Origin of the sequence: Streptomyces sp. NPDC093600, from assembly GCF_044764755.1 — a bacterium.
Lineage (GTDB): Bacteria > Actinomycetota > Actinomycetes > Streptomycetales > Streptomycetaceae > Streptomyces.
Map to the genome: position 1 here is coordinate 1 of NZ_JBIWIU010000009.1, position 53878 is coordinate 53878.

At 71.3% G+C, this 53878-nt stretch carries 60 protein-coding genes, 1 tRNA gene, 1 pseudogene and 1 riboswitch (1 of these 63 cut by a window edge); of the genes and pseudogenes, 24 read left to right on the top strand and 38 right to left on the bottom strand.

Going from position 1 to position 53878, the window contains the following annotated elements:
• The coding region (locus tag ACIRB4_RS21735) for an LLM class flavin-dependent oxidoreductase (RefSeq protein WP_403293996.1) at nt 1–164 on the bottom strand (164 nt) is incomplete at its 3' end.
• 208 nt (nt 165–372) lie between these two features.
• Between ACIRB4_RS21735 and cbiE the strand changes: the two genes are divergently transcribed.
• The gene (gene cbiE, locus ACIRB4_RS21740; protein WP_403293520.1) at nt 373–1617 is read left to right on the top strand and encodes a precorrin-6y C5,15-methyltransferase (decarboxylating) subunit CbiE; all 1245 of its coding nucleotides are present in this window, start codon (nt 373–375) and stop codon (nt 1615–1617) included.
• Entirely contained in the window at nt 1614–2363 is a 750-nt protein-coding gene (cobM, locus tag ACIRB4_RS21745; protein WP_356896876.1) for a precorrin-4 C(11)-methyltransferase, read from the top strand. The genes cbiE and cobM overlap by 4 nt, the downstream gene beginning before the upstream one ends.
• Before the next feature lie 151 nt (nt 2364–2514).
• Here the strand turns inward: cobM and ACIRB4_RS21750 are convergent, their stop codons facing one another.
• Entirely contained in the window at nt 2515–2589 is a 75-nt protein-coding gene (locus ACIRB4_RS21750; protein WP_372460710.1) for a 50S ribosomal protein bL37, read from the bottom strand.
• Between the two features lie 92 nt (nt 2590–2681).
• Nucleotides 2682–3809, bottom strand: coding sequence for a cobalt-precorrin-5B (C(1))-methyltransferase (locus ACIRB4_RS21755; protein WP_403293522.1), 1128 nt, complete (start codon nt 3807–3809; stop codon nt 2682–2684).
• 12 nt (nt 3810–3821) lie between these two features.
• On the opposite strand from ACIRB4_RS21755, the gene ACIRB4_RS21760 reads away from it, so the two are divergent.
• On the top strand, nt 3822–4589 hold the full coding sequence (locus tag ACIRB4_RS21760) for a cobalt-precorrin-6A reductase (protein ID WP_403293524.1): 768 nt from the start codon (nt 3822–3824) through the stop codon (nt 4587–4589).
• Between the two features lie 125 nt (nt 4590–4714).
• On the opposite strand, the gene ACIRB4_RS21765 is transcribed toward ACIRB4_RS21760, so the two are convergent.
• From ACIRB4_RS21765 to ACIRB4_RS21775, 3 genes are read right to left on the bottom strand one after another with little or no spacing between them, the layout of a single operon-like run.
• Nucleotides 4715–6211, bottom strand: coding sequence for a precorrin-2 C(20)-methyltransferase (locus tag ACIRB4_RS21765; RefSeq protein WP_403293526.1), 1497 nt, complete (start codon nt 6209–6211; stop codon nt 4715–4717).
• Nucleotides 6208–6843, bottom strand: a complete 636-nt coding sequence (locus tag ACIRB4_RS21770; RefSeq protein WP_403293998.1) for a precorrin-8X methylmutase — start codon at nt 6841–6843, stop codon at nt 6208–6210. The genes ACIRB4_RS21765 and ACIRB4_RS21770 overlap by 4 nt, the downstream gene beginning before the upstream one ends.
• Nucleotides 6844–6857: 14 nt before the next feature.
• Nucleotides 6858–8165 carry a cobalamin biosynthesis protein CobG gene (locus ACIRB4_RS21775; protein WP_403294000.1) on the bottom strand — a complete coding sequence of 436 codons (1308 nt, stop codon included), beginning with the start codon at nt 8163–8165 and terminating at the stop codon, nt 6858–6860.
• Nucleotides 8166–8234: 69 nt separating this feature from the next.
• Nucleotides 8235–8368: riboswitch (cobalamin riboswitch) on the top strand.
• Between the two features lie 38 nt (nt 8369–8406).
• Here ACIRB4_RS21775 and cobN point away from each other — a divergent pair.
• Nucleotides 8407–12033 carry a cobaltochelatase subunit CobN gene (gene cobN / locus ACIRB4_RS21780; protein ID WP_403293527.1) on the top strand — a complete coding sequence of 1209 codons (3627 nt, stop codon included), beginning with the start codon at nt 8407–8409 and terminating at the stop codon, nt 12031–12033.
• Between the two features lie 97 nt (nt 12034–12130).
• Here cobN and abc-f read toward each other — a convergent pair whose 3' ends face one another.
• The 12 genes from abc-f to ACIRB4_RS21840 all read right to left on the bottom strand — a co-directional run bounded on the left by abc-f (nt 12131) and on the right by ACIRB4_RS21840 (nt 21029).
• Nucleotides 12131–13726, bottom strand: a complete 1596-nt coding sequence (gene abc-f, locus ACIRB4_RS21785; RefSeq protein WP_403293529.1) for a ribosomal protection-like ABC-F family protein — start codon at nt 13724–13726, stop codon at nt 12131–12133.
• A 128-nt stretch (nt 13727–13854) separates the two neighbouring features.
• Nucleotides 13855–14076 carry a DoxX family protein gene (locus tag ACIRB4_RS21790; RefSeq protein WP_403293530.1) on the bottom strand — a complete coding sequence of 74 codons (222 nt, stop codon included), beginning with the start codon at nt 14074–14076 and terminating at the stop codon, nt 13855–13857.
• Between the two features lie 51 nt (nt 14077–14127).
• Complete coding sequence (locus ACIRB4_RS21795; protein ID WP_403293532.1) at nt 14128–15096, bottom strand: nucleoside hydrolase; 969 nt, start codon at nt 15094–15096, stop codon at nt 14128–14130.
• A 121-nt stretch (nt 15097–15217) separates the two neighbouring features.
• Nucleotides 15218–16177 carry a D-2-hydroxyacid dehydrogenase family protein gene (locus tag ACIRB4_RS21800; RefSeq protein ID WP_403293534.1) on the bottom strand — a complete coding sequence of 320 codons (960 nt, stop codon included), beginning with the start codon at nt 16175–16177 and terminating at the stop codon, nt 15218–15220.
• Nucleotides 16178–16339: 162 nt separating this feature from the next.
• Nucleotides 16340–17083 (bottom strand): PP2C family protein-serine/threonine phosphatase, encoded by a 744-nt coding sequence (locus tag ACIRB4_RS21805; RefSeq protein WP_403293536.1) that lies wholly within the window; start codon nt 17081–17083, stop codon nt 16340–16342.
• Nucleotides 17084–17222: 139 nt separating this feature from the next.
• Nucleotides 17223–17381: a hypothetical protein gene (locus ACIRB4_RS21810; RefSeq protein ID WP_403293538.1), complete on the bottom strand. Its 159-nt coding sequence runs from the start codon at nt 17379–17381 to the stop codon at nt 17223–17225.
• Nucleotides 17382–17449: 68 nt separating this feature from the next.
• Nucleotides 17450–17833 (bottom strand): MerR family transcriptional regulator, encoded by a 384-nt coding sequence (locus ACIRB4_RS21815; RefSeq protein ID WP_403293541.1) that lies wholly within the window; start codon nt 17831–17833, stop codon nt 17450–17452.
• A gap of 295 nt (nt 17834–18128) precedes the next feature.
• Nucleotides 18129–18440 (bottom strand): SCO5918 family protein, encoded by a 312-nt coding sequence (locus ACIRB4_RS21820; RefSeq protein ID WP_403293543.1) that lies wholly within the window; start codon nt 18438–18440, stop codon nt 18129–18131.
• Between the two features lie 50 nt (nt 18441–18490).
• Nucleotides 18491–18916, bottom strand: a complete 426-nt coding sequence (locus ACIRB4_RS21825; RefSeq protein WP_403293544.1) for a CBS domain-containing protein — start codon at nt 18914–18916, stop codon at nt 18491–18493.
• A gap of 90 nt (nt 18917–19006) precedes the next feature.
• Nucleotides 19007–20518, bottom strand: a complete 1512-nt coding sequence (locus ACIRB4_RS21830) for a DEAD/DEAH box helicase (protein ID WP_403293546.1) — start codon at nt 20516–20518, stop codon at nt 19007–19009.
• A complete protein-coding gene (locus ACIRB4_RS21835) occupies nt 20515–20688 on the bottom strand; it encodes a hypothetical protein (protein ID WP_403293547.1) in 174 nt (57 codons plus the stop codon). The genes ACIRB4_RS21830 and ACIRB4_RS21835 overlap by 4 nt, the downstream gene beginning before the upstream one ends.
• 137 nt (nt 20689–20825) lie before the next feature.
• Entirely contained in the window at nt 20826–21029 is a 204-nt protein-coding gene (locus tag ACIRB4_RS21840; protein ID WP_030693997.1) for a cold-shock protein, read from the bottom strand.
• 396 nt (nt 21030–21425) lie between these two features.
• Between ACIRB4_RS21840 and ACIRB4_RS21845 the strand changes: the two genes are divergently transcribed.
• The 6 genes from ACIRB4_RS21845 (at nt 21426) to ACIRB4_RS21870 (ending at nt 25427) form a co-directional block, all read left to right on the top strand.
• Complete coding sequence (locus ACIRB4_RS21845) at nt 21426–21836, top strand: VOC family protein (protein WP_403293549.1); 411 nt, start codon at nt 21426–21428, stop codon at nt 21834–21836.
• Between the two features lie 110 nt (nt 21837–21946).
• Nucleotides 21947–22159, top strand: coding sequence for a hypothetical protein (locus ACIRB4_RS21850; protein ID WP_403293551.1), 213 nt, complete (start codon nt 21947–21949; stop codon nt 22157–22159).
• A gap of 42 nt (nt 22160–22201) precedes the next feature.
• Nucleotides 22202–22648, top strand: a complete 447-nt coding sequence (locus ACIRB4_RS21855) for an iron chaperone (protein ID WP_403293553.1) — start codon at nt 22202–22204, stop codon at nt 22646–22648.
• A gap of 113 nt (nt 22649–22761) precedes the next feature.
• On the top strand, nt 22762–23220 hold the full coding sequence (locus tag ACIRB4_RS21860) for a MarR family winged helix-turn-helix transcriptional regulator (RefSeq protein WP_403293555.1): 459 nt from the start codon (nt 22762–22764) through the stop codon (nt 23218–23220).
• Between the two features lie 245 nt (nt 23221–23465).
• The gene (locus ACIRB4_RS21865) at nt 23466–24314 is read left to right on the top strand and encodes a hypothetical protein (protein ID WP_403293557.1); all 849 of its coding nucleotides are present in this window, start codon (nt 23466–23468) and stop codon (nt 24312–24314) included.
• Between the two features lie 156 nt (nt 24315–24470).
• Complete coding sequence (locus ACIRB4_RS21870) at nt 24471–25427, top strand: hypothetical protein (RefSeq protein ID WP_403293559.1); 957 nt, start codon at nt 24471–24473, stop codon at nt 25425–25427.
• 110 nt (nt 25428–25537) lie between these two features.
• Here the strand turns inward: ACIRB4_RS21870 and ACIRB4_RS21875 are convergent, their stop codons facing one another.
• The 5 genes from ACIRB4_RS21875 to ACIRB4_RS21895 form a co-directional block, all read right to left on the bottom strand.
• Nucleotides 25538–27724 carry a heavy metal translocating P-type ATPase gene (locus ACIRB4_RS21875; protein ID WP_403293560.1) on the bottom strand — a complete coding sequence of 729 codons (2187 nt, stop codon included), beginning with the start codon at nt 27722–27724 and terminating at the stop codon, nt 25538–25540.
• A 2-nt stretch (nt 27725–27726) separates the two neighbouring features.
• Nucleotides 27727–28023 carry a DUF1490 family protein gene (locus tag ACIRB4_RS21880; RefSeq protein ID WP_403293562.1) on the bottom strand — a complete coding sequence of 99 codons (297 nt, stop codon included), beginning with the start codon at nt 28021–28023 and terminating at the stop codon, nt 27727–27729.
• 109 nt (nt 28024–28132) lie between these two features.
• Complete coding sequence (locus ACIRB4_RS21885; RefSeq protein ID WP_403294002.1) at nt 28133–29071, bottom strand: metal ABC transporter permease; 939 nt, start codon at nt 29069–29071, stop codon at nt 28133–28135.
• 5 nt (nt 29072–29076) lie between these two features.
• A complete protein-coding gene (locus ACIRB4_RS21890; protein WP_403294003.1) occupies nt 29077–29883 on the bottom strand; it encodes a metal ABC transporter ATP-binding protein in 807 nt (268 codons plus the stop codon).
• A gap of 156 nt (nt 29884–30039) precedes the next feature.
• Nucleotides 30040–30975, bottom strand: a complete 936-nt coding sequence (locus ACIRB4_RS21895; RefSeq protein WP_403293564.1) for a metal ABC transporter solute-binding protein, Zn/Mn family — start codon at nt 30973–30975, stop codon at nt 30040–30042.
• A gap of 470 nt (nt 30976–31445) precedes the next feature.
• Between ACIRB4_RS21895 and ACIRB4_RS21900 the strand changes: the two genes are divergently transcribed.
• Nucleotides 31446–31658, top strand: a complete 213-nt coding sequence (locus ACIRB4_RS21900) for a DUF4287 domain-containing protein (protein WP_403293565.1) — start codon at nt 31446–31448, stop codon at nt 31656–31658.
• A gap of 49 nt (nt 31659–31707) precedes the next feature.
• Here the strand turns inward: ACIRB4_RS21900 and ACIRB4_RS21905 are convergent, their stop codons facing one another.
• Nucleotides 31708–32667, bottom strand: coding sequence for an SMP-30/gluconolactonase/LRE family protein (locus tag ACIRB4_RS21905; protein ID WP_403293567.1), 960 nt, complete (start codon nt 32665–32667; stop codon nt 31708–31710).
• 107 nt (nt 32668–32774) lie between these two features.
• Here ACIRB4_RS21905 and ACIRB4_RS21910 point away from each other — a divergent pair, with 107 nt between their 5' ends.
• Together ACIRB4_RS21910 and ACIRB4_RS21915 are read left to right on the top strand one after the other, a co-directional pair.
• Nucleotides 32775–33227: an Lrp/AsnC family transcriptional regulator gene (locus ACIRB4_RS21910; RefSeq protein ID WP_403293568.1), complete on the top strand. Its 453-nt coding sequence runs from the start codon at nt 32775–32777 to the stop codon at nt 33225–33227.
• 344 nt (nt 33228–33571) lie between these two features.
• Nucleotides 33572–33787 (top strand): DUF6243 family protein, encoded by a 216-nt coding sequence (locus ACIRB4_RS21915; protein ID WP_403293569.1) that lies wholly within the window; start codon nt 33572–33574, stop codon nt 33785–33787.
• 307 nt (nt 33788–34094) lie between these two features.
• On the opposite strand, the gene ACIRB4_RS21920 is transcribed toward ACIRB4_RS21915, so the two are convergent.
• The 5 genes and pseudogenes from ACIRB4_RS21920 to ACIRB4_RS21940 all read right to left on the bottom strand — a co-directional run bounded on the left by ACIRB4_RS21920 (nt 34095) and on the right by ACIRB4_RS21940 (nt 36248).
• On the bottom strand, nt 34095–34361 hold the full coding sequence (locus tag ACIRB4_RS21920; RefSeq protein WP_403293570.1) for a hypothetical protein: 267 nt from the start codon (nt 34359–34361) through the stop codon (nt 34095–34097).
• A 116-nt stretch (nt 34362–34477) separates the two neighbouring features.
• Nucleotides 34478–34711, bottom strand: a complete 234-nt coding sequence (locus tag ACIRB4_RS21925) for a hypothetical protein (protein WP_403293571.1) — start codon at nt 34709–34711, stop codon at nt 34478–34480.
• 4 nt (nt 34712–34715) lie between these two features.
• Nucleotides 34716–35270, bottom strand: coding sequence for a DUF5994 family protein (locus ACIRB4_RS21930; protein ID WP_403293573.1), 555 nt, complete (start codon nt 35268–35270; stop codon nt 34716–34718).
• A 190-nt stretch (nt 35271–35460) separates the two neighbouring features.
• Nucleotides 35461–35904, bottom strand: a pseudogene (locus ACIRB4_RS21935) (nucleotidyl transferase AbiEii/AbiGii toxin family protein); the annotation flags it as partial.
• The gene (locus ACIRB4_RS21940) at nt 35901–36248 is read right to left on the bottom strand and encodes a transcriptional regulator (RefSeq protein WP_403293575.1); all 348 of its coding nucleotides are present in this window, start codon (nt 36246–36248) and stop codon (nt 35901–35903) included. The pseudogene ACIRB4_RS21935 and the gene ACIRB4_RS21940, both read right to left, overlap by 4 nt.
• Before the next feature lie 885 nt (nt 36249–37133).
• Here ACIRB4_RS21940 and ACIRB4_RS21945 point away from each other — a divergent pair.
• On the top strand, nt 37134–37496 hold the full coding sequence (locus ACIRB4_RS21945; RefSeq protein WP_403293577.1) for a type II toxin-antitoxin system RelE/ParE family toxin: 363 nt from the start codon (nt 37134–37136) through the stop codon (nt 37494–37496).
• Nucleotides 37493–37825, top strand: a complete 333-nt coding sequence (locus ACIRB4_RS21950) for an XRE family transcriptional regulator (protein WP_403293579.1) — start codon at nt 37493–37495, stop codon at nt 37823–37825. Before ACIRB4_RS21945 ends, ACIRB4_RS21950 begins: the two co-directional genes overlap by 4 nt.
• Nucleotides 37826–38129: 304 nt before the next feature.
• Here ACIRB4_RS21950 and ACIRB4_RS21955 read toward each other — a convergent pair whose 3' ends face one another.
• From ACIRB4_RS21955 to ACIRB4_RS21965, 3 genes are all read right to left on the bottom strand, one after another.
• A complete protein-coding gene (locus ACIRB4_RS21955) occupies nt 38130–38777 on the bottom strand; it encodes a uracil-DNA glycosylase (protein WP_403293581.1) in 648 nt (215 codons plus the stop codon).
• Nucleotides 38778–38953: 176 nt separating this feature from the next.
• Nucleotides 38954–39679 carry a hypothetical protein gene (locus ACIRB4_RS21960; protein ID WP_403293583.1) on the bottom strand — a complete coding sequence of 242 codons (726 nt, stop codon included), beginning with the start codon at nt 39677–39679 and terminating at the stop codon, nt 38954–38956.
• 220 nt (nt 39680–39899) lie between these two features.
• Nucleotides 39900–39970 (bottom strand) — tRNA-Gly (locus ACIRB4_RS21965).
• A 392-nt stretch (nt 39971–40362) separates the two neighbouring features.
• On the opposite strand from ACIRB4_RS21965, the gene dcd reads away from it, so the two are divergent.
• On the top strand, nt 40363–40938 hold the full coding sequence (gene dcd, locus ACIRB4_RS21970) for a dCTP deaminase (RefSeq protein WP_403293584.1): 576 nt from the start codon (nt 40363–40365) through the stop codon (nt 40936–40938).
• A gap of 13 nt (nt 40939–40951) precedes the next feature.
• On the top strand, nt 40952–41449 hold the full coding sequence (locus tag ACIRB4_RS21975) for a phosphoribosyltransferase (RefSeq protein ID WP_309032516.1): 498 nt from the start codon (nt 40952–40954) through the stop codon (nt 41447–41449).
• A gap of 83 nt (nt 41450–41532) precedes the next feature.
• Here the strand turns inward: ACIRB4_RS21975 and ACIRB4_RS21980 are convergent, their stop codons facing one another.
• From ACIRB4_RS21980 to ACIRB4_RS21990, 3 genes are all read right to left on the bottom strand, one after another.
• Nucleotides 41533–42387, bottom strand: a complete 855-nt coding sequence (locus ACIRB4_RS21980) for a Yip1 family protein (protein ID WP_403293585.1) — start codon at nt 42385–42387, stop codon at nt 41533–41535.
• 174 nt (nt 42388–42561) lie between these two features.
• On the bottom strand, nt 42562–44820 hold the full coding sequence (locus tag ACIRB4_RS21985) for a (Fe-S)-binding protein (protein ID WP_403293587.1): 2259 nt from the start codon (nt 44818–44820) through the stop codon (nt 42562–42564).
• Between the two features lie 143 nt (nt 44821–44963).
• The gene (locus tag ACIRB4_RS21990) at nt 44964–45542 is read right to left on the bottom strand and encodes a sugar transferase (protein WP_403293589.1); all 579 of its coding nucleotides are present in this window, start codon (nt 45540–45542) and stop codon (nt 44964–44966) included.
• Nucleotides 45543–45759: 217 nt separating this feature from the next.
• Here ACIRB4_RS21990 and dnaK point away from each other — a divergent pair, with 217 nt between their 5' ends.
• From dnaK to ACIRB4_RS22010, 4 genes are all read left to right on the top strand, one after another.
• Nucleotides 45760–47604, top strand: a complete 1845-nt coding sequence (gene dnaK / locus ACIRB4_RS21995; RefSeq protein WP_403293590.1) for a molecular chaperone DnaK — start codon at nt 45760–45762, stop codon at nt 47602–47604.
• Nucleotides 47604–48257, top strand: coding sequence for a nucleotide exchange factor GrpE (gene grpE / locus ACIRB4_RS22000; protein WP_403293592.1), 654 nt, complete (start codon nt 47604–47606; stop codon nt 48255–48257). Before dnaK ends, grpE begins: the two co-directional genes overlap by 1 nt.
• A 72-nt stretch (nt 48258–48329) precedes the next feature.
• Entirely contained in the window at nt 48330–49514 is a 1185-nt protein-coding gene (gene dnaJ, locus ACIRB4_RS22005; RefSeq protein ID WP_403293594.1) for a molecular chaperone DnaJ, read from the top strand.
• A gap of 4 nt (nt 49515–49518) precedes the next feature.
• Nucleotides 49519–49977 carry a heat shock protein transcriptional repressor HspR gene (locus tag ACIRB4_RS22010; protein WP_403293595.1) on the top strand — a complete coding sequence of 153 codons (459 nt, stop codon included), beginning with the start codon at nt 49519–49521 and terminating at the stop codon, nt 49975–49977.
• 85 nt (nt 49978–50062) lie between these two features.
• On the opposite strand, the gene ACIRB4_RS22015 is transcribed toward ACIRB4_RS22010, so the two are convergent.
• Both ACIRB4_RS22015 and ACIRB4_RS22020 read right to left on the bottom strand, forming a co-directional pair.
• Nucleotides 50063–50530, bottom strand: a complete 468-nt coding sequence (locus tag ACIRB4_RS22015; RefSeq protein ID WP_403293597.1) for a hypothetical protein — start codon at nt 50528–50530, stop codon at nt 50063–50065.
• Nucleotides 50531–50532: 2 nt separating this feature from the next.
• Nucleotides 50533–51513, bottom strand: coding sequence for a helix-turn-helix transcriptional regulator (locus tag ACIRB4_RS22020; RefSeq protein WP_403293598.1), 981 nt, complete (start codon nt 51511–51513; stop codon nt 50533–50535).
• Between the two features lie 132 nt (nt 51514–51645).
• Here ACIRB4_RS22020 and ACIRB4_RS22025 point away from each other — a divergent pair, with 132 nt between their 5' ends.
• Nucleotides 51646–51888, top strand: a complete 243-nt coding sequence (locus tag ACIRB4_RS22025) for a hypothetical protein (protein ID WP_403293600.1) — start codon at nt 51646–51648, stop codon at nt 51886–51888.
• On the top strand, nt 51885–52202 hold the full coding sequence (locus ACIRB4_RS22030; RefSeq protein WP_356888170.1) for a (2Fe-2S)-binding protein: 318 nt from the start codon (nt 51885–51887) through the stop codon (nt 52200–52202). Before ACIRB4_RS22025 ends, ACIRB4_RS22030 begins: the two co-directional genes overlap by 4 nt.
• A 157-nt stretch (nt 52203–52359) precedes the next feature.
• On the opposite strand, the gene ACIRB4_RS22035 is transcribed toward ACIRB4_RS22030, so the two are convergent.
• On the bottom strand, nt 52360–52773 hold the full coding sequence (locus tag ACIRB4_RS22035) for a pyridoxamine 5'-phosphate oxidase family protein (protein ID WP_403293603.1): 414 nt from the start codon (nt 52771–52773) through the stop codon (nt 52360–52362).
• Nucleotides 52774–52871: 98 nt separating this feature from the next.
• On the opposite strand from ACIRB4_RS22035, the gene clpB reads away from it, so the two are divergent.
• A protein-coding gene (gene clpB, locus ACIRB4_RS22040; protein ID WP_403293604.1) for an ATP-dependent chaperone ClpB crosses the window boundary here: on the top strand, nt 52872–53878 show its 5' portion. The gene runs 1582 nt beyond the window's last position; 1007 of the gene's 2589 nt are visible here — the first part of the coding sequence; the start codon lies at nt 52872–52874; its stop codon lies off the right edge, out of view.

Here is a 53878-nt window from a genome sequence, read left to right on the forward strand (position 1 = left end):
AACGGCGGGTTGTGGTGCTCACCGGTCGCGAAGACGTCGAGCCCGACCTCCTCCGCCTTCAGCGCGATGGCGACGGTGTTCTTGATCCGCTCGTGCTCGGTCGGGGTGCGGCCGGTGGTGGGGTCGGTCGTGACGTCACCGACGGTGAAGATCCCGAACTGCATCGTGCTCACCTCTCGCGGGGCCGGCCCCCTCGGCCGGTGATGATTGAACCTTGATGGTTGAAGTTTAAATCACCTAGTTCAACGGCGCACCCCTGCGTGCTATTCCGCGCCCCGGAAGAGGGCCGGGGTCCGCCCGGATCACGTCCCGGGGTTCACCCGGAAGAGGTCCCGGAGTTCGCCCGGCACGGCTCCCGTAGAGTTCGCGGACGTGAGCACCGTTCCCCTGCCTGCGATATCGGTCGTCGGAATCGGCGCGGACGGCTGGGACGGACTCCCCGAGAACTCCCGCCGGACCCTGCGTACCGCCGACGTCCTGATCGGCGGCCCGCGCCAGCTGCATCTGCTGCCCGCGCCCGACGTCTGCCCCGGCGAGCGCGTCACCTGGCCGTCCCCGCTGCGTCCCGCCGTCCCCGGCCTCTTCGCCGCGTACGAGGGCCGCCGGATCGCGGTCCTCGCCAGCGGCGACCCGATGTTCTACGGGATCGGCCGCACCCTCGCCGAGACGATCGGCGCGGACCGGCTGCACGTCCTGCCCCACCCGTCCTCCGTCTCGTACGCCTGCGCCCGCCTCGGCTGGGCCCTGGAGGCCGTCGAGACGGTCACCCTGGTCGGCAGGCCGCTCGCCTCCCTCACCGCCGCCCTCCACCACGGGCGGCGGCTGCTGGTCCTCAGCGCCAACCGCCACACCCCGGCTCAGGTGGCCGCACTGCTGCGGGAGAAGGGGTACGGCGGCAGCCGCATGCGGGTCCTCGAACAGCTCGGCGGGCCCTACGAGCGGCTGGTCGACGGCACCGCCGCCACCTGGTCGGACGCCGAACGGCTCGACGCCCTGAACGTCATCGCACTCGACTGCGTCCGCGCCCCCGACACGCCCCGCCTCGGCGCCGTACCCGGCCTGCCGGACGAGGCGTACGAGCACGACGGACAGCTCACCAAGCGGTACGTCCGCGCCGCCACCCTCGCCGCCCTCGCGCCCGCGCCCGGGGAGCTGCTGTGGGACATCGGCGGCGGGTCGGGCTCGATCGGCATCGAATGGATGCGGACGCACCGCACCTGCCAGGCGGTCGCGGTCGAGAAGGATCCGGAGCGCGCCGCGCGGATCGGGCGCAACGCCGCCGCCCTCGGCGTACCGGCCCTGCGGATCGTCACCGGCCCGGCGCCCGGCGCCCTCGCCGGACTGCCCGCCCCCGACGCGATCTTCGTCGGCGGCGGGCTGACCGCCCCCGGCCTGCTCGACGCCTGCTGGGCGGCGCTGCCCGTCGGCGGCCGGCTGGTCGCCAACACCGTGACCCTGGAGTCCGAGGCGCTGCTCGCCGACCGGTACCGCAGGCACGGTGGCGAACTGGTCCGGCTCGCCGTCGCCGCCGCCGTCCCCGTCGGCGGCTTCACCGGCTGGCGGCAGGCGATGCCGGTCACACAGTGGTCCGTAACGAAAGGTTCTGAAGAGGGATGACCGTCTACTTCATCGGCGCGGGCCCCGGGGCCGCCGACCTGATCACCGTGCGCGGCGCGCGGACGCTCGCCGCGTGCGGGGTGTGCCTGTACGCGGGCTCCCTGGTCCCCCGCGAGCTGCTGGCCGAGTGCCCACCGGACGCCCGGCTCGTCGACACCGCCGACCTCGACCTGGACCGGATCGTCGCCGAGATCGTCCGCGCCCACGAGGAGGGGCACGACGTGGCCCGGCTGCACTCGGGCGACCCGTCCGTGTTCAGCGCGGTCGCCGAGCAGATGCGCCGCCTGGACGCGGTGGGGATCCCCTACGAGGTCGTACCGGGCGTCCCGGCGTTCGCGGCGGCCGCGGCGGCCCTGAAGCGGGAACTGACCGTCCCCACCGTCGGCCAGACGGTCATCCTCACCCGCATCGCCCAGCAGGCCACCCCGATGCCGGAGGGCGAGGACCTGGCGACCCTCGGCCGCAGCGGCGCGCTGCTGGTGCTGCACCTGGCCGCCCGCTACGTCGACCGGGTCGTCGACGAACTCCTCCCGCACTACGGCGCCGACTGCCCGGCCGCGGTCGTGGCGATGGCGAGCCGACCGGACGAGGTGATCCTGCGGGGCACGCTGGACGACATCGCGTCCCAGGTGAAGGCGGCGGGGATCACGAAGACGGCCGTCATCCTGGTGGGCCGCACCCTGGCTGCCACGCAGTTCCGCGACAGCCACCTCTACGACCCGGCGCGGGACAGGCACGTCTGCTGAGGCGGAGGGCCGGGGGCGGTGGTCCGGGGCCTGTGGTCCTGGCGCCGGGATTTTCCGGCTCCGGGCAGGCGCTCCGGCCACCCTGCGGCCCGCGAACAGCACCGCGGGGCCGGTGCGTCCTCGGTGGACGTACCGGCCCCGCGGGGGCGCCTCAGGTGTTGGGCCGCTTGCCGTGGTTCGCGCCCTTCTTCTTCCTGGCGCGTCGCTTGTTGCCTCGCTTCGACATGGGCACAGACCCTTTCGATCGGGACTCTTGCCCTCGCGAGTCTAGGATCGCCCGGCCCGCCCCGCATGTCGGCACCATGAGCACCCCACCGGCTACCCGCGTCCCGGCCCCCGCGGCGCGGAGCGGCCCACCACCGTGCCCGCGCGGTCGACGCAGACGACGTCGACCACGACCGGAGCGCCTCGCAGCACGGCCAGGGCCTCGTCACGGGCGGTCGCCGCCACCAGGTCCCCGAGGGGGACGCCGGCCGCCTCGCACAGCCGGAGGGCCTCCAGGCCCGTGTTGGCGCCGGCGATCCGCGCGGCCAGGTCCTCGGACGCGCCGCCCGAACGGGCCAAAGCAGCAAGAAAGCCCTTGTCGACCTGGGAACGGGCGGAGTGGAGGTCGAGATGCCCGGCCGCCAGCTTGGAAAGCTTGGCGAAGCCGCCGCAGATCGTCAGGCGGTCGACGGGGTGGCGGCGGACGTACTTCAGGACGGCGCCCGCGAAGTCGCCCATGTCGAGCAGGGCGATCTCGGGCAGGTCGCAGAGCGTCGTCACGGTCCGCTCGGACGTGGAGCCGGTGCAGCCCGCCACATGGGTCAGACCGGCCGCCCGCGCGACGTCGACACCCCGGCGGATGGAGTCGATCCAGGCCGAGCAGGAGTACGGGACGACGATCCCGGTCGTGCCGAGGACGGACAGGCCGCCGAGGATGCCGATGCGCGGGTTCCAGGTGGAGCGGGCGATCTCCTCGCCGTGGTCGATCGAGACCGTGATCTCGACGTCACCGGAGGCGCCGTGCGCGGCGGCCACCTCCGCGACGTGCTCGCGCATCATCCGGCGGGGCACCGGGTTGATCGCCGGTTCGCCGACGTCCAGGGGCAGGCCGGGCAGGGTGACCGTGCCGACGCCGGGCCCGGCGCGGAAGACGACGCCGGAACCGGCCGGGAGGATCCGTACCGTCGAGCGGACCAGCGCGCCGTGGGTCACGTCCGGGTCGTCGCCCGCGTCCTTCACGATCCCCGCCATGGCGTGGTCGCCGGTCCGCTCCTCGGCCGCGAGCGCGAACGCCGGCCGGTCGCCCTTAGGGAGGGTGATCGTGACGGGGTCCGGGAACTCGCCCGTGAGCAGGGCCGTGTACGCCGCCGTGGTCGCGGCCGTCGCACAGGCGCCGGTCGTCCACCCGGGGCGCAGACCCGTGTGCTTGAGTTGGGCCTCGCGCCCGCCGCCGGAACTCATGAACGGACTCCCATGCACGTACTCATACTCGGGGGCACGACCGAGGCCCGCGCACTGGCCGAGGCGCTCCACCCCTGGACACGGGTCACCAGCTCCCTCGCCGGGCGGGTCGCGCGGCCCCGGCTGCCGGTGGGCGAGGTCCGCGTCGGCGGGTTCGGCGGCGCGGAGGGCCTCGCGGACTGGCTGCGCGCGCACCACGTGGACGCGGTCATCGACGCCACCCATCCCTTCGCACGGACCATGAGCTTCAACGCGGCCCGGGCGGCCGCCACCGCCCATGTTCCCCTGCTGGCCCTGCGCCGTCCCGGCTGGGTCCCGGTCGAGGGCGACCGCTGGCACTCCGTCGCCTCCCTGGAGGAGGCCGCCGCCGCGCTGCCAGGCCTGGGGGCGGAGCGCGTGTTCCTGACGACCGGCCGCATGGGCCTCGCCGCCTTCGCGGCCTGCCCGCAATGGTTCCTGGTCCGCTCGGTGGACGCCCCCGCCCCACCGATGCCGGCGCGCACCGAAGTCCTCCTGGACCGGGGCCCCTTCACCCTCCCCGGCGAACGCGCCCTGCTGAGCCGCCACCGCGTCGACCTCCTGGTGACCAAGGACAGCGGCGGCGCCGCGACGGCCCCCAAACTCCAGGCGGCCCGCGAGGCCGGCGTCCCGGTCCTCATCGTCCGCCGCCCACCCGTACCGGAGGGCGTCCCGGTGGCCACGACCGTGGAGGAGGCGGCCGCGTGGGTGCAGGCGAAGGACACGGCCGGTACCAGGCGCGGCGTCAGCACTCGTCCGTAACCCCTGTCCTCTCCCGGCTCCCTGCCCTCTCCCGCCCGGAACCGATCAGCGGTGGCTCTGACCGGGGCGACCCGGACGGTACGGCCGTCCGGGTCGCTGTCCGTGCCTCGGTCGCCCCGCTGGGGTCAGCCGTACCGCCTCGGGGTCCAGGTGATCGTCCGGCCGTCGGCGCGTTCCACCGCGCGGGTCTGGGACGAGCCGATCAGGAGCAGGGTGCGCATGTCGACCTCCGACGGCTCCAGCGTCTTCAGGGTCACCACGCGGACCGACTGCTCAGGGCCGCCGACGTCCCGGGCCACCACCACCGGGGTCTCCGGGGAGCGCAGTTCGAGCAGCAGGTCGCGGGCGGCCGCCACCTGGTGGGTGCGGGACTTCGAGCCCGGGTTGTAGAGCGCGAGGACCAGGTCCGCCTCCGCCGCCGCCCGCAGGCGCCCGGCGATCACGTCCCAGGGCTTGAGGCGGTCGGAGAGGGAGATCGTGGCGTAGTCGTGGCCCAGGGGCGCGCCCGCCGCCGCGGCGGCCGCGTTGGCCGCGGTGACGCCGGGCAGGACGCGTACGGGCACGTCCGCGTACTGCGGCTCGGAGGCCACCTCCAGTACCGCCGTCGCCATCGCGAACACCCCCGGGTCGCCGCCCGAGACGACCGCGACCCGCCGGCCGCGCCGCGCCAGGTCCAGGGCGAACTCGGCGCGCTCGGACTCCACCTTGTTGTCGGAGCCGTGCCGCCGCTGGCCGGGCCGCAGGGCCGGCACCCGGTCGAGGTAGGTGGTGTAGCCGACCAGGTCGTCGGCGTTGACCAGGGCGCCGCGCGACTCCGGCGTCAGCCAGGGCGCGCCCGCCGGTCCGGTGCCGACGACGACGACCTCGCCCCGCTCCCGGGACTCGGGGGCGACGGCGTCGATACGGGAGGGCAGCACGGCCACCGAGAAGTACGGGACGGACTCCGGGTCGACCTCGGCGAGTTCGGAGATCCGCTCCCCGGCCATGAACGCCCGCTCCACATAGCGCGCGTCCTCCAGGCGGCCCGCCCGCTCCAGGGCGCGCCGCACGGCCGGGAAGGTCCGGCCCAGCTTCATCACGACCGCCGAGTCCGTGCCCGCGAGCCGGGCCGTCAGCTCGTCCTCCGGCAGCGTGCCGGGGATGATCGTCAGGACCTCCTCGGCCTCGCACAGCGGCTCGCCGAGCCGCGCGGCGGCCGCGCTGACGGAGGTGACACCGGGGATGACGGTCGTCTCGTAGCGGTGTGCCAGACGCTTGTGCATGTGCTGGTACGAGCCGTAGAAGAGCGGGTCGCCCTCGGCGAGGACGGCGACCGTGCGGCCCGCGTCCAGGTGGGCGGCGAGCCGCGCCGCCGCCTCCTCGTAGAAGTCGTCGAGCGCGCCGCGGTAGCCGCCGGGGTGGTCGGTCGTCTCCACCGTGAGCGGGTACATCAGCCGCTCCTCGATGTGGTCCTCGCGAATGTGCTCCGCCGCGATGGACCGGGCGATGGACCGGCCGTGCCGGGCCGAGTGGTACGCGATCACGTCGGCGGCGGCGATGGCCTTCACGGCCGCCACCGTCATCAGGTTCGGGTCGCCGGGCCCGAGGCCCACGCCGTACAGCTTTCCGGTCACCACGGTCATGCCTGGATCTCCGCTTCGTGAGCGATCGCGTTGATCGCGGCGGCCGTCATCGCGCTGCCGCCGCGCCGGCCCCGTACGACGAGGTACTCGAGGCCCAGCTCCTGGGCGGCGAGGGCGTCCTTGGACTCGGCGGCGCCGATGAAGCCGACCGGTATGCCGAGGACGGCGGCGGGCTTCCCGGCGCCCTCGGCGATCATCTCCAGGAGGTGGAAGAGCGCGGTGGGGGCGTTGCCGATGGCGACGACGGAGCCTTCGAGGCGGTCGCGCCAGAGTTCGAGGGCGGCGGCGCTGCGGGTGGTGCCGAGCTCGGCGGCGAGCGCGGGCACGGAGGGGTTCGAGAGGGTGCAGATCACCTCGTTGTCGGCGGGCAGCCGCTTACGGGTCACCCCGCTGGCGACCATCTGCGCGTCGCAGAGGATCGGGGCGCCGGCGCGCAGGGCGGCGCGGGCGCGGGAGACGACCTGCGGCGAGTAGGCGATATCGCGTACGAGGTCGGTCATGCCGCAGGCGTGGATCATCCGTACCGCGACCTGGGCGACATCGGCGGGCAGACCCGCGAGGTCCGCCTCGGCGCGGATCGTGGCAAAGGACTGGCGGTAGATCTCCGCGCCGTCCTTCTCGTAGGCGAACATCGTGTCGTTCTCGCTCATCTCGTTGTGCGGGCGGTGGTGCGGGCCGTTGCGACTGCTTCGGTGAGGCTTGTACGGGGCGTGGGGACGCCGTCGACCAGATAGGCGCCCTCGTCGGTGGCGACGACGTCCACCCAGGTGCCGTGGGGGCCCTGGGGGTGGCCGCAGCGGCGGGCGCAGCCGGAGAAGTGGACGGGGAGGCCGGCGGAGCGCCCGGGTACGGCGTCGGCGCGGTCGTCGGCGAGGGACTTGGCGCAGCCGGGGGTCGCGTCGGCGCGGACGTCGGCCAGGGACTTGGCGCAGCCGGGGCGTCCGGTGCAGGCGCCGACCCCGGCCCAGGGGGAGCCGGGGTCCGTGATCAGCCCGTACGCGTCGAGCTCGCGCAGCCGTCGCGCCGCGGCCGTCCGGTCCGGGAAGCCGGTGACGACGGCGCCCCGCCAGGGGGTGAGCCGCACCTCTCCAGCGGTGGCGGCCAGGGCGCGCAGCTGTTCGGCCGTCAGCCGGCCGAGGGGCGCCAGGACGGAGACGGCGCTCTCGCCGAGCACCCCGGGCGCGGGGGGTTCGCCGTGCGGGAGTTCCGGCGCGGGTACGGGCTCGGCCGCGATCCCGGCCCGGGCGAGCGCCCCGGTCAGGTCCGGCTGGTGCCCCTCGGGCAGCTCACGGACCCGCCAGGCGCCGTTCCCCGCGGCTCGGGCGGCGGCCAGGAAGGCCTCGGCGGCGGCGAGCGCGGCGCGGGGCGCGTCGTCGGCGCCCAGCTGGAAGACCTGGTCGCCGACCCGGAGCCGTACCGTCGGCCCTGCTGCGATCAAGGTCACATCTCCGCCGAGACCGGCCACGTCCCCCCGGCCGTCGTCCAGGACGAAGAGGAAACGGCCGGAAAGGGCCGCCGTCCCCTCCCGGGCGCACAGCAGCGCGTCCAGCTGGCGCGCCCACAACTGCACGTCACCGCCGCTGAGTCCGTCCAGTCCCGCGGCCGGTGAGGCCACCACGTTCCGGACGCGTTCATGGGTCGGGGACGGCAGGAGGCCGGCCGGTGCCAGCAGCTCCGCCAGCTGCGCGCCGCAGCCCTCCGCGAGGCCCCGCAGCTCCACGTTTCCCCGGGAGGTGACACTGACCCGGCCGTCGCCAAGGACCTCCGCCACGGTGGCCAGGACCTCCACCTGGCGAGCCGTCAGCAAGCCTGCGGGCAGGCGGAGTCGGGCCAGGCGGCCGTCGTCGGCGGGGTGCAGCCGGAGCGCCCCGGGGCAGGCGTCGCCACGGTCCCGTATGACGGGTTCGCCCGGGTTGGGCGTGGTGGGTGGGGTGGGCGGCATGGCGGCGAGCATACCCACGTGAATCCGCGTGCCCACCGGGTGTGATCCGGCCAACCCCCCGGCCTGGCGGGGGCAGGATCTACTATGCAGAACGGCATGGGGTCCCAGGGCCCCGGGGAGGAAGCCCGGTGAGAATCCGGCGCGGTCCCGCCACTGTGAGCCAGGTCGCACCAGCGTCCCGGTGAGTCAGGAACTCCCGCCGTCCACACGACCACCCGGGGCGCGGACAACCCCGAGGAAGGCCTGCGCTCGCATGCGAATTCTGTTGCTGTCGCACTCCGACACCGACCTGCTCAGCGCCCGCGCGGCCGGCGGCCCGGTGGCGTACCGGTTCGCCAACCCCTCGCGCCTCGCCCCCGACGACCTTCCCGGTCTCCTGGACGGCTCGGACCTCGTCGTCGTACGCCTCCTCGGCGGCCTGCGGGCCTGGGAGGACGGGCTGCAGACGCTGCGCGCCGCCGGGAAGCCGCTGGTCGTGCTCTCCGGCGAACAGGCGCCCGACGCCCAGCTCATGGAGACCTCCACGGTCCCGATCGGCGTCGCCACCGAGGCGCACGCCTATCTCGCCCACGGCGGCCCCGGCAACCTGGAGCAGCTCGCCCGGTTCCTCGCCGACACCGTGCTGCTCACCGGCCACGGCTTCGAGGCCCCGGCCGCCGCCCCCACCTGGGGCCCGCTGGAGCGCACCCCCCGGAGGACCGACGGCCCGACCGTCGCGGTGCTCTACTACCGCGCCCACCACATGAGCGGGAACACCGCCTTCATCGGCACCCTCTGCGACGCCGTCGAGGACGCCGGAGCCCAGGCCCTGCCGCTGTACGTGGCCTCCCTGCGCGCCCCCGAACCCGAACTGCTCGCGCGGCTGCGCGGCGTCGACGCGATCGTCACCACCGTCCTCGCCGCCGGCGGCACCAAGCCCGCCGAGGCCCAGGCCGGCGGCGACGAGGAGGCCTGGGACGCGGGCGCGCTCGCCGCGCTCGACGTACCGATCCTGCAGGCGCTCTGCCTCACCGGTTCGCGTACGGCCTGGGAGGAGAACGACGAGGGTCTCTCCCCGCTCGACGCCGCCAGCCAGGTCGCCGTCCCCGAGTTCGACGGCCGGCTCATCACCGTGCCGTTCTCCTTCAAGGAGATCGACGAGGACGGGCTCCCGGCCTATGTCGCCGACGCCGAGCGCGCGGCCCGCGTCGCCGGGATCGCCGTCCGCCACGCCCGCCTGCGGCACATCCCGAACGCCGAGAAGCGCCTGGCCCTGGTCCTCTCCGCGTACCCGACGAAGCACTCCCGGATCGGCAACGCAGTCGGTCTCGACACCCCCGCCTCCGCCGTGGCGCTGCTGCGCCGGCTGCGTGAGGAGGGCTACGACTTCGGACCCGAGGACGAGATCCCCGGCCTGGTCTCCGGCGACGGCGACGAGCTGATCTACGCGCTCATCGAGGCCGGCGGCCACGACCAGGACTGGCTCACCGAGGAGCAGCTGGCCCGCAACCCCGTCCGCATCCCGGCCGCCGACTACAAGCGCTGGTACGCGACGCTGCCGCAGGAGCTCCGCGAGCAGGTCGAGGAGCACTGGGGGCCGCCGCCCGGCGAGATGTTCCTGGACCGCTCCCGCAATCCCGAGGGCGACATCGTCCTCGCGGCGCTGCGCCGCGGGAACCTGCTGATCCTCATCCAGCCGCCGCGCGGCTTCGGCGAGAACCCGATCGCGATCTACCACGACCCCGATCTCCCGCCGTCCCACCACTATCTGGCCGCCTACCGCTGGATCGCGGCCTCCCAGGCCGACGGCGGGTTCGGCGCGGACGCCATGGTCCACCTCGGCAAGCACGGCAATCTGGAGTGGCTGCCCGGCAAGAACGCCGGTCTGTCCGCCGCCTGCGGCCCGGACGCGGCGCTCGGCGATCTGCCGCTCGTCTACCCGTTCCTGGTCAACGACCCGGGCGAGGGCACCCAGGCCAAGCGGCGCGTCCACGCGACGCTCGTCGACCACCTGGTGCCGCCGATGGCCCGCGCCGACTCCTACGGCGACATCGCGCGCCTGGAGCAGCTCCTCGACGAGTACGCGCAGATCTCCTCCATGGACCCGTCGAAGCTGCCGGCGATCCGCGCCCAGATCTGGACGCTGATCCAGGCCGCCAAGCTCGACCACGACCTGGGGCTGGAGGACCGGCCCGACGACGACGGCTTCGACGACTTCCTGCTGCATGTCGACGGCTGGCTCTGCGAGGTCAAGGACGCGCAGATCAGGGACGGTCTGCATGTGCTCGGCGGGGCGCCGGAGGGCGAGGCGCGGGTCAACCTCGTCCTGTCGATCCTGCGCGCCCGGCAGATCTGGGGCGGCACGCAGGCGCTGCCGGGCCTCCGCGAGGCCCTGGGCCTGGACGAGTCGGCGGCGACGCTGCGGACGGCCGACGAGGCGGAGGCGAAGGCGCGCGAGCTGATCGAGGCGATGGAGGCCGCGGGCTGGTCCGTGGACGCCGTCCCGGCGGTCGCCGACGCGTACGGCCCCGAGGTCGTGGCCGTCCTGCGCTTCGCGTGCGAGCAGGTGGTGCCGCGGCTCGCCGGCACGACCGACGAACTCACCCACGCCGTCCACGCGCTGAACGGCGGCTTCGTACCGGCGGGCCCCTCGGGCTCGCCGCTGCGCGGCCTGGTCAACGTGCTGCCGACCGGCCGCAACTTCTACTCGGTCGACCCCAAGGCCGTGCCCTCCCGCCTCGCCTGGGAGACCGGCCAGGCGCTCGCCGACTCCCTGCTGGAGCGCTACCGCACCGACAACGGCGAATGGCCGACCTCCGTCGGGCTCTCCCTGTGGGGGACGAGCGCGATGCGCACGGCGGGCGACGACGTGGCGGAGGCGCTGGCCCTGCTGGGTGTCCGCCCGCTGTGGGACGACGCCTCGCGCCGGGTCAACGGCCTGGAGCCGGTGCCGCTGGAGGAGCTGGGCCGCCCGCGCATCGACGTCACCCTGCGCATCTCGGGGTTCTTCCGTGACGCGTTCCCGCACGTCATCGGGCTTCTCGACGACGCGGTACGGCTCGCGGCCTCGCTCGACGAGCCGGCCGACGCCAACTTCGTACGGGCCCACGCGCAGGCCGATCTGGCCGAGCACGGCGACGAGCGGCGTGCCACGACCCGCATCTTCGGCTCGCGGCCGGGCACGTACGGCGCCGGGATCCTCCAGCTGATCGACTCGCGCGACTGGCGCACGGACGCGGACCTGGCCGAGGTCTACACCGTGTGGGGCGGATACGCCTACGGCCGCGGTCTCGAAGGCCGACCGGCCCGGGCGGAGATGGAGACGGCGTACAAGCGGATCGCCGTGGCGGCGAAGAACACCGACACGCGCGAGCACGACATCGCCGACTCCGACGACTACTTCCAGTACCACGGCGGGATGGTGGCGACCGTCCGCGCGCTGAAGGGCACGGCCCCCGAGGCGTACATCGGTGACTCGACCCGTCCCGAGACCGTCCGTACGCGCACCCTGGTCGAGGAGACCTCCCGTGTCTTCCGGGCCCGCGTGGTCAACCCGAAGTGGATCGAGGCGATGCGCCGCCACGGCTACAAGGGCGCGTTCGAGCTCGCGGCGACGGTCGACTACCTTTTCGGCTACGACGCCACGACCGGCGTGGTCGCCGACTGGATGTACGACAAGCTGACGGAGGCCTACGTCCTGGACCCGGAGAACCGCGCCTTCCTCCAGGAGGCCAACCCCTGGGCGCTGCACGGCATCGCCGAGCGTCTGCTGGAGGCCGAGTCCCGCGGCATGTGGGAGAAGCCGGACCCGCAGACCCTGGCGGCCCTGCGAGAGGTCTTCCTCCAGACCGAGGGCGACCTGGAGGGCGGCGCGGACGACGGCGAGGCCGACAAGGGCTGAACCGCCGTCCATGGGGGCCGCTGGTGACGCTCCCCGGTCCGCCGCGCGTCTGTGCGGACCGGGAGAGGGCCGTGCGCCCCCTTCGCGCGGCCTCCGTTCACGCCGGGTACCGTGCGGTGGCCCACGGGGCCAGTTCCAGGCGGCGGCCCCGGAAGCCGTTCCGGATGCGGCGGTCGTGGGTGACGATCACCAGGGTGCCGGGGTAGCCGGCGAGGGCTGCCTCCACTTCCTCCACCAGCGCGGGGGCCAGGTGGTTCGTCGGTTCGTCGAGGAGGAGCAGGTCCGCGGGTCGGGTGACCAGACGGGCCAGTTCCAGCTTGCGGCGCTGGCCCGCCGAGAGGGCCCGTACCGGCGTCGCCAGGTCCTGCTCGGCGAACAGGCCAAGCGACAGGAGTTCCTCCTCCCGCCCCGGCCCGAAGGCCTCCGCCACCGAGCGCGGGTCGCCCGGCAGGGCCGTGTCCTGCCGGAGCATCCCGACCCGGGGCGGCGCGGCCACCGTCCCCTCGTCAGGCGTGAGTTCGCCGGCGAGGAGCTTGAGCAGCGTGGTCTTCCCCGCGCCGTTCGGCCCGGTGACCAGGAGTCGCCCGCCTGCGTCCAGCCGCAGCGAGTCAAGGCGCAGCCGCCCTTCCACCCGTACGTCGGTCAGGACGACCGGCCCTGCCGTGCCCTCCACGCGTGCCGTGAAGCACAGTGGGTCCGGGGGCGCCGCGACCGGGTGCTCGGTGAGCCGCTGGAGCCGCTCCCGCGCCGCTCGGATACGGCTCATCGCGCCGTGCGCCCGTGACCGGGCCCGGAACGCCCCGGCCCCGCTGAAGGCGGCCGGCGCCTTGCGCGGGATCGCGGAGAAGCGGTCGATGTTCGTGTCCGCGAGCGCGGAGTACCGGGCGAGTTCGGCGCGCCACTCGTCGTGCTCCCGCTGCCACCGGGCCCGTTCGGCGGCCCGCCCGGTCAGATAGCCCGCGTAGCCGTTGCCGTACCTGCGTACGGTCCGCCGTTCATGGTCCACCTCCAGGACTGTCGTGGTGACCCGGTCGAGGAAGACCCGGTCGTGGGTGACGGCGACGACCGTCCCCCGATGGGTGCGCAGCCGCTCCTCCAGCCAGGCGACGGCCTCGTCGTCGAGGTCGTTGGTGGGTTCGTCGAGCAGCAGCAGTTCGGGATCCGCGGCGAGCGTCGCGGCGAGCGCGATCCGGGACCGCTGTCCGCCGGAGAGCGTGCCGAGAAGCCGGCCGCGGTCGAGCGGGGCGCGTTCGCCGAGCCGCCGCAGCGTGGTCTCGACCCGCCGGTCGGCGTCCTGCCCACCGCGCGCCTCGAACGCGGCGAGCAGTTCGGCGTACCCGGCGAGGTCCCGCGTGTCCCGCAGGGTCGCCTCGGCGGCCCGTATCCGCCGCTCCAGCTCTCGTACGTCGGCGAGTGCGAGATCGATCGCGTCGCCGACGCGCGCGGTGCCGGGCAGGTCCAGGGTCTGGGCGAGGTATCCGAGACCGCCGGGGGAGTCGACGGAGACGGTGCCGTTGTCGGGCGGCTCCAGGCCGGCGAGGAGCCGCAGGAGCGTGGTCTTTCCGGAGCCGTTGTCGCCGACGACGCCGACGCGCTCGCCGGGACGGACGCTGAGGGACACCCGGTCGAGAACGAGCCGGTCGTCGTACCGCTTGGTGACGTCGGTGAGTTGGGCACGGAACAAGGGCGACATCCTTCGTATCTCGGTGATCGGATCAGCGAAGGCAGTCGAGACGAGACGTCTCGTTTCGCTTTTCATGACCCTAGCCCCTTGCCGCGCATCACCGCAAGACGTTTCGTCTCGTTGGTTTCAGGCGGAGGCTAGCTCGCCGCCGCGACACCCAGGGGTGCCACCACGAGCCCGGCGAGCAGGCCGACGGCGCCTGCCGCCTTAGCCGTACCGAGCCACGGCAGCCATGACTCCGGGACCCCCACCTTGGCCATGCTCTCGACGGCCTGGGGATTGCGTGTGAAGGACAGGAAGGCGGAGGCGGAGATCGCGAGAGCGAGGATCACCGCGACCACGGCATGGGCAACGAACATGGAGTGGTTCCCAGGGTGTCCGGTCCGTACGAGCGCCGCGCGGGCGGGCCGCTAGGAGGCGGAGGGTGTCCGGTCCGTACGAGCGCCGAGCACCCGCACCGCCTCGACGATCAGGTCCCAGAACGCCGGGACGTCGACCTCCATCCCCACCTCCGCGTTGGCCGGGCGGCCCGTCACCCCGTCGAGGTCCACGACCGTCGCGCCCCGCGTGTACGTCCCCGCCAGTTCGACCGTCACCGCCGCCCGCACGAGACTGACCACCGACGGGTCGATCAGGTGCGCCACGGTCAGCGGATCGTGCAGCGGCGGGGCGTCGAGGCCGTACACCTCGCGGTAGGCGGTGGTGAAGTAGGTCAGCAGCCGGACGCAGAGCCGGGAGAGCGGCGTACCGAGTGCTGCGATGCGGGAGACGACATCGGGTGTCGCGCGGACCTGGTGGGTGGCGTTCAGGCCGAACATCGTCACCGGCCGCCCGCTGCTGAAGACGATGTCCGCCGCCTCCGGGTCGCAGAGGATGTTGAACTCCGCGGCGGGGGTGGTGTTCCCGCGCCCGGTCGAGCCGCCCATCAGCACGATCCGCTCGATGCGATGGGTGAGTTCCGGATGCGCGAGGAGGAACGTCGCGACGTTCGTCAGCGGCCCCGTCGGCACCAGGGTCACCGGAGCGGGGTGGGCGAGCAGGGTGTCCCGGATGAGGGTGAGGGCGTCGCGCTGATCCTGCGGCACGTCGGGCTCGCCCTCGCCGAAGCCGGGCCCGTCGAGCCCCGAACCGCCGTGGATGTTCTCGCCGACCAGCGGCGCGCCGTGCAGCGGCCGACTGCGGCCGGCCGCGATCGGCACGCCCTCGATCCCCGCGACGGCGCAGACGCGGCGGGCGTTGAGCGTGGTCTTCTCGACCGTCTGATTGCCCGCCACGGTGGTGATGGCCAGCAGGTCGACGGCCGGATGGGCGGCGGCCAGCAGGATGTTGAAGGCGTCGTCGTGACCGGGATCGCAGTCGAGGATCACGGGTACGGCCATGTCTCCACCGTCCCACACGACCGCCCGGCCGTCACTCGCCGCGGCGGTGATCGGTGCCGGCTGTCACTCGTGTCGGTCCGGCTTCGTCGCTCTCGGCCCCCCGACGACTCCGGCCCCCGTCTCAACCCAGCAGCCGGATCGGCTCTCCCGCCAGGTACGCCTCGATGTCCTCGACCGCGCCGCCGTGGAACCGCGCGTAGTTGGCCTCCGTGACGTACCCGAGGTGCGGCAGCGCGAGCACGTTCGGCAGGGAGCGCAAGGGGTCGTCGTACGGGAGGGGCTCCGTGTCGAAGACGTCGAGGCCGGCCCCCGCGATCCAGCCCTCGCGCAGGGCCCGCACCAGCGCCTCGCCGTCGACGAGCCCGGCGCGGGAGGTGTTGACGAGGTACGCGGAGGGGCGCATCGCGCGCAGGTCGCGCTCCCCGATCAGGCCGCGGGTGCGCTCGGAGAGGACCATGTGAAGGGAGACGATGTCGGCGCGTTCCAGCAGACCGTCCTTCGTCGGCGCGCGTCGGACGCCGTGCTCGGCGGCCCGTTCGTCGGTCAGGTTCGGGCTCCAGGCGAGGACGTCCATCCCGAAGGCGAGAGCGATACGCGCGACCCGGCCGCCGATCCTGCCCAGGCCGACGAGGCCGAGGGTGCGCCCGGCGAGGTCCATGCCGACGGTGGACTGCCACGGGCCGCCGTCGCGCATCGCCTGCGCCTCGGCCCGTACGTGCCGGGCCAGGCCCAGGATCAGCGCCCAGGTGAGCTCGACGGGCGGATCGGCGCTGCTGGCGGTGCCGCAGACGGTGATCCCGTGCCGGGCCGCGGCGGCCAGGTCGATGGAGGCGTTGCGCATACCGGAGGCGACGAGGAGCCGTAGCCGGGGGAGCCGGGCGAGCAGCTCGGCGTCCATCGGCGTCCGCTCCCGCATGACGACCACGATCTCGCAGTCCTCCAGGGCCGCGACGAGGGCGTCCCGGTCGGTCAGATGCTCGCGCAGGACGCGTACGTCCACGCGCCCGTCGAGCGGACTCCAGTCGGCGGAGGTGAGAGCGACGCCCTGGTAGTCGTCGAGTACGGCGCAGCGCGGTTTCACGTGGGTCCCTTCGGCTTCCGGACGGTCACCCCTGCGGTGGACCGGGCTGCCACCCAGCCGGTGCGACAGCATAGGCGCCGGCCGTCCCCGGGCCCGGGGCCCCGAGCCCTGTCGGCGCCCGTCCCACCTGCCCCCGAGCCCACCAGCGCCCGGGCCTGCTCGCTACTCGTCGGCGACGCGCACCAGGGCCAGCGTGATGTTGTCCGGGCCTCCGGCGTCGATGGCGGCCTTCCACAGCTCGAAGGCGGCTCTGCCGTCGTCGTACACCCGTAGCAGACCGGCGATCTCCTCGTCCGGTACGGCGTCGGTCAGCCCGTCGCTGCACACCAGGCGCCGGTCGCCGACGGACAGGCCGGCGGCCGTGACGTGCGGCGTGACCGCGCTGAAGGCGGGCCCGCCACCGAGGGTCTGCGTCACCGCCGACGTGGTCCGCCGCCCCGGCGGCGGGGGCGGGCTGTCGTCCACGCTCACCTGGCGGAGCCCGTCGCCGGTGGCGTCGTACACCTTGCTGTCGCCGACGTTGAACGCCAGCATCGATTCCTCCGTGACGACCACGCCCGCGACCGTTGTCCCCATCGTGAACAGCTCCGGGTCGTCGTCGGCGGCCGCGTACACCGCGCGATTGCACAGGTCGAGGGCGTCACGGACCGCGTCCTCACCGTCCAGCGACGGGCCGAGCCAGGAGAGCCGCCGCGCCACGAGCCCGCTGGCGACCTCCCCGGCGGGCTGCCCGCCGAGTCCGTCGGCGACGGCGACGAGAAGCGGTCTGCCGAGCGGGAACACGAGGGTCTGCGGGTTCTCGGTGACGGTGCCGCACAGCATCCACGGCCCGACGACCAGACTGTCCTCGTTGTGCTCGCGCACGAGTCCGACATGGCTCAGCGCGGTCACGGCTATATAGGCCACGCCCCCATTGTCCCGCCCCGCCCGCCGACCGGTCGAGCTCAGCCGCTCCCCTCGCCGCTCCGGTGGCCGCTCGCGCGGGTCGAGGCGTCGGCGAGCGTCCAGGCGGCATGGGGAGCGGCTCCGGGGACGTCCGCGCGCTTCAGGAGCCGGAACTGTCACGGAGGGGAAGGAGCGCTTGCTCGTAGACCGCGCGCCTGCGCTCCTCCTGCCAGGAGGTCTCCTGCGCGATGTGCCGTTCGAGCTTCCTTCTGCGGCCGCGAAGGCGCTCGCAGTGCCGTTCGTTCTTCGTCGCGAGCATGATGGCGCGGGGTCGCGCTTCCGTCGAAGGACGCGGTGAGGGCCGGGGGGAGACGGTTCGCCCGGCGGTCACGCTTCCGACGGAGGCGGCGCTTCGGTCGGCGGAGGCGGTTCGGCCCTCGGCGGTTCGGCCGTCGGGTCGGCCGCCGCACGGCGGTACTCCGCGTTGATGCGCTGGGCTTCCTCGAGCTGGTCCTCGAGGATGATGATGCGGCACGCGGCCTCGATGGGGGTCCCCTGGTCGACCAGCTCCCGCGCGCGGGCAGCGATGCGCAGCTGGTAGCGGGAGTAGCGCCGGTGGCCGCCCTCGGAGCGGAGCGGGGTGATCAGCCGGGCCTCCCCGATGGCGCGGAGGAAGCCGGGAGTGGTCCCGAGCATCTCGGCGGCCCGGCCCATGGTGTAGGCGGGGTAATCGTCGTCTTCGAGACGGCCGATCGGATCATCTGCTGTCATTCTCACCTCTCCGTGGGACGCGTGCGGCCCTGGCGTCGTACGGCACCAAGGCACCTAGGCCCCGAGGCACGTGCCCACGTGTACCGCCGGCCGGCGGTCCATCTCCGCCTGCCGATTCTCGCGTGTCCAGCGATCAGGTTACGACTCCGGCCCGCGGGCGCCGCCGGGGCTCCCGCGTGAGCGGCATACGCGAAGGGCCCGACCGGTGTGTACCGGTCGGGCCCTCACGCTGTTCTGACTGTACTGACTGTTCAGCTGTTCGAATGCCGTGTACGGCGAGGGTCGCCGTCGCCGGTCACGCCGGCACGGGAACCCCGAGCATGGCGGACGCGTGCTGGAGCGGGGTGAGCGCGGGCGCCGGCGCGGCGGCCTCGGGGAGGGCGCGGCAGGTGAAGCCGAGCCGGGTCATGGCCCGGAGGACCTCACCGGCGGTGAAGTCGCGCCGGTCCTGACGGGTGACGATCTCACCGACCTGCTTGGCGGGGTACGAACGACGGCCGATGATCACGGACTCGCCGGTGATCGGCTCGGGCTTGACGCCCTTCATCGTTTGCAGCACGCCGCTCTTCGTCAGTTCGAACGGGAAGCGGGCGATGACGCAGCGCATGGGACCTCACAGGGAGAAGAGGGAGGAGCGGTCCGACCGGGTGAGGCGGATCAGCGGGAGGGGTGCAGTACGCCCAGGGCGCGGCCGTGCTCGTCGACCACGGGCAGCGCACCCCCCGGGCGGTGGCGCATGGCCCGCTCGGCCTCGGCCATCGTGGTGACGGGCGAGGTGAACGGTCCGTGCGCGCCGGTGATCTCGCGCAGGCGGAGACGGTCGGTGTAGGCGGAGCTGCCGTGGACGGCGGCGAGCTGGGCCCGGGTGACGAGGCCGGTGCACCGGCCGTCGTTGTCGCGGACGATCAGGTGCGCCGCGCGGGCGCTCGCCATGACGGAGAGGGCCACCTCGACGGTCATGTCGTCCCAGACCTGCGGCCCGGTCTCGCCCATGGCGTCCTCCATGGCGTCGGCCACGGCCACCGTCCTGATCGTGGTGGAGGCAGTGCTCGTCGGGCGGGGATGCGTCTGAACCGGTGTCACACGTGCCTCCTGCGGAAGTGGGCGGGCCATGACCTGCGAGCGGACTTTCCGGGCGCGGACCAGGCCGCCGGGTCGTACGCAGCGGATGTTCTAGGCCGCCGGGTCGTAAGCGGACCGCCGCTGGGCGGCACGGCGCATCGACTGCGAGGGGCGGTTGCGCCGGGAGCGGGCGCCGGCCTCGCGCTTGGGGCGCTCGGCCACGGGAGCCGTGATGACGACCGGGACGCCGGAGGGGGCCTGCGAGCCGGTGATGCGGTTCAGTTCCGCCTCGCCGGAGCGGACCTGCGTGACCTTCGGGCTGATCCCGGCATCCGTCATGAGACGGGCCATGCCGCGACGCTGGTTCGGGGTGACGAGGGTGACGACGCTGCCGGACTCGCCCGCGCGGGCGGTACGGCCTCCGCGGTGCAGGTAGTCCTTGTGGTCGGTCGGCGGGTCGACGTTGACGACGAGGTCGAGGCTGTCGACGTGGATGCCGCGGGCGGCGACGTTCGTGGCGACGAGCACGGTGACGTGCCCGGTCTTGAACTGCGTCAGCGTGCGGGTGCGCTGCGGCTGGGACTTGCCGCCGTGCAGCGCGGCCGCCCGCACACCGCTGGCCAGCAGGTCCTTGGTCAGCCGGTCGACGGCGTGCTTGGTGTCCAGGAACATGATCACCCGACCGTCGCGTGCGGCGATCTCGGTCGTGGTGGCGTGCTTGTCGGCGCTGTGGACGTGGAGCACGTGGTGTTCCATCGTCGTGACCGCGCCGGCCGAAGGGTCGACCGAGTGCACGACGGGGTCGGTCAGATAGCGGCGGACCAGCAGGTCGACGTTGCGGTCCAGGGTGGCGGAGAACAGCATCCGCTGGCCCTCGGGGCGTACCTGGTCGAGCAGCGCGGTGACCTGCGGCATGAAGCCCATGTCGGCCATCTGGTCGGCCTCGTCGAGCACCGTGATGGCCACCTGGTTCAGCCGGCAGTCGCCGCGGTCGATGAGGTCCTTGAGCCGCCCCGGGGTGGCGACGACGACCTCGGCACCGGCGCGCAGCGCCCCGGCCTGCCGGCCGATGGACATGCCGCCGACGACCGTGGTCACGCGCAGCCTGACGGCGCGGGCGTACGGGGTGAGCGCGTCGGTCACCTGCTGGGCCAGCTCGCGGGTGGGGACGAGGACCAGGGCGAGCGGCTGGCGGGGCTCGGCGCGCTGCCCGGCCGTACGGGCCAGGAGCGCGAGGCCGAAGGCGAGCGTCTTGCCGGAGCCGGTGCGGCCGCGGCCCATGACGTCACGGCCGGCCAGCGTGTTCGGCAGGGTGGCGCCCTGGATCGGGAACGGCACGGTCACGCCCTCGGCGACGAGCGCGGCGAGCAGCTGCCCGGGCATGTCGAGGTCGGCGAAGGCCTGGACGGCGGGCAGCGCGGGCGTGATCGTCCGGGGGAGCGTGAACTCACCCTGGACCGCGGCGGGACGGCGGCCGTAGCCACCGGAACGGCTGGGAGCGGCGGAACGGCCGGCCGAGCCGGAGCGGCTCGGGGCCGAAGAGCCGAACCTGCTGCCCCGTCCGGCGCCGCCGGACCGGGTGCGGGTGTCGGAAGAGCGGTCGTTCGTGCGTGTGCGGTTCATGCGGAACCTTCCTCGATGCGGCGCATATCAAGGAATTCCCGCAGCGGATGTGCAGCACGGAGAATTGCAAGAATGGCCGATAATGGAACGCGAAAAGCGAAACTGGCCGGCGGTGGATCAAGCGGGCGCAGATGCTGAATGTGGCGATGCGGCTCTGAAAAGGAGTGCATGGCCGGAAGGGTGCCCGCGTGCGACGATGCGGCGGGGACCGGTAGTCATCCGCAGGAGAAACCACTGCGGGAAACACGTGCAGCTGGGGCCCGCACCCCGAAGGATGCGGGCCCCAGCTACGTAGTACGCGTCAGCGTCAGGCGGGAACGATGTTCTCGGCCGTCGGGCCCTTCTGGCCCTGCGCGATGTCGAAGTTCACCTTCTGGCCTTCCTGCAGCTCGCGGAAGCCCTGGGCGGCGATGTTCGAGTAGTGGGCGAACACGTCAGGGCCGCCACCATCCTGCTCGATGAAGCCGAAGCCCTTTTCCGCGTTGAACCACTTGACGGTGCCAGATGCCATGTCATATCTCCTTCGGGGCAAACCGGCATCCACACTGCGCGGATGCCGTGTCGCCGTGATGATTACCCCACCCGGAAATACCGGAAATACATAAGCGCTCTCAGTGGCGTGAAGCCGGGCCGAGGGCACTCGAAGTTTTTGGGAACCACAACTGCAACTGAGATCGACAGTAGCACGCCACGGCGGCGGGTGCGCGTTAATTGGGCCCGCTATGTCGTTGCGCCAAAAACTCTCACCGGGTGGTCCGGCAAACTCTCATCTCGCGGACACAGATATTTATTCGTACCGAAGGAAGTCCGGGCGGGAGCCGGGCGGGAGACCGCCCGCGCCCCAGGGCCGGGAACCGGTCAGGAATGGAGAAGCGCCGGCCGGTGAGGCGCATCTAGCGTGACGGCTATGGACATCACGATTCACACGACCGCCCTGCCGCACGACGACCCGGACGCCGCTCTGGTCTTCTACCGGGACATCCTCGGCTTCGAGGTCCGCAGCGACGTCGGCCAGGGCGCGATGCGCTGGATCACGGTCGGGCCCGCGGGCCGGCCCGACACCTCCATCCTCCTGGCGCCGCCGGCCGTCGACCCCGGCATCACCGAGGACGAGCGCCGCACCATCACCGAGATGATGGCCAAGGGCACCTACGGCTGGATCCTCCTGGCCACCCCGGATCTCGACGCCACGTTCGAGAAGGTCCGGGCCGCCGGCGCGGAGGTCGTCCAGGAGCCGACCGAGCAGCCGTACGGCATCCGCGACTGCGCATTCCGCGACCCCGCGGGCAACCTGATCCGCATCCAGGAGCTTCGCTGACCGGCCCGGCCCGCGGAGGGGCCTCCACCGCCCGGCGCCCGACTGGGCAGGTGGTCGGGGACGCTCCCGTACACCGATGACTCGCGTACACCGATGAGAGGAGCTCTCCCATGTGCCATCCGGCATGGGCGCGCGCACGCATCGAGGCGCAGCGCCTGGACGACCTCGCACGACTGCGCCGAGACCGAGACCGGGAGGGCGACCGCGACCGGATCGACCGGGAGTACGCGCGGTCGCTGGACGTCGAAGCGCTCGCCGGGGGCGCGAACCTGCCGGCCGAGCGGCAACCGATCAGTTTCGGAGAAGCCCCCGTCAGGGGCTGATCCCTAGCATGAGAAACACCCGATCAAGCCGTGCACGAGGGGATGACCGCGATGAAGGACACACAGGCGTACGACGGTTTCACGGACGAGGAACGGGAGGCGATGAAGGAGCGGGCCAAGGAGCTGAAGGCGTCCTCGCGCCGCGGTGGGGCCAAGGCGGACAAGGAGAGCGAGGTGCTCGCGAAGATCGCCGAGATGCCGGAGAAGGACCGCGTCCTCGCCGAGCGGATCCACGCCATCGTCAAGACGCAGGCGCCGTCCCTCGCACCGAAGCTCTGGTACGGGATGCCCGCGTACGCCAAGGACGGCAAGGTCGTCTGCTTCTTCCAGAGCGCGCAGAAGTTCAAGTCGCGGTACGCCACCCTCGGCTTCAGCGACCTGGCGCACCTCGACGAGGGCACCATGTGGCCGGCCGCCTACGCCCTGACGGACCTGACCGCCGCGGACGAGGAGCGGATCGGCGCCCTCGTCAAGAAGGCGGTGAACTGACACCGGCCCGCCCGACGGGCCGGTCGACCGGTCGAAGTGGCTTGACCTCAAGTCTGGTTGAGTTTCTACGGTCGTTCTCGTCGCACCAGACGCACAGACGGAGGAGACCGGCCATGGAGTACTCGCACAGCGACGCCGAACTGATCCAGCAGCCCATCGGTTACTGGAGTTGGGCGGCCTACGACGCTGTCGTCACCCGCACCCGAACCGCCCTCGCCGGGATCGGTCTCAGCCAGCCGCAGTGGTGGGCCCTCGCGCAGGTGGCGCGCAGCGAGGCCGTCAAGACCCGCGAGGAGGTGACCCGCCTCCTGCGGAACTACCTCGACACGGGTGCACAGACGATGGAAGCGGAGATCGACGACGCCATCGTCCAGGGCTGGATCACCGAGGACGCCGAGGGCCGTCTGGGTCTCACGGCGGAGGGCGGGGCGCTCTACGGCAAGGCGGCGGCGCTCCAGGACGAACTGTGGGCGGAGCGCCACGCGGGTATCTCCGACGAGGAGTACGTGACCACCCTCAAGGTGCTCCAGCGATTCATCCACAACACGGGCGGGCGGGCCTGGCACCACTAGGGCCTGGGTGGTGTCCCGCGAGTCCCGCCTCGTACGCGACGCCGTGCGCGTCCGGCCGGGCGCGGGTGCGGGCGGAGTCGGTCACGTTCGCCGCATCACCCACGCAAACCTTTGCAGCAGCATCACAAGGGCTGCGCACCGCCGTCCTGATGGGCCGCTAGCGTTACCGTCCGTTCGATCCCGCGTGCGAACTCGAGAAGGTCGCCGGCGTCCTTGGCGGCGCAGTCACCACAGGAAGATCGCAGATGGACTACTGCTCCTCGTGCCGTCGGACCCTCAACGGGGCGCTCGTGTGTCCGGGTTGCGGCGCCTACGCGCCGGACATCGCCCCGCCCGCCCATCGCGTCCACAGCGCGGTGCCGTCCGCCGCGACGACGCACGAGGTATGGCCGGCGACAGAGGTGCCGGTGCCCGGATCCTCCGCCGACGCCCGTGACTCCATCGACTCCCCTCACTCCGCAGCCTCGGACGGCGACGTCTCCGGGGAGGTCGAAGCAGGTGCCCGTACGGGGCAGGGGCGGGCGGCTCGGCGGCGGCAGTTGGCGCGTTGGAAGAAGCACCGGCGCCGGGCCGTGGCCGCGACGGCCGTCGCCCTGGTCGGTGGCGGCCTCACCATCGCCGCGATGCCGTCCACCCGGCCCTCCACCAGCCACGCGCTCGCCGCCCCGCCGCCGGAGCCGGTCACCAAGCCGGCGGCGCCGGAGACGGCGGCCGCGGTCACGCCGCAGGAGCAGCCCGACAGGCCGGTGTCGCAAGAGCCCGCCGCCCGTCCCCGTACGACCGCACAGGAACGGAACACGGCCGTCACCACGCCGTCCGCTTCCACGACGACCCGGCAGCCGCGAACCGTCGCCGCGGCCGAGCCGTCCGCGCCCGGGGGCGCCGCGCCGCGCACCGTACCCGCGTCGGGCGCGGGGACGGACGCCGGAACCGTCCACGCCCCGGCCACGACCCCGGAGACGACGGTGCCGGTCAGCGCCGAGGAACGCCCCGCCGGCACCGGATCATCGCTGCTGGGTATCGTGCCGGCCACCTCGGGGACGGACCCGGCATCGTCGACACAGGTCTGCTTGATCGGTCTGTGCCTCGGCTGACCGCCCCGCCGCCCCGCAGGGCCCATACGCCCTGCCCATGTACTGAACCGCACCCTGAAAGCCCAGGAGGCTCCGCGCGAGCCGCACGCCCCGTACTCCTCCCGCTCCTTCACCTACCACCTCCACCAGGGCCCGGACTGCTCGGCCGAGCGCACGATGGACCGCACGGACCGGGCGGGCGACGCGGACGGCTGCGCCGTCGGCGACACCCTCTCCGCCGCGGCCCCCTACCTGCCGACCGCCGCGCACCCCGCCACCGACACCCTGACCGAGCCGCTCGCCGCGGGCTCCCACGCACGGGCCGAGCTGTACGTGAAGACCCGGGCCCCGGCCGCGCTGGTCGGCCCGACGGTCGTCCTCCACGCCACCGACCGGGAGATCGGCCGCGGCAAGGCCACCACCCAGCCGGTCACGGGCGCCTGGACGAAGCTCACCATCGAGTTCGAGACCGCCCGGCACGCCTTCACCGGCGAGCAGCTGACCGTCCAACTGCTCTCCGACACCACCGCGCTGCTCACGGTGGGCTACGAGGGCGACCACGCCAGCAGGCTGTCCCTGGACCCGGCAGCGCTGCCCCCGTCCGGCCTCGAGTTCGGCGTCACCCTCAGCGCGCCGACGGACGGCACCCCGGTCACCGAGGGCGAGACCGTCGTCGCCGGAGGCCGGTTCGCCTTCCCCGACCTGGGCACCGACCCGGAGGGCGTCGGCGGCCGCCCGGAGACCCACCGCGTGCAGCTGTCCGTCGACGACGACACCTTCTCCGCACCGGTCTCCGCGCGCCTCGACGACACCACCGGCACCTGGCGGGCCGAGGCCGGCCGGCTGCCCGTGGGCGACCATGTCCTGTACGCCCGCGCCGTCCGGGACGGCACCCCGTCCCCGGTCGCACGGACGAGCTTCCGGGTCACCCCGGACGCCCGCGTCGAATGGCAGGTCGTCCCCCGCAACGCCCCCGCCGACCCGGCCGCCTGGCGTCCCGCCGAGGGCTTGACCGCCTGGTCGTTCCCGCTGACCACTTCCTCGTACGGCACCGGTCACCACACGATCGTCGTCCGCCTCCTGGAACACGGCACGGAGACGGCCCGGCACTCGGTCAGGGCCCGCTTACGCTGAACGCATCGGCGGTGACGCGGTGATCTGAACGACGACGAAGGCCCAGGTCTCGGACCTGGGCCTTCTCGCATGGATCGGCTCGATCAGCTGGATCAGCTGGGCCGACTTGATCAGCGCACCCGGTGGTCTTCCAAGGGCGCTGCCCGCAGGATGTCGTCGCCCACCCGGGGCAGGTGCGGGGTGTGGTTGACCAGGCGGGCGGAGTTCCCGACGACCGCGATGCTACTGGTGTTGTGCAGCAGGGCCGCGAGCACCGGGTTCATGGAGCCGCCGGCTCCCGCCACCAGGCCCAGCAGGTTGACGCCGATCGCGAGGCCGTAGTTCTGCCGTACGACGCGCAGCGTGTGCCGGCTGAGTTCGACGACGGCGGCCACCTGGCGCAGGTCGTTGCCGGCCAGGGCGATGTCGGCGGTCTCCAGGGCCACGTGGGAGGAGTGTTCGCCCATGGTGATGCCGACGTCGGCGAGCGCGAGGGCGGGGGCGTCGTTGGTGCCGTCGCCGACCATGGCCACGGTGTGACCCTCGGCCTGGAGGTCCCGGATCAGCTGGAGCTTGGCCTCCGGGAGGGCGTGCGCGTGGACCTCGGTGATGCCGAGGGCGTCCGCGACGACCTGCGCGGTCTCCGGTGCGTCGCCGGTGAGCAGGATCAGGCGGGAGACGCCGAGTCGGCGGAGCTGCTGGATGACGGTCTCGGCTCCGGCGCGTACGGCGTCGGAGACACCGAGCATGCCGATCAGGTCCTCGTCGTGGGCCAGGCAGATGACGGTCTCGCCGCCGCCGCGCAGCCGTTCGGTCCAGTTCTGGGCGTCCTCGGTCAGGTCGACGCCGTGCTGGCGCAGCAGTGCGGGGCTGCCCACCAGGAGGCGGGTGCCGTCGAGTTCGGCGCGCATGCCCATGCCGAGGACGACCTCGCACGCCTGGTGGATGGGGATGTGCAGGTGCTGTTCCTCGGTGCGGGCCACGATGGCCTGGGCGAGCGGGTGGCGGGCGTGCAGCTCGCCGGAGGCGGCCAGGCTGAGCACCTCGTCGGCGGTGACGCTGTCGGTGAGGGTGACGACGCTGGTGACGAGGGGGCGGCCGAAGGTGAGGGTGCCGGTCTTGTCGAAGACGACGGCGGTGACCCGGCCGACGCCCTCCAGGTGCGTACCGCCCTTGATGAGGGTGCCGCGGCGGGCGCCGTTGCCGATGGCGGCGCTGATGGCGGTGGGGGTGGCGAGCCCGGCCGCGCACGGGCAGGCGATCAGCAGCATGGTCATGGCGCGCCGTGCGTCGCGGGTGACCGCGTAGGTCACGGCGGCCAGGGCGAAGGAGACGGGGACGAAGCGCTGGGTGAAGCGGGTGGCCACGGTCTGGATCGGGGCCCGGTCCTGCTGGGCCTCCTCGACCCGGCTGATGATGCGGCCGACGGTGGTGTCGCTGCCGACCGAGTCCGCGCGGACGGTGAGCGAACCGGAGGTGACGATGGTGCCGGCGTAGACGTGGGAGCCGTCGCGGGCGTAGACGGGCAGGGCCTCGCCGGTCACGGCGGCCTGGTCCACCAGGGCCTCGCCGGAGAGGACGTGGCCGTCGACCGGGATGCGATGGTGCTCGTACACGGCGACCACGTCGCCGGGCTCCACGGTCTCCAGGTCGACCTCCACCTCGACGCCCTCGCGTACCAGCCAGACGCGTTCGTCGCCGATGGTGAGCAGCTCCTCGATGGCGCGGCGGGTGCGGCGCAGGGTGAGGGTCTGGAGGAACTCGCCGATGTTGAGCAGCCACAGGACGGTGAGGGCGACGACGTTCTCCCGGAGTACGAGCGAGATGACCGTCGCCGCCGTGACCAGGGTGTCCGTACCCGGGCTGCCGCGGCCGCGCAGGGTGCGCAGGGCGCCGCGGAAGAACGGCAGACCGGTGAAGACCGTGACCACACCGAGAAGTCCGGAGGAGCCGACGGTGATCTTGGGCCTGCCGAGCAGGCGCCGTAGGGCGACGATGCCCAGTACGGCTCCGCCGACCACCAGCCGGGCCACCTCGCCGGTGGAGGTGTCGGGCAGGGAGCGGGACGGCTTGACCGCGACGACGCTTGCGGGCGGGGCCTCTTCGAGGGCGTCCACGAGCTGTTCGACGTCCAGCGCGTCGGGCTCCACCCAGATCACGACACTGCCGGTACGCGGGAAGATCCTCAGCGCCCGGAAACCCCTGACACCGGTCAGCCGGTCGTCGACGAGGCCCGCGCAGCCGGGCCGTGCCTTCAGCCAGGGCACGGACAGCCGGGCCCGCCCCGCGGCCACGGAGAGGACGAGCACGGTCGACATGATCAGTGCTCGTGTCCGTGATCGTGGTTCACGTCGACCGCGGAGGGCGGCGGCACTTCTTCGCCGAGCGAGGTACGGGCCTCGGCCAGCACGTCACCGGCCTTGAGGCGGGCCTCCTCGGCGGCCGAGGCCAGCCAACGGCTCGCGACGATGCCGCCCGCGAGGCCACCGACGAGCGCCTTGCGCGCGGCGGGTTTGGCGGCGGGAAGGTTCTTGATGATCAGGCCGCCCACCACTCCGGAGACCGCGTAGTGAGCCAGCTTGCCGGCGGCCGCACCGGCGATGGTGAGGGGATGCATGACAGCTCCTTCCGTCCGCGCCGGACAGGCGCGACGGGCCTCGTATCCAGTGTGGACCCGGGGTGCGGCGGGGTCGACCCGTGGCCCGACCACCGCGGCCGGTCGCTTCTCAGACGCGGGCGGCCGGCTGCTTCGCCTCGGGGGCCGGGATCCGCGCCGACCGGGTGGCGCGCCGGGACCCGGCCAGCCGGCAGCCGAGGTAGATCAGGAACGAGAGGGTGGTGACGTACGGGCTGATGGGGACGGCGCTCCCGAGCGCCAGCAGGATGCCGCCCTCCATCGCGGCGAGCGCGAAGACGACGCTGAGGACGGGCAGCAGCACGGGCGAGGCCGTGAGCCGGGCGGCGGCCGCGGCCGGGGTGACGAGCAGCGCGAGGACCAGCAGGGCTCCCACGATCTGCACGCACAGGGCAACGGCGAGACCGAGGACCAGCATGAAGGCCAGGGACAGCGCGCGGACGGGGACGCCACGGGCCTCGGCCACCTCCGGATCCGCGCTGGCGAAGGTGAGCGGCCGCCAGACGACCGCCAGGGCGATCAGGACCACGGCGGACGTGCCGACGAGCCACCCCATCTGCGGGGTGTCCACGGCGATGATCTGGCCGGTGAGGATGCCGAACTTGTTGGCCGCCCGCCCTTGGTACAGCGACAGGAAGAGCACGCCGAGGCCGAGTCCGAACGGCATGAGGATGCCGATGATCGAATTCCGGTCCCGGGCCCGGACACCGAGGATCCCGATCGCGGCCGCCGCCAGCAGCGAGCCCACGATCGAGCCGGCGACGACGTTCATCCCCATCAGCAGGGCCGCCGCGGCGCCGGCGAACGACAGCTCGCTGATCCCGTGCACCGCGAACGGCAGATCCCGCATGATCACGAACACCCCGACCAGCCCGCCCGTCAGGCCCAGCAGGACACCGGCCAGCAGCGAGTTGTGCACCAGGCCCAGCAGGTCTCCGTAGTCCTCGAAATTGAAGATCCGCTGCCAGACGCCGCGGTCCTCCCCGTCCGCGAGCGTGACGAGAGGCCACCTCGCGGTCACAGCGGTCACAGCGGTCACAGCTGTCCACCACCGTTCGCCCGGCCGGCGACGTGGTGCACGGCCGCCGCGTCCGGTGCCCCCACGACGACGACCCGGTCCCGTACGCGGACGACGTCGACCCGGGTCCCGTAGAGCCGGGAGAGGGTGGCGGTGGTCATCACCTCGTCGGGCGGCCCGATCCGGAAGCCGCCCGGCGCCAGGTAGAGCACCCGGTCCACCAGTCCGAGGACCGGGTTGATCTCGTGGGTGACGAAGACGACCGCCGTGTCCGCCGCCCGGCGCCGCCGGTCCACGAGCGCCGTGACCGTGCGCTGGTGCTGCGGGTCGAGGGAGAGCAGCGGCTCGTCGCAGAGCAGGATCCGCGGATCGTTGGCCAGGGCCTGCGCGATACGGAGGCGCTGCTGTTCACCCCCGGACAGCAGGCCGACAGGCGTGTCGGCGTACGGCAGCGCGCCGACAGACTCCAACAGCTTCTCGACACGGCGGCGGACCGCGCCGGGAGCCAGCGGCAGGCCCCACCGGTGCCCTTCGAGCCCGAGCCGTACGAGGTCCCGGGCCCGCAGCATCGTATGGGCGGGGAGGGACTTCTGCTGCGGTACGTAACCGATGTGCCGACTGCCCCGGTGGGCGGGCCCGCCGAGCACCGTCAGGGTCCCGGCGGTGAGCGGCTGCCGGCCCAGCAGGACGCGCAGCAGGCTGGTCTTGCCCGATCCGTTCGGCCCCAGTACCGCGAGGAACTCCCCGGGCCGCACGGCGAGGTCGAGGCCGCTCCAGAGCACGCGATCGCCGTAGGCCAGCGCGGCTCCCCGCAGACTGATCACCGGGGCCGTTCCGCCGGCGGCGGCGTCTCCGGCCCGCGACGGCGGGGCGACGGCCTCGGTGTGGTCCGGTGCGACGGCCGCCGCGTGGTCCGGCGGGATGGCCTCGGTGCGGTCTGGTGCGACGGCCTCGGTGCGCTCCACGTGGTCCACGGCTCCTCACCGGTCCAGGGCGCGGGCGAGGGCGTCGACGTTGGACGCCATCCAGCCGATGTAGTCCTTCCCCTCGGGAAGGGTCTCGGTCACGGGAACCACGGGGACGCCGTTGTCGGCGGCGGCCTTCTCGACCTTCTCGGTCTGGGGGCCGGCGGTCTGCTCGTTGGAGACCAGCGCCTGGACCCGCTTGCCGGTGAGCAGCGCGATCGTCGCCCGCAGGCTCCGCGGGGAGACGTCGTCGCCCTCCTCGATGGCTTCGCTGAAGTCGGCGGGCGTCTTGTTCACCAGGCCGCACGCCTCTGTCAGGTACAGCGGGACGGGCTCGGTGACGGCGACGGCCGTGCCCGCGTGGCGGGCGTTGATTTGGTCCGTCCGTTCCTGGAGGGCGGTGACCTTCTCCTCGAAGACCTGAGCGTTCTTCCGGAACGCCGCGCCGTCGGCGGGTGCCGCCTCGGCCAGGGCGTCCGCGATCCGGTCACCGAGCCCGACCATGGTGGGGAGGTCGTACCAGACGTGCTCGTTGAACTCCCCTGCGGCGTCGGGGGACTTCCCGGAGACCTGTACGGCGTTGACCACCTGGGCGGACGAGTTGCCCGAGCCGCGCAGCATCCGCCCGACGAAGTCGTCGTAGCCGCCGCCGTTCTCGACGACGACCGCGGCCTCGGCCAGCTGGAGCTGGTTGCGCGTACTGCCCTCGTAGGAGTGGGGATCCTGCGCCGGGTCGCTGATGAACGAGACGACCCGGACCCTGTCGCCCCCGATCTGCCGGACGACATCGCCGTACACGTTCGTCGAGGCGACGACCGGAATCGCCTCGGCAGACGAGGCGCCCGTGGGCCCGGCCTCGGTGACGCCGCCGCAGCCGACGGCCAGGGCGACCGCGACCCCGATGACGGCGCCGGGAGAGCGAGCGCGAGAGCGAGCGTGAGGCACCTGCATACCGGCTCCCTGCCGAAGGGCAACCTGAAACGGTAATCAGTTGAATTGTCTCGCCGTGTGGCCGAGCTCTCCAGTGGATCACGGCCGCTCGGGATCCTGGATCGTGATGACTAGGGGCGCGCGGGCGGGTGATCAGCCCAGGTGCCGCCGACGACCAGGAGCGCGAAGACCACGTGGGCGACGCCCCAGGCGCCGCCGAGGTGTGTTCCAGTGCACATCGACGGGAGCGATGACTCTGCTCCTTGCCATCGGTCATATCGGCGACAACATCGAAGCGAGGAAGGCCCCGCCATGACCGACCTCGGCCGCGTCCGTTCTGGCGTTCACCGTCGGCGCCGGGCTCGGCCTGCTGGGGCTGAGCGCGGTGACGGCTCGGCTGGCCGGCGCTCCGACCGACCGTTACCCGGCCGCCGTTCCTGCAGCGATCATCGTCACCACCACCATCATTCCGATATGAAACGGGGGCACCCATGACCGACGCCGTGAAGGGACCTGCCAGCTACTTCCCGTCCATCGAGAAGAAGTACGGCCGTCCGATCGCCGAGTGGAAGGACCTCATCCGCTCCTCTCCGCTCGCCAAGCACATGGAACTCGTCAACTGGCTCAAGTCCGAGCACGGGCTCGGTCACGGCCATGCCAACGCCCTCGTCGCCCACACTCTCGCCGAGGACAGCGGCAAATGATCAGTCCACGACGCTGAGGCCCGTCCCTCCACGCATGCGCTCCGGCAGGTCACCGGGGCTCCGGCTCCGGCCAGGGCCGTCGCCCCGGGCCCGTCGGGTGCGTGCCGGTGACGCCCATGACCACCGAATACAGGCTCGTCTCCGCGGAGATGAAGAGGCGGTTGCGCTTGGCGCCGCCCCAGGAGATGTTGGCGACCGTCTCGGGGACGTTGAGCCGCCCGATCAGGGTGCCGTCGGGGTCGTAGCAGTGCACCCCGTCACCCATCGCGGCCACCCACAGCCGACCGCCGTCGTCGAAGCGGAGGTTGTCGAAACGGGCCTTCTCGCGGGCTCCGGCCTCGGCGAAGACCTCGCCCTCGGACAGCGTGCCGTCAGCGCGTACGTCGAAGACCCGGATGCAGCCCGCGCCGGTGTCGGAGACGAACAGCTGCCGCTCGTCGGCCGAGAAGACCAGCCCGTTCGGCGCGCCGAAGCAGTCGGCGACCAGCCGCACTTCGCCCGTGGCGGGATCGATCCGGTAGACGTTGTTGGAGCCGATCTCGCTCTGCGCGCGGTACCCCTCGTAGTCGCTGGTGATGCCGAAGTCCGGGTCGGAGAACCAGATCGAGCCGTCGGATTTCACGGCCGCGTCGTTCGGGCTGTTCAGACGCTTGCCCTGCCAGCGGTCGGCCAACACGGTGATGGAGCCGTCGTGTTCGGTCCGGGTGACCCGGCGGTTGCCCTGCTCGCAGGTGATCAGCCGGCCCTCGCGGTCGAGGGTGTTGCCGTTGGTGTGCCCGGCGGAGCGGCGGAAGACGCTGACCGCGCCGGTCTCCTCGTCCCACCGCAGCATCCGGTCGTTGGGGATGTCGCTCCAGACGACCTGGCGCCAGGCGGGCAGGTAGATCGGCCCCTCGGCCCAACGGCAGCCCGTGTACAGGACCTCCAGCGCCGCATCACCGTTCATGCACCGGCCGGTACGGAATCTGTCGTCGAGCATCTCGTACAGCCCGGGTGGCTCGATGGTCATGGGGGTCTTCCCTTCCTACAGGCACCGCATGGCGAATCTCGTCTTGCTCAAGGCGAAGATTGCAGGATGAGATATCGTCAAAGCAAGGAAGTCCCGAATGGAGAGTTGTGGATCACATCGATCGTGCGCTGCTGGACCAGCTCCAGCAGGACGCCACCCAGTCCTACGCCGCACTGGGACAGGCCGTCGGCCTGTCTGCCGGTGCCGCTCATGAGCGGGTGCGCAAGCTGCGCGAGCGCGGCGTCATCAAACGCACCACCGCCGAGGTGGACCCGGTCGCGGCGGGTGGCGCGGTCCTGGCCTACGTGATGGTCGACTCGACGTCCTGGATGGGTGACTCGGCGCAGGACTTCGCCGCGCTCCCCGAAATCCTGGAGGCGCACGTCATCGCCGGCTCCGCCTCGGTGCTGGTGAAGGTCAGGACCGCGACCACCGAGCAACTGCAGGACGTGCTGCGTCGGATCTACGCCATCGACGGGGTCAGCGGGACGCAGGCCACGGTCGTGCTCGAGACCTTCTTCGAGCGTCCGCTCTCTCCGCTGACCGCTGACCGGATGTGATCTCCCCGCACCCGGGCGCCCGCCCCTGCGCGGGAATGACCAAGCCGACAGAGCTCCAGCGGAACCAGCCCATCCAGTACCACGGGGACGCGGTCGATCTCGGTCTCGACGTGGTGAACGGTCCGCGCGAGCCACTCGCCACCCCGGCCCCCGCCCTCGGACACGGGCGGCGAGAGCTTGGTGTGCGGGGTCGGCGGAACCGGGTAACGTCTTTGTCATGTTCTTCCAGACGCCGATTCACGAGTGAGAGCGTGAGGGGCACCTGCTGACGTCCTTCGACGTCGCCGCGCCCGTCCCCCACCGATGAATCCGTAGATCACAGCACATCGTTACCGGGAGAACCCATGACCGTGAGCAAGAACATCAACAACCCCGTGGGCCAGGGCGGCGGCCAGCGCAAGAGGCTGTCCCGCGCCGAAAGGCAGAACAACGGGCCGCACCGCAACCTCGACCGCCAGGGTGCCGCCGACCAGAAGGCGGAGCTGGTGCGCAAGATGCGCGAGAAGGCAGGCTCAGCCGAGGGCGCCGGGCAGACGGGCGACGACACCGCACAGAGCTGACGCACCGCCGCCGCAGGGCGGCAGCGCACCGGGGCAGCCGCAAGCGCGGCGGCCCCCGGCTCGCGCCTCCCCGAGAGGCCTGGACAACGAAGAAGGCCCTGGTCTGTGACCAGGGCCTTCGTTCAAGAGCGGATGACGGGAATCGAACCCACGGTGCCCCGGCGGCCGCGCCGACGTACCGGCCGGTGCCGAGTTCGAGACGCTCGCGGCGGCCGTCGCGACGGCCCCAGCGCACTCACTCCGCTGGGGCCGCCCTGCGGAGTGTCGCCGTGATCGAGCCTCTGGTTCATGTGGAGGCCGATGCTTCTCAGGCTTCGTCGCCGTGGGCGCCCGTGCGCGTGGGCGGTCTGCTGGTGGTGAGCCAGGAGAGGGCGGGTTCCGCGGTGGATTCGGTGTCGACGGTGAGGTGGAGCCGGGTGCCGCCGTCGGGAACGGGGTAGCTGCGCTGTTCCGTCCCGGCGAAACAGCGGCGGATCACTTCGGCCACCGCGCGGGCGGCTTCGGGGGTGGCGGCGACGATGCGGATCTCGGCGTGTCCTGCCTGCGGCAGGGGCTCGTTCTCGACGGGGTACAAGACGGTGTGTTCCCTTCGGGGCGAAGCGAGGGGCCGGCGGGTGGGTTGTCCCGGGTGTCGGGTGCCCCACCCGCGGCCCTCGGTCGGAGGAGTGGTCTGAGGTCAGTGGTCTGAGGTCAGGGCCACGTGCCCGTGCTCCTGCGGCTGGAGGTGTGCCCTGTCGACTCGTGGTGGCTGTGACCGGGCGACTCATGGTGGCTGTGACCGGGTGGACGCGCGATGGCCGGGTAGGGGTCGCTGAAGTGGTGGGCCGCGATGCGTGCGTCGTGCTGGGCGTTGAGCCGGTGGATCAGGTGCATGCCGAGCGCGATCAGGAGGGCGCCTGCCGCGAGCGTGATCAGGGTCTCCATGTCGTCATCTCCGCGTGTTCCCCGGCAGGGGGATCATCCGCGCGCCGACGACCGGGTGCCGGAGCGGCGGCGGGGCGGACCCGCCGTCGGTCTCCCAGGCGTCCTCGCCGCTTCGGCCGTCCCGCATACGGCGGCCGGTCGCGGCTTCGTCGGACATGAGGGCGCCGGCGGTGAGGACGCTGCCGGGGAGGGCGGCGGCGGTCATCAGCCGGGCGGCTGCGGCGGGTTCGGTCTCGGGCGGGATCACCAGCAGGTCGCAGCGGCCGACGGTGTAGGAGAGCAGGATCATCTTGTCGGGATCCTGTTCGGTGAACCAGCCGACGTGCACGGTGTGGCCGGTGACGGGAACCTTGTGCGGGACGACGGGCCACCGTCCGGGGTTCACCGTGACGCGTGTGATGCGTCCGTAGTGCTCCTCCAGCGCGTCGACCAGGGGCGGGATCTCGGCGGCGAGGTCACGCGAGCGAGGCCACCAGGCGCCGTCCAGGAGGCCGGCGAGGGTGGTCTTCGGTGTCAGCGACAGGCGCGCCGAGAGCGGGGGTGCGAGGGTGGTGGTCATGATCGCGGACCCGTCTCCGGGCCGTCCCGTAGGGCGGCCCAGTGTCTTGATCGCCGGAAACGACGTCCGCGTGGGAGCGGGTGTTCGGGTTACTCCCGGTACTTTCAGCGTACTCCGCTCCGTGGTCGGACGAGCGCTTTCCGTTCAGGGGGTTCCGACCGGGATCACCGCCCGGCCGTTGGTCGCGGGCGCGATCCGTTGCCGCTCGGACGTCGATCAGTTCACGCGCCAGGCCCCGGTCTGCCAGCGCGCGAACCTTCGTGCCGACCACGTCCTCCAGGGAAAGCACCAAGCCGTCCTGAGTCCTCACAGGCGGACGCCAGAGTGCTTCCTTGAGGACATCGACCTCGCACGCCTCGCCGGTGGAGGTGTCGGTGACGATCAGCCGCGCGGACAGCGGGTCGGTTTCCAACGCTCGTACCTGCCAGCTGCGTTGTTCCAGCCCGGCGCGCACGGCGGCGGCGATCTTCTCCATCGGTTCCGGGTTCTCGGTGGCCACATCGAGGTCCTTGCTGAGCCGGTCGACCAGGCCATGTGCCTGGACGGCGTAGCCACCCGTGAGCACGAGCGGGTAGACATCGCCCACGGCGAGGACGTCCGCGAGGAGCCGCCGGTGCAGTTCCGTGAGATTCACGCAGCAGCCTGGGCGTCGGGCGTCAGCTCGTTGAAGGCGTCCTCCCAGACATCGCGGATGTCCCGGCTGATCAGCGTGCGCAGGACGGGCCACATGGCGACGAGCAGTTCCCGGTTCAGGTAATGGACCAGGTCATCGTGCTGCCCTTCGGCCAGCACGATCCGATAGCAGCTCATCCGCAATCGGGGCTGGTCGAGGTCGAACCGAGACAGGCCGGACCACGCGAGGTGCAGTGGAAGGTCGACGTGGCCGTGGGCGGGGCCGCCGAGCTCCGAGAGCTTGGCGGGAAGCCGCTTGGCGAACCTGTTGCGGCGGAGCTCGGGAACGCTGGGCGTGGCTTCCATGCCTTGATCATTCCGCAAGAGGGCGAGGCCGCCCCGTGATTCCGGTACAGGTAACACCCGGCTCAGAGCTTCTACCTGGCCGCAGTGGCGGTAACTCCGCCGTTAGGGCAGGTCAGAGCACTCATGCGACACCTCCGGCGAGACAATGCTGTGTTCATGCCCTCCGCGTGCCCTATCGCGCGAGACTGAAGGATGTACGGGCGGCGGGACCCGTCTGCCCACACAGAAGCCCCAGGTCGTTGACCTGGGGCTTCGTAGAAGAGCGGATGACGGGAATCGAACCCGCGCTCTGAGCTTGGGAATCACCGCCGCCCAGCTTGATCGACAGGCCTCTGACCAGCGCAAATGTTCTCTGAGGCAGAGTCGATCGCTGGCTCTGTGGCACCTGTGTCGACCGCTGTTCACCGCTCCGAAGGGCACGGATGGGGCACAGTCCGGAGTCTCGGGCTGCCGGACCGAGTTCCTCGGTCAGTCGAGAGTGGAGCCCCCATTCGATCGAGCGCTGCTGCGGGAGCGCCTGCGGTGCGGTCCATGCGGACGTTCTTCGTCCTGGTGCGACGGCGTGCGTGACGAGGTATGTGAGTCGGGTGGGTGTGAGCTCCCGGGTGGTCGGTGATCTGCGGGCTTCGTGTGAAGGACCGGTGCGGGCGTATCCGCGGGAGGCGAGTCTCCCCGAGCTGTTCGTGTGGCGGGTCGCCGAGATGGGTGGTGTTGCCAGGGCAACACCGCCGTCCGTGTGGTCGCCGCCCCCGCATGGTGCCCCAATGGCCTGCATCCGGTCCTGATTGGTCCGCGTGAAGGCAATGGGGGCATCGCTGCGGGATCACCTGCGAGTATCACGCGTGAGTGATACTATGTAGGGGTATTAGTCGACCAGAGGGGCTTATGCCGTACGAGATCAAGGTCATCGAGCCGGCGCTTGCCTGGCTTCATGGCCTGCGTCGCACCGACCGGGAGACGCTGGTGCAGATCGCCAGCGCCCTTGACGTCCTCAAGCAGGAAGGCCCTACGTTGGGGCGCCCCTTGGTCGATCACATCAAGGGATCGAAGCTCCCGAACCTCAAGGAACTCCGGCCAGGCTCGTCCGGATCAACTGAGGTCAGACTGTTGTTCGTCTTCGACCCCGATCGGAACGCGGTGATCCTGGTCGGCGGTGACAAGTCGGGGAACTGGCAGACCTGGTACCCGAGCGCAATCAAACAGGCCGAAGCGGCATACGCGATCTACCGAGAGGAGACGCAGGCGTGACCACTAATAAGAGCGGCGCCACCTCGTGGGACGACCTTAAGGAAGATCTCGCGTTCACACCCGAAGAGAAGGCAAGGATCGAGGCAGGGTCGCAGCAGATGCTTGCCGAGGTTCGGGCGTACCGCTTGGCGGAAGTGCGGAAGCGTCAGCACATCACGCAGAACCAGGTTGCGGAGATCTTGGGTGTCACCCAGGGCCGCGTCTCAGCCATCGAGAGAGGCGAGGTCAGGCGCTCTGAAGTCGAGACCCTGGCCTCCTACGTGGCGGCCCTGGGAGGGCAGCTCAAGCTGGTAGCAGACTTCGGAGACGAATCCCTGGTCCTTGGCTGACTCGGCTGCTGTGGTGGGAGTGGGCCCGGACCCTCTCCTGGTCCTGGCCTCCACCGATCGTTGCGGCGGCGGTGCTCGGCCTCTCGCCTGGCCTGCTCAGCCTTCCTCGCCTCAGCCTGGCTGCGCACTCGGCGGCCTCGTATGCATGCTGCGCCTCCTGGAGGCGCAGCGAGGGGAAGGCCATCGGACCTGGTCGCCCTGAGTGACTCCAAGCGGCCCGAGCGGACCCCGCTGGACGGCAGGGGGCCTCCCGGCAGCCTGGCCCGCCGCATCCGGGAAAACCGAAGTGCCGGGACCTGAGGGGTCACTTCAACGGCACGCCCACCCCACGGAGCACGTCACCGACTATCTGGCAGGAGTCGACTCTGTGCTGTGCGCGGCGGGCGCGTTCCTCCGGATCCGGCGTGAAGAGAGCCTGCCGTCCCGGGTGGTAGGTGCTGACGACCTTCAGACTGCGTTCACGGACAGCTCCGGGGGGCGTCTTGAGCAGGCGGCGCCACGCGTCCTGGGCTTCGCTGCCCTGCAGGAGCACGACCTCGACCTTCGGCATCAGCTCAAGCAATTGCTTGAGGACCTCGACGCCCGCCTGGAGCTCGGCCGCCTTCGGCGAGCGGTTGATGTACCAGGGGTAGGCGTTCCACGGGGTGACGTCCCGCGGCGCGACCCCCGCCCCGTCGAAGAGCTGGACCTGAAGCTCCGCTGTCGGGTCGTCGTTCTCCACGCACAGAAATCCGGAGCCGACACCCTCCTGCGTCTTGGGGCCCGGGTCCCGCAGGATCGACAGGGCGCGCGCCTCGACTCCCCCGTGCCAGGGGGCGACGTGCGGCATCCAGCCACGTCCGTCCCGGTCGCGCAAGGCGTCGACCATCTCGTTGATCGGGCGTACGTGGGGGGCGTAGCGCCCCTGCTCCTGCTCTATCCGGAACGCCTCGTCCCGCATTCGTCTCGCCATGTCTCCTCCACCACTCGCACGGTCGCGGGGACCTTGTCGGGCACGTCTGACACCAGCACGGATCGCTCGACCGATCCCGTAGGCAGAGAGAGCTGCTCGCCACGTGGCCACAGCAACATGTGAGCAGGACGCAGGCCCGGGGCTGCCGACGAGGGCAAGCCGCGTCCGGCGGGGGGCTATTGGAGCAGTGTGCCGCCGGGCACGCGTTCCACGTTGGTGACCTTCAGTTCGGCGATATCCGCGATGGTGCCGTTCGACACCCCGTTCGGGACGATCAGCTGCTCCGGCTGGCGGTTGGTCTTGTCGGGGCCGAGTCGCTCGGCGTAGGCCCCGGTCTCGCCGAGGAAGTCGCCGTCCTTGTCGTACGCCTCGATGGTGACGCGGTAGTCGGCCGTGTCCTTGCCGAGATTGGTGATCGAGAGGTCGTACAAGTACACCGGTCCGCCGCCGAAGTCCGGGTCGGCGTGCCCGTTGGAGATCTTGACGTGCTTCAGCAGTTCCTCGCGGGCGCCCGGCTCGATGCCGCACAGCTTGTCCCAGGCATCCAGGACCTCGGTGAACTGCTCAGGGGTTGCCTTCTGCCCGGTCGGGGAACTCCTCAACGACTGTTCGCGGTCCTTGCGGCGCCCCGAGCACTCGGCCGAGTACGTCTCCGTCATGGCCTTGAGATCCTGTGCGGACATCGCGGCTATCTCGGCCCGCTTGGGCGTGTACTTCCATACGACGGCCAGGAACTGCTTCTGCCCCTCGTCCAGCAGCCGGTCGTTGTACGTGGCGGACGGCGACGGTGCCGTGCTGCCGGCGGCAGTGGTCTTGGGCTCGTTGCCTTTGTCACCGACGCAGGCGGCCAAGGTCAGAACCAAGCCCGCAGCGAGGACGGCCGCGACGGAAGTGCGATGCAAGATGCTTCCCCTCACTGGGCTGCCCGGCCGGTTCTCACCTCCGGGCGGGTCTGAGGATCGTACCGGCCACGGGCGGGTGCCCGGTGGGCCATTCCATGGGAAGAGCGGGGCTCAGTCTGACGCCCCGTTAAAGCACTTATGGCGCGCGAATGGCACGCGGGCCTCGATAGGTCTAGACAACGACGAAGGCCCTGGTCTCTGACCAGGGCCTTCGTTCAAGAGCGGATGACGGGAATCGAACCCGCGCTCTGAGCTTGGGAAGCTCATGTTCTACCATTAAACTACATCCGCGCAGCGGCCGGTGATCGGTACCGCAGACTCGGACACTGTACCCCATCGTGCAGTTGAGGCGTAGCCTCCGCGGGCGGAGTGCCGCCTGGAGTGGTGTCCCCTTGATCCCCTAATGTGGCTGTCTCGTCCACCACTTGTCGGGGAAGGGACTTGATGGGTTCGATGGAGCGCACCGTCGTCCGTTGTGCCGAGGGGCACGTGTTCAGTACCGCTTCGTTCCCGTTGCAGCAGCTCGGTGCCGGACGGATCGGGCCCGGGCGGCTCGTCCGGTGTCCGCGGTGTGCGCGGCTGAGGCATGCGGTGCCCGTGGAGCTTGAGCAGCGCTGATGCCTGTCGGGGCGCGGGGTCCTGCCGATTGGGGCAGGTCCGCGCCCTCTGCGTATCGTGGGGGCGTGCTTCTCTCAGACAAGGACATCCGGGCCGAGATCGATGCCGGGCGGGTACGCATCGACCCGTACGACGAATCCATGGTGCAGCCCTCGAGCATCGACGTGCGGCTTGACCGCTTCTTCCGGGTGTTCGAGAACCACCGCCACCCCCACATCGACCCCGCCGTCGAGCAGCTCGACCTCACCCGTCAGGTCGAGCCCGAGGGCGACGAGGCGTTCATCCTCCACCCCGGCGAGTTCGTGCTCGCCTCGACCTACGAGGTCATCACCCTCCCCGACGACATCGCGTCGCGCCTCGAGGGCAAGAGCTCCCTCGGGCGGCTGGGGCTCGTCACGCACTCGACCGCCGGGTTCATCGACCCCGGTTTCTCGGGCCACGTGACCCTGGAGCTGTCGAACCTCGCCACCCTGCCGATCAAGCTGTGGCCGGGGATGAAGATCGGGCAGCTGTGCATGTTCCGGCTGAGCTCGCCCGCCGAGTACCCGTACGGCAGCGAGCGGTACGGCTCGCGCTACCAGGGGCAGCGGGGGCCGACGGCCTCCCGTTCGTTCCTGAACTTCCATCGGACCCAGGTGTGAGGCGGCGGTCGTCATGAGTGAAGTACGCGAGAACCTGACGTACGAGGGCTTCGGGCGCGCGATCCGCGAGCTCGCGCAGACCATCGCCGACGACGGCTACGAGCCCGACATCGTGCTCTCCATCGCCCGCGGCGGCGTCTTCGTCGCCGGCGGCCTGGCGTACGCGCTGGACTGCAAGAACATCCACCTCGTGAACGTGGAGTTCTACACCGGCGTGGGCACGACGCTGGAGATGCCGGTCATGCTGGCGCCCGTCCCCAACGCGATCGACTTCTCCGACAAGAAGGTTCTGATCGCCGACGACGTCGCCGACACCGGCAAGACCCTCAAGCTCGTCCACGACTTCTGCGTCGACCACGTCGCCGAGGTCCGCTCCGCGGTCATCTACGAGAAGTCGCACTCCCTCGTGAAGTGCGAGTACGTGTGGAAGAAGACCGACGAGTGGATCAACTTCCCCTGGTCCGTCGAGCCGCCCGTCGTCAAGCGCGAGGGCCAGGTCCTCGACGCGTAACCATGTGCACGCCTGTTCCGGTACGGAACGACGAGAAGGCCCCCGCCGGTTTCCCGGCGGGGGCCTCTCCCGTACGTACGTCGTTACAGCGTGCCCAGCTTGATCAGCGACAGCAGCGCCACCAGCTGGACCGCCGACGCGCCCAGCGCCTTCGGCCACGGCAGGTCGTGCGAGCGGCTCACCATCACCGTGAGCAGGGCGCCCGCCGCCAGCCAGGTCAGCCAGCCCAGGACCTGTACCAGGCCGTTCTCGCCGCCCAGGAACATCGCGAAGACCAGCCGGGGCGCGTCCGTGATCGACATGATCAGCATCGACAGGCCCACGGTCGGCTGCCAGGCGCCGTCTCCGCCGAACTGGCGGGCCAGCGTGTGGGTGACCGCGCCCAGGATCGCTCCACCGAGGACGAAGCCGACGCCCGTCATCAGGACGTACGGGATCGCGGTCGACAGGGTCGCGTTGATCGCCTCGTCGCGGGCCTTGTCGAAGCCGAAGATCGCCAGCAGGCCGTAGAGGAACGTGACGACCAGCGCCGGGCTCCAGACGGGGTAGTCCCGCATCTGGAGGAACGTCTGCGCGGGGCGCAGCACGACGCCGCTCAGCAGGGCCTTCCACGGCAGCCGCGGGCCCGCCGGGGCCGCGGGGGCGGCGCCGGCCTGATAGGTGGCGGCGTTGCCGTAGGGGTCGTCATGGATGCTGAACGCCTGCGTGTGACCCGGGTTGTTCGCCGTGCCGGCGTGCTGCTGCGGGTAGGGGTCCCCGAAGTACTCCGGCTCCCCGTATCCCTGCGGCGCGCCCTGTGGGGCTCCCTGGGGAGCCTGTGGGGGCCACTGCTGCTGCGGGTACGGCGGCGGAGCCGCGTTGTACCCGTACGGCGCCTGCTGCGGTTGTTGTTGCGGGGGGCGGTTGTCCCGGCCGCGTCCGTTCCTGAATCCAGCCACGTATCGAACGTACCCGTTCCCGCTGTGAGGGCGCGCCTTTGCCACTGAGCTGTGACATCCCCTAGGGGCACCGAGGGGGCGCCCCAGGCGATGACAGCCGCGCCGGGAAAGGCAGGCCGGGAGCGACAGAAAGGGCCGTCCCCGGGGGGACGGCCCTTCTCCGTGTCGTACGCGCTACTGCGCCGGCTCCGGCTCGTGCTCCGGCTCCGTCGGCAGTTCGTCCGCCGGCTTCTTCACCGACTCCAGGAGCAGCTGCGCCACGTCCACCACCTGGACGGACTCCTTGGCCTTGCCCTCGTTCTTCTTGCCGTTGACCGAGTCGGTCAGCATGACCAGGCAGAACGGGCAGGCGGTGGAGACGATGTCCGGGTTGAGGGAGAGGGCCTCGTCGACGCGCTCGTTGTTGATGCGCTTGCCGATCCGCTCCTCCATCCACATCCGCGCGCCGCCGGCGCCGCAGCAGAAGCCGCGCTCCTTGTGGCGGTGCATCTCCTGCTGGCGCAGGCCCGGGACCTTGTCCATGATCTCGCGCGGCGGCGTGTAGACCTTGTTGTGGCGGCCCAGGTAGCAGGGGTCGTGGTACGTGATCAGACCCTCGACCGGCGTCACCGGGATCAGCTTGCCCTCGTCGATGAGGTGCTGGAGCAGCTGCGTGTGGTGGATGACCTCGAACTCGCCGCCCAGCTGCGGGTACTCGTTGGCGATCGTGTTGAAGCAGTGCGGGCAGGTGGCGACGATCTTCTTCGCCGACTTCGGCTTCTTGGTCGACTCGTCCTCGTCGTCCTCGCCGAAGGCCATGTTCAGCATCGCCACGTTCTCGGCGCCGAGCTGCTGGAACAGCGGCTCGTTGCCCAGGCGGCGGGGCGAGTCACCGGTGCACTTCTCCTCGCCGCCCATGATCGCGAACTTCACGCCCGCCATGTGCAGCAGTTCGGCGAAGGCCTTGGTGGTCTTCTTGGCCCGGTCCTCAAGGGCGCCCGCGCAGCCGACCCAGTAGAGGTAGTCGACCTCGGTGAGGTCCTCGACGTCCTTGCCGACGATCGGGACCTCGAAGTCGACCTCCTTGGTCCACTCGACGCGCTGCTTCTTGGCCAGACCCCAGGGGTTGCCCTTCTTCTCCAGGTTCTTGAGCATCGTGCCGGCCTCCGACGGGAAGGCGGACTCGATCATCACCTGGTAGCGGCGCATGTCGACGATGTGGTCGACGTGCTCGATGTCGACCGGGCACTGCTCGACACAGGCGCCGCAGGTGGTGCAGGACCACAGGACGTCCGGGTCGATGACGCCGTTCTCCTCGACGGTCCCGATCAGCGGCCGCTCGGCCTCCGCCAGGGCGGACGCAGGGACACCGGCCAGCTGGTCCGCCGACGCCTTCTCGTCGCCCTCCATGGTCTTGCCGCCGCCGGCAAGCAGGTACGGCGCCTTGGCGTGCGCGTGGTCGCGCAGCGCCATGATCAGCAGCTTGGGGGAGAGCGGCTTACCGGTGTTCCAGGCGGGGCACTGCGACTGGCAGCGGCCGCACTCCGTGCACGTGGAGAAGTCGAGGATGCCCTTCCAGGAGAACTGCTCGACCTGGGAGACGCCGAAGACGGCGTCCTCGGCCGGGTCCTCCCAGTCGATCTCCTTGCCGCCGGTCGTCATCGGCTGCAGGGCGCCCAGCGCGGTGGAACCGTCGGCGTTCCGCTTGAACCAGATGTTCGGGAAGCCGAGGAAGCGGTGCCAGGCGATGCCCATGTTGGTGTTGAGCGAGACCGTGATCATCCAGGTGAAGGACGTGACGATCTTGAGCGCGGCGAAGAAGTAGGTGAGGTGCTGGATCGTGCTCAGGTCCAGCCCGTCGAGCAGCGCGATCAGCGGGTACGAGGCGAAGAAGCCCGGCTCCCAGCTGGTGACGTGGTGCTGGACGCCCTCCAGGGCGCGCAGCGTCATGATGCAGACGCCGACGATCAGGATGACGGCCTCGACGAAGTACGCCTGGCCGGTCTTGGAGCCCGCGAAGCGGGACTTGCGCTCCGCCCCGCCCGGCCGGTTCAGCTGCCGGATCACGATCAGGGTCAGGATGCCGAGGACCGTCATCAGGCCGAGGAACTCGGTGAAGATCTCGTACGGCAGCCAGTCGCCGATGACCGGGATCAGCCAGTCGGCCTGGAAGAGCTGGCCGAAGGCGTTGACGATCGTGAGCAGCAGCGAGAAGAAGCCCACCGCCACGAACCAGTGCGCGACGCCGACGACGCCCCAGCGGTTCATCCGGGTGTGGCCGAGGAACTCCTTGACCAGGGTGATGGTGCGCTGTGTGGGGTCGCCGGTGCGGGTGCCCGCGGGGACGGGCTGGCCGAGCTTCACGAAGCGGTAGATCTGCGCGATGGCGCGGCCGAACAGCGCGACGGCCACCACCGTGATGACCAGCGACACGATGATCGCGGCGAGTTGCATGAGGGGCTCCTCGGGCGGGCCTGCGAGGCGAGAGCGCCACACTGCCGAGTGTGGCACTACTAAGCGGTAACTTATTCAGTCCGTGCCGAGATTACCGCTTCGCGGCGCCGCGCTGTAGCGGCGCCCGCGGTGATCTGTGTCGCTCAGGCAAGCCTTGCCGGCCGGGTCTTCCCCGCCGCCGCGCGACGTCTGCGGACTGCTGGAAGCGTACGCGCCAGGATGGCCAGATCCATCCCCAGCCAGTGATGGTCCACATAGTGGAGGTCGAGCAGCTCGCGCTCCTCCCACGGCAGCTCGGAGCGGCCGCTGATCTGCCACAGCCCGGTGATCCCCGGGCGTACGGAGAGCCGGCGCCGGGCCTCGCCCAGGCACTCCCGGTGGTCCGGCACGAGGGGGCACGGGCCCACCAGGGACATCTCCCCCCGTACGACATGGAGCAGCAGCGGCAGCGCGGCGAGCGGGCCCGGGGTGCGGAAGGTCAGTATCCGGAAGGGCTTCCCGTCCCGGCCCGCCATGGTCCGGCGCCGCAGCGGCCCCTCCGGCCGGTCCCCACGGCCTCCCGCCGGCCGGTCCGGTCGGCCTCCCCGCGGCGGCCCCTCCGGCCCGGCCCGTCGCCGTCGCCGGTCCAGGGTGATCAGGAGGGCGACGGCCAGGAGCAGGGGGGAGAGGGTGAGGAGCAGGGTCAGTCCGCCCAGGAGGTCGAGTCCGCGCTTGGCCGTCATTGCCCCCACCACACCCTTTCGTGGGATATTCGTGAGGTATCGGACTCTCTCACGGAGGGGCGTCCGATCAGGGGGATCGACGCGCCCGGAGCCCTTGTGTGAGTGAGCCTCGGACTGAAGAGTTGAGTCGACCCCACTCATGTCTGTTGACGCGGTGAGGGCCGTCGTGCATCCTTGAGTCAGTTCCACTCAAGTCAGGCCAGCTGGAGGAATCGAAATGGCACGTGCGGTCGGCATCGACCTGGGCACGACTAACTCCGTCGTCAGCGTTCTTGAAGGCGGCGAGCCCACCGTCATCACCAACGCCGAAGGTGCCAGGACCACGCCGTCCGTCGTCGCCTTCGCCAAGAACGGCGAGGTGCTCGTCGGCGAGGTGGCCAAGCGTCAGGCGGTCACCAACGTCGACAGGACCATCCGGTCGGTCAAGCGCCACATGGGCACCGACTGGAAGATCGACATCGACGGCAAGAGCTTCAACCCGCAGCAGATGAGCGCCTTCATCCTGCAGAAGCTGAAGCGTGACGCCGAGGCGTACCTGGGCGAGAAGGTCGTCGACGCGGTCATCACCGTTCCGGCGTACTTCAACGACTCCGAGCGCCAGGCCACCAAGGAGGCCGGTGAGATCGCGGGCCTCAACGTCCTGCGCATCGTCAACGAGCCGACCGCGGCCGCCCTGGCCTACGGCCTGGACAAGGACGACCAGACGATCCTCGTCTTCGACCTCGGTGGCGGCACCTTCGACGTGTCGCTCCTGGAGATCGGTGACGGCGTCGTCGAGGTGAAGGCCACCAACGGTGACAACCACCTCGGTGGTGACGACTGGGACCAGCGGGTCGTCGACTACCTGGTGAAGCAGTTCCAGAACGGCCACGGCGTCGACCTCGCCAAGGACAAGATGGCTCTCCAGCGTCTCCGCGAGGCCGCGGAGAAGGCGAAGATCGAGCTGTCGTCCTCCACCGAGACGTCGATCAACCTGCCGTACATCACCGCCTCCGCCGAGGGTCCGCTGCACCTGGAGGAGAAGCTCACCCGGGCTCAGTTCCAGCAGCTCACCGCCGACCTGCTGGAGCGCTGCAAGACGCCGTTCCACAACGTCATCAAGGACGCGGGCATCCAGCTCTCCGAGATCGACCACGTCGTTCTCGTCGGTGGCTCCACCCGTATGCCGGCCGTCGCCGAGCTCGTCAAGGAGCTGACGGGTGGCCAGGAGGCCAACAAGGGTGTGAACCCGGACGAGGTCGTCGCCATCGGCGCCGCCCTGCAGGCCGGTGTGCTGAAGGGTGAGGTCAAGGACGTCCTGCTCCTCGACGTGACCCCGCTGTCCCTCGGTATCGAGACCAAGGGCGGCATCATGACCAAGCTGATCGAGCGCAACACCACGATCCCGACCAAGCGGTCCGAGATCTTCACGACGGCCGAGGACAACCAGCCGTCGGTGCAGATCCAGGTCTACCAGGGCGAGCGCGAGATCGCGGCGTACAACAAGAAGCTCGGCATGTTCGAGCTGACCGGTCTGCCGCCGGCCCCGCGCGGGGTCCCGCAGATCGAGGTCGCCTTCGACATCGACGCCAACGGCATCATGCACGTGACCGCGAAGGACCTGGGCACGGGCAAGGAGCAGAAGATGACCGTCACCGGCGGCTCCTCGCTGCCGAAGGACGAGGTCGACCGGATGCGCCAGGAGGCCGAGCAGTACGCCGACGAGGACCACCGCCGTCGCGAGGCCGCCGAGACCCGCAACCAGGGCGAGCAGCTCGTCTACCAGACGGAGAAGTTCCTCAAGGACAACGAGGACAAGGTCCCCGGGGAGGTCAAGACCGAGGTCGAGACCGCCGTCGCCGAGCTGAAGGAGAAGCTCAAGGGCGACGACACCGCGGAGATCCGTACGGCCACGGAGAAGGTCGCGGCCGTCTCCCAGAAGCTCGGCCAGGCGATGTACGCCGACGCGCAGGCGGCCCAGGCCGCCGGTGGCGAGGCCCCGCACGCCGAGGCCAAGGCCGATGACGATGTCGTCGACGCCGAGATCGTCGACGACGAGAAGCCGAAGGGTGGCGCTGCCTGATGACGGAGGAGACCCCGGGCTTCGAGGAGAAGCCCGACGTCCCCTCCGGCGCCGCCTCTGACGACGCCGCCGAAGCCGCCGAGGCCCCCTCCCAGGAGGAGGGCTCGGCGGCCCCGGCCGGGGACGTAAGCCAGACGGCCGGTCTGACGGCCCAGCTGGACCAGGCCCGCAGCGCGCTCGCCGAGCGCACCGCGGATCTCCAGCGGCTCCAGGCCGAGTACCAGAACTACCGCCGCCGTGTGGAGCGGGACCGGGTCACGGTCAAGGAGATCGCCGTCGCGAACCTCCTGGCCGAGCTCCTGCCCGTGCTCGACGACGTCGGCAGGGCCCGGGACCACGGCGAACTCGTGGGCGGGTTCAAGTCGGTGGCCGAGTCGCTGGAGACCGTCGTCGCCAAGATGGGTCTGCAGCAGTTCGGCAAGGAGGGCGAGCCCTTCGACCCGACGATCCACGAGGCCCTGATGCACTCGTACGCGCCGGACGTCACCGAGACGACCTGCGTGGCGATCCTGCAGCCGGGGTACCGAATCGGCGAGCGGACCATCAGGCCCGCGCGCGTGGCGGTGGCCGAGCCCCAGCCCGGGGCGACGCCGGCCGCGAAGGAAGAGAAGACGGCCGACGAGGAGAGCGGTGGGCCCGAGGAGAGTGCGTGACCTGGTCCGACCGAGGACCGGGGCGCGTGCCCCGCGGGCCGGCGCGATGATCGTCCGGGAGGAGGGACGCCGATGAGCACGAAGGACTTCGTCGAGAAGGACTACTACAAGGTCCTCGGCGTCCCCAAGGACGCCACGGACGCCGAGATCAAGAAGGCGTACCGCAAGCTCGCCCGTGAGAACCACCCGGACGCCAACAAGGGTGACACCAAGGCGGAGGAGCGCTTCAAGGAGATCTCCGAGGCGAACGACGTCCTCGGCGACCCCAAGAAGCGCAAGGAGTACGACGACGCCCGCGCGCTCTTCGGGAACGGCGGCTTCCGGGCCGGACCCGGCGGCGCGGGCGGCACGTTCAACTTCGACCTGGGTGACCTCTTCGGCGGCGCCCAGGGCCCCGGCGGTCCCGGCGCCGGCGGGTTCGGCGGCGGTCTCGGGGACGTCTTCGGCGGACTGTTCAACCGGGGCGCGGGCGGCGCGGGCACGCGGACGCAGCCGCGGCGCGGCCAGGACATCGAGTCCGAGGTGACGCTCAGCTTCACCGAGGCCATCGAGGGCGCCACCGTTCCCCTCCGGATGTCCTCGCAGCAGCCGTGCAAGGCCTGTTCGGGCACCGGCGACAAGAACGGCACGCCCCGCGTCTGCCCGACCTGTGTCGGCACCGGCCAGGTCTCGCGCGGCGGCAGTGGTTCCTTCTCGCTCACCGACCCGTGCGTGGACTGCAAGGGGCGCGGTCTGATCGCCGAGAACCCCTGCGACGTCTGCAAGGGCAGCGGCCGGGCCAAGTCCTCCCGCACCATGCAGGTCCGCATCCCGGCCGGGGTCTCCGACGGCCAGCGGATCCGGCTGCGCGGCAAGGGCACCCCGGGCGAGCGCGGCGGCCCGGCCGGCGACCTCTATGTCGTCGTCCACGTCGACGCCCACCCGGTCTTCGGCCGCAAGGACGACAACCTCACCGTCACCGTGCCCGTCAGCTTCGACGAGGCGGCGCTCGGCGGCGAGATCAAGGTGCCGACCCTGGGCGGCCCGGCGGTGACGCTGAAGCTGCCCGCCGGTACGCCCAACGGCCGTACCATGCGCGCCCGTGGCAAGGGCGCGGTCCGCAAGGACGGCACGCGCGGCGATCTGCTGGTGACGGTGGAGGTCGCGGTGCCCAGGGAACTGGACGACAAGGCCCGCGAAGCCCTCGAGACGTACCGCGAGGCGACGGCGGGCGAGGACCCCAGGGCAGAGCTCTTCCAGGCCGCGAAGGGAGCTTGACGCGATGGACAGCCGATCGGGGCGCAGCCGCAACCCGTACGAACTGACCGACGAGACGCCGGTGTACGTCATCTCGGTGGCGGCACAGCTCTCGGGTCTGCACCCGCAGACCCTGCGCCAGTACGACCGTCTCGGTCTGGTCTCCCCGGACCGCACGGCCGGGCGTGGCCGGCGCTATTCGGCCCGTGACATCGAACTGCTGCGCACCGTCCAGCAGTTGTCGCAGGACGAGGGCATCAACCTGGCGGGCATCAAGCGCATCATCGAGCTGGAGAACCAGGTCGCGGCGCTGCAGGCCCGGGTCGCCGAGCTGTCGGCGGCGGTCGAGGGCGCGGCGGCGACGCTGCGTCAGCGCGAGGCCCAGGTGCACGCCTCGTACCGGCGCGACCTGGTGCCGTACACGGATGTGCAGCAGGCGAGCGCCCTGGTGGTCTGGCGCCCCAAGCGGCCCGGCGTCGAGTAGCCGGCGGTTCCCGTACGTGACGAGGCCCCCTCCGCTTCCCGCGGAGGGGGCCTCGCCGTTGCCCGGATCACCCGGCTCGCCCGGGCTATGGGAGGAGCTCGCCGACGATGCCCCCGACCGTCTCCCACCAGGGTGAGGCGCCGGTCCCGAACGCGGCGGCCAGGGCTGTGCCGACGGCCCGGTCGCGGGGGGTCGCGCCGGGCTTCCAGTCGTCGATGACCCGGCCGCTGCCGGAGCACAGCAGAGTGCCGATCTTCCGGCCGTCGCGGGTCAGCCGGCTCTCGTCGTACCCGCTGGGCACGAGCCGGTACCGGGTCCCGTCGACCCGGACGTCGACCCGGTACGACCACCGCAGCAGACGCCCCCCGGCGGGCCGGATGCGGGCGGGGCGCCCGTCGACGGTGAGGGTGAGGGCGGCGCGGCGGCGGGTCCCGATGGGGACGAGCCGGTTCACCGGGGTGCCGGGCGCGCGGACGAGCTCCACGGTCGGCAGGTGGGGACCGGTCACGCGCAGGGTTCCGGTGGTGCCGTCGAGATCGATCTGGACGTACAAGTTCAGTTTTCCTGCTCCAGGATGCCGGACCTGGCGATGAGATAGCCGAGTTGGGCGCGGCTGCCGCTGCCGAGGGCGGCGGCGAGCTTGGCGATGTGGGCGCGGCAGGTCCGGACGTTCATGCCCAGGCGGCGGGCGATGGCCTCGTCGACGTGGCCCGCGACGAGGAGTTTGGCGATGGAGCGCTGAACTCCGCTGATGTCGTCGGTCTTGAGGTCGTAGGGGATCTCCTCCTTGATCGGCACGGCCAGCTGCCAGAACTGGTCGAAGACGCCGACGAGGTAGGCGACGAGACCGGGGTGGCGCAGCTCCAGGGCCACCTGGCGGTCGCTGCGGGCCGGGATGAAGGCGACCTCCCGGTCGACGATGATGAGCCGGTCGATGATCTCCTCGAGGGTGCGGACCTGGACCTCCGGTCCGACGTGTTCGAGGTAGGCGAGGGTGAGTTCGGTGTGGCGCGCCGTGTGCTGATAGAGCGTCCGCATCCGGATACCGCGTCCGAGCAGCGGTGAGACCCGCTTGAGCGCCTCGCTCAGGGCGTGGGCGGGGCGTCCGCCGCCGGGCTGGACGGTCAGCAGCTCCTGGCTGCAGTTGGCGACCACGCGGTCCAGGGTCGCGTTGATCCTGCCGATGCCTTCGAGCACCGTGATGGCGTGGGTGGCGGGCTGCTCCTGGGCGCTGATCGCCATGAATGGCTCGAACGCGTCGGAAAGCGCGACCGTGAGCCGCCGGCGCTCCAGGATGTCCCGCTCGATCGGCTGCAGCAGCTGGGCCAGCGCCGAGGAGGGCGGCACCGGTCGGAGCCACTGGGCGTCGTCCGGATCCGGGTGGAGGAGCGAGAGATCGAGGAGGCAGGGCGTCTCCGCCGCCTCTGACCGGGGTATTCGTCCTGTGCGCAAGGCGCTCGCGTACAGGTCCGCGCCTGCCTTGCACAGTTCCGCATGCGAATGAGGGTGACCGGTTTCGTCCGGTTGTTTCTGCATTCGTACACCCCCAGGCTCCTGCATCTCAGGAACATGATGCATGGGTTTGGTGGTGGAAGAGGAGAGAGTAAGCCATCGTCTTAGTCGCGGGGGTCGGAAAGAGACGTTGCCTTCAAGTGAGGTTGCTCGGTGATGATGAAGAAGCTCATACGCGCGGTGGCCGGAGTCGCCTTCATCGCGGCTGCCACAGTGGGAGCGCTGGGGGCGGGCGAGGATCCCGGTTGGCACTCGGAGCGGGCGAACACGCAGGTCGCTCCTGCCGACCCGGGCTGGCACTCCGAGCCGGCGCTCGTGACCACTGCCCTGGGCGACCCGGGCTGGCACGTGGCGCCGGCCGCGGTGAACGACCCCGGCTGGTCCTCCGTGGGCGCATGAACGTTCCCGACGACTCTCGCTTCCGTCGCGAGATGGCGACGGCGTACCGCTCCGGGTGGCATTTCATCGACCTCGTCACGGCTGTGCCGCACAGTGGCGATTCGTTGATGGTCACCCTCTTCGGTGAGCCGATCATCATCACGCGAGGTGAGGACGAGGACATCCGCGCCTACCGGTGTCTGCGGCGGCCTCGTGGCGCCCCGCAGCCCGTCCGCTGTGCCATCCGGTACGGCATGATTTTCGTCAATCTCGATCAGCGCGACCATCAGCTGGTCGAGTCCGAAACCATCACCGCCACCCCCCGCAGTGCCTGAGCGGTTCCCCCGTCGTTGTAGATCGCTCAGGTACTACCCCCACACAGCGGCGCCATCGCGGACCTGAAACGCGATGGCGCCGCTGTGCTGTGCGCACACATCCCGCGCATGTCCCTCACGGCGCCGACCGCACGCCCCCACCCGCCCCGCGCGACCGCTACGCGCGGCCCATCGCGCGGGTCAGCGCGATCTCGATGACCACCCGGTCCGGGTTCGGGGAGGGAGTGCGGCCGTAGCGGGCGGCGTAGCGCTCGACCGCGTCCGCGACGGCCTCCGCCTCCGTACGGATCCGGGCCACGCCCTCCAGGGTCGCCCAGCGCTTCCTGTCCACCTGGCAGACCGCGACCCGCGCCCCCTCCGGGCCCGCCGCCAGGACGTTGGCGACCTTGTGGCTGTGCTTGTTGGTGATCACCCGCGCCAGCCCGTTCTCCCCGCCCTCCGGGTCGTACGTCACGCCCACCGCCACCACGTGCGGGGTGCCGTCCGGGCGGGGCGTCGTCAGGGTGCACATGTGGTGCTCGCGCCAGAAGCTGAGGTACGAGTCGCTGGGGTTCCTCGGGTCGGTCGCCATGTCGCGAACCCTACCCTTGAGCGGAATGGACTCAACTTTGTGTACGCTGGACGGGTCATACGCGAGCGACAGCGCCTTGACAGGAGGAGAGACCGCACGTGGACGCCGAACTGACCAACAGGAGCCGTGACGCCCTCAACGCGGCCACCAGCCGTGCCGTGGCCGCCGGGCACGCCGATCTGACCCCCGCGCATCTGCTCCTCGCGCTGCTCGCGGGCCAGGAGAACGAGAACATCATCGACCTGCTCGCCGCCGTCGAGGCCGACCAGGCCGCTGTACGGTCCGGTGCGGAGCGGCTGCTCGCCGCCCAGCCCAGCGTGACCGGCTCCACGGTCGCGCCGCCGCAGCCCAACCGTGAGCTGCTCGCCGTCATCGCCGATGCCGCCGAGCGCGCCAAGGAGCTCGGGGACGACTATCTGTCCACCGAGCACCTGCTCATCGGGATCGCGGCGAAGGGCGGACAGGCGGGCGACGTCCTCGCCCAGCAGGGGGCGAGTGCGAAGAGCCTGCTCGACGCGTTCCAGAAGATCAGGGGAGGACGCCGGGTGACCACACCCGACCCGGAGGGTCAGTACAAGGCACTGGAGAAGTTCGGTACGGACTTCACGGCGGCCGCGCGGGACGGCAAGCTCGACCCCGTCATCGGGCGCGACCAGGAGATCCGGCGCGTCGTCCAGGTGCTCTCCCGCCGCACCAAGAACAACCCCGTCCTCATCGGTGAGCCCGGCGTCGGCAAGACCGCCGTCGTCGAGGGCCTCGCCCAGCGGATCGTCAAGGGCGACGTCCCCGAGTCCCTGAAGAACAAGCGCCTGGTCGCCCTCGACCTCGGCGCGATGGTCGCCGGCGCCAAGTACCGCGGCGAGTTCGAGGAGCGCCTGAAGACCGTCCTCTCCGAGATCAAGGAGAGCGACGGCCAGATCATCACCTTCATCGACGAGCTGCACACCGTCGTCGGCGCGGGCGCCGGCGGCGACTCCGCCATGGACGCGGGCAACATGCTCAAGCCGATGCTGGCCCGCGGCGAGCTGCGCATGGTCGGCGCGACGACCCTCGACGAGTACCGCGAGCGGATCGAGAAGGACCCCGCCCTGGAACGCCGCTTCCA

What these genes read in the sequence shown, in the direction of transcription:
- cobM (WP_356896876.1), top strand. Translation starts at nt 1,614, where the DNA reads ATGACCGTCTACTTCATCGGCGCGGGCCCCGGGGCCGCCGACCTGATC.
- ACIRB4_RS21755 (WP_403293522.1), bottom strand. Translation starts at nt 3,809, where the DNA reads ATGAGTTCCGGCGGCGGGCGCGAGGCCCAACTCAAGCACACGGGTCTG.
- ACIRB4_RS21760 (WP_403293524.1), top strand. Translation starts at nt 3,822, where the DNA reads ATGCACGTACTCATACTCGGGGGCACGACCGAGGCCCGCGCACTGGCC.
- ACIRB4_RS21765 (WP_403293526.1), bottom strand. Translation starts at nt 6,211, where the DNA reads ATGACCGTGGTGACCGGAAAGCTGTACGGCGTGGGCCTCGGGCCCGGC.
- ACIRB4_RS21770 (WP_403293998.1), bottom strand. Translation starts at nt 6,843, where the DNA reads ATGTTCGCCTACGAGAAGGACGGCGCGGAGATCTACCGCCAGTCCTTT.
- ACIRB4_RS21775 (WP_403294000.1), bottom strand. Translation starts at nt 8,165, where the DNA reads ATGCTCGCCGCCATGCCGCCCACCCCACCCACCACGCCCAACCCGGGC.
- cobN (WP_403293527.1), top strand. Translation starts at nt 8,407, where the DNA reads ATGCGAATTCTGTTGCTGTCGCACTCCGACACCGACCTGCTCAGCGCC.
- abc-f (WP_403293529.1), bottom strand. Translation starts at nt 13,726, where the DNA reads ATGTCGCCCTTGTTCCGTGCCCAACTCACCGACGTCACCAAGCGGTAC.
- ACIRB4_RS21790 (WP_403293530.1), bottom strand. Translation starts at nt 14,076, where the DNA reads ATGTTCGTTGCCCATGCCGTGGTCGCGGTGATCCTCGCTCTCGCGATC.
- ACIRB4_RS21795 (WP_403293532.1), bottom strand. Translation starts at nt 15,096, where the DNA reads ATGGCCGTACCCGTGATCCTCGACTGCGATCCCGGTCACGACGACGCC.
- ACIRB4_RS21810 (WP_403293538.1), bottom strand. Translation starts at nt 17,381, where the DNA reads ATGCTCGCGACGAAGAACGAACGGCACTGCGAGCGCCTTCGCGGCCGC.
- ACIRB4_RS21815 (WP_403293541.1), bottom strand. Translation starts at nt 17,833, where the DNA reads ATGACAGCAGATGATCCGATCGGCCGTCTCGAAGACGACGATTACCCC.
- ACIRB4_RS21820 (WP_403293543.1), bottom strand. Translation starts at nt 18,440, where the DNA reads ATGCGCTGCGTCATCGCCCGCTTCCCGTTCGAACTGACGAAGAGCGGC.
- ACIRB4_RS21830 (WP_403293546.1), bottom strand. Translation starts at nt 20,518, where the DNA reads ATGAACCGCACACGCACGAACGACCGCTCTTCCGACACCCGCACCCGG.
- ACIRB4_RS21835 (WP_403293547.1), bottom strand. Translation starts at nt 20,688, where the DNA reads ATGCACTCCTTTTCAGAGCCGCATCGCCACATTCAGCATCTGCGCCCG.
- ACIRB4_RS21840 (WP_030693997.1), bottom strand. Translation starts at nt 21,029, where the DNA reads ATGGCATCTGGCACCGTCAAGTGGTTCAACGCGGAAAAGGGCTTCGGC.
- ACIRB4_RS21845 (WP_403293549.1), top strand. Translation starts at nt 21,426, where the DNA reads ATGGACATCACGATTCACACGACCGCCCTGCCGCACGACGACCCGGAC.
- ACIRB4_RS21850 (WP_403293551.1), top strand. Translation starts at nt 21,947, where the DNA reads ATGTGCCATCCGGCATGGGCGCGCGCACGCATCGAGGCGCAGCGCCTG.
- ACIRB4_RS21855 (WP_403293553.1), top strand. Translation starts at nt 22,202, where the DNA reads ATGACCGCGATGAAGGACACACAGGCGTACGACGGTTTCACGGACGAG.
- ACIRB4_RS21860 (WP_403293555.1), top strand. Translation starts at nt 22,762, where the DNA reads ATGGAGTACTCGCACAGCGACGCCGAACTGATCCAGCAGCCCATCGGT.
- ACIRB4_RS21865 (WP_403293557.1), top strand. Translation starts at nt 23,466, where the DNA reads ATGGACTACTGCTCCTCGTGCCGTCGGACCCTCAACGGGGCGCTCGTG.
- ACIRB4_RS21870 (WP_403293559.1), top strand. Translation starts at nt 24,471, where the DNA reads ATGGACCGCACGGACCGGGCGGGCGACGCGGACGGCTGCGCCGTCGGC.
- ACIRB4_RS21875 (WP_403293560.1), bottom strand. Translation starts at nt 27,724, where the DNA reads ATGTCGACCGTGCTCGTCCTCTCCGTGGCCGCGGGGCGGGCCCGGCTG.
- ACIRB4_RS21880 (WP_403293562.1), bottom strand. Translation starts at nt 28,023, where the DNA reads ATGCATCCCCTCACCATCGCCGGTGCGGCCGCCGGCAAGCTGGCTCAC.
- ACIRB4_RS21895 (WP_403293564.1), bottom strand. Translation starts at nt 30,975, where the DNA reads ATGCAGGTGCCTCACGCTCGCTCTCGCGCTCGCTCTCCCGGCGCCGTC.
- ACIRB4_RS21900 (WP_403293565.1), top strand. Translation starts at nt 31,446, where the DNA reads ATGACCGACGCCGTGAAGGGACCTGCCAGCTACTTCCCGTCCATCGAG.
- ACIRB4_RS21905 (WP_403293567.1), bottom strand. Translation starts at nt 32,667, where the DNA reads ATGACCATCGAGCCACCCGGGCTGTACGAGATGCTCGACGACAGATTC.
- ACIRB4_RS21915 (WP_403293569.1), top strand. Translation starts at nt 33,572, where the DNA reads ATGACCGTGAGCAAGAACATCAACAACCCCGTGGGCCAGGGCGGCGGC.
- ACIRB4_RS21925 (WP_403293571.1), bottom strand. Translation starts at nt 34,711, where the DNA reads ATGGAGACCCTGATCACGCTCGCGGCAGGCGCCCTCCTGATCGCGCTC.
- ACIRB4_RS21930 (WP_403293573.1), bottom strand. Translation starts at nt 35,270, where the DNA reads ATGACCACCACCCTCGCACCCCCGCTCTCGGCGCGCCTGTCGCTGACA.
- ACIRB4_RS21940 (WP_403293575.1), bottom strand. Translation starts at nt 36,248, where the DNA reads ATGGAAGCCACGCCCAGCGTTCCCGAGCTCCGCCGCAACAGGTTCGCC.
- ACIRB4_RS21945 (WP_403293577.1), top strand. Translation starts at nt 37,134, where the DNA reads ATGCCGTACGAGATCAAGGTCATCGAGCCGGCGCTTGCCTGGCTTCAT.
- ACIRB4_RS21955 (WP_403293581.1), bottom strand. Translation starts at nt 38,777, where the DNA reads ATGGCGAGACGAATGCGGGACGAGGCGTTCCGGATAGAGCAGGAGCAG.
- ACIRB4_RS21975 (WP_309032516.1), top strand. Translation starts at nt 40,952, where the DNA reads ATGAGTGAAGTACGCGAGAACCTGACGTACGAGGGCTTCGGGCGCGCG.
- ACIRB4_RS21985 (WP_403293587.1), bottom strand. Translation starts at nt 44,820, where the DNA reads ATGCAACTCGCCGCGATCATCGTGTCGCTGGTCATCACGGTGGTGGCC.
- ACIRB4_RS21990 (WP_403293589.1), bottom strand. Translation starts at nt 45,542, where the DNA reads ATGACGGCCAAGCGCGGACTCGACCTCCTGGGCGGACTGACCCTGCTC.
- dnaK (WP_403293590.1), top strand. Translation starts at nt 45,760, where the DNA reads ATGGCACGTGCGGTCGGCATCGACCTGGGCACGACTAACTCCGTCGTC.
- grpE (WP_403293592.1), top strand. Translation starts at nt 47,604, where the DNA reads ATGACGGAGGAGACCCCGGGCTTCGAGGAGAAGCCCGACGTCCCCTCC.
- dnaJ (WP_403293594.1), top strand. Translation starts at nt 48,330, where the DNA reads ATGAGCACGAAGGACTTCGTCGAGAAGGACTACTACAAGGTCCTCGGC.
- ACIRB4_RS22010 (WP_403293595.1), top strand. Translation starts at nt 49,519, where the DNA reads ATGGACAGCCGATCGGGGCGCAGCCGCAACCCGTACGAACTGACCGAC.
- ACIRB4_RS22020 (WP_403293598.1), bottom strand. Translation starts at nt 51,513, where the DNA reads ATGCAGAAACAACCGGACGAAACCGGTCACCCTCATTCGCATGCGGAA.
- ACIRB4_RS22025 (WP_403293600.1), top strand. Translation starts at nt 51,646, where the DNA reads ATGATGAAGAAGCTCATACGCGCGGTGGCCGGAGTCGCCTTCATCGCG.
- ACIRB4_RS22030 (WP_356888170.1), top strand. Translation starts at nt 51,885, where the DNA reads ATGAACGTTCCCGACGACTCTCGCTTCCGTCGCGAGATGGCGACGGCG.
- ACIRB4_RS22035 (WP_403293603.1), bottom strand. Translation starts at nt 52,773, where the DNA reads ATGGCGACCGACCCGAGGAACCCCAGCGACTCGTACCTCAGCTTCTGG.